Annotated in this window: 44 protein-coding genes and 1 tRNA gene (2 of these 45 running past the window's edge); 25 read left to right on the forward strand and 20 right to left on the reverse strand. The window is 56.9% G+C overall.

All coding sequences use genetic code 11. The features are described 5' to 3' along the window. Together J0X19_RS02870 and J0X19_RS02875 are read right to left on the reverse strand one after the other, a co-directional pair. Positions 1-521 carry the start of a type III polyketide synthase gene (locus tag J0X19_RS02870; protein WP_206980796.1) on the reverse strand. Its footprint begins 589 nt before the window's first position, so the window shows 521 of its 1,110 coding nt (coding positions 1-521); its start codon is at positions 519-521; its stop codon lies beyond the left edge, outside the window. A gap of 127 nt (positions 522-648) precedes the next feature. Beyond that, a complete protein-coding gene (locus tag J0X19_RS02875) occupies positions 649-1,761 on the reverse strand; it encodes an NAD(P)/FAD-dependent oxidoreductase (RefSeq protein ID WP_206980798.1) in 1,113 nt (370 codons plus the stop codon). 176 nt (positions 1,762-1,937) lie between these two features. Between J0X19_RS02875 and J0X19_RS02880 the strand changes: the two genes are divergently transcribed. After that, the gene (locus J0X19_RS02880; protein WP_206980800.1) at positions 1,938-2,315 is read left to right on the forward strand and encodes a T9SS type A sorting domain-containing protein; all 378 of its coding nucleotides are present in this window, start codon (positions 1,938-1,940) and stop codon (positions 2,313-2,315) included. A 329-nt stretch (positions 2,316-2,644) separates the two neighbouring features. Here the strand turns inward: J0X19_RS02880 and J0X19_RS02885 are convergent, their stop codons facing one another. The 3 genes from J0X19_RS02885 to J0X19_RS02895 all read right to left on the reverse strand — a co-directional run bounded on the left by J0X19_RS02885 (position 2,645) and on the right by J0X19_RS02895 (position 8,868). After that, positions 2,645-3,706 (reverse strand): flavin-containing monooxygenase, encoded by a 1,062-nt coding sequence (locus J0X19_RS02885; RefSeq protein ID WP_206980802.1) that lies wholly within the window; start codon positions 3,704-3,706, stop codon positions 2,645-2,647. Between the two features lie 19 nt (positions 3,707-3,725). Further along, on the reverse strand, positions 3,726-7,295 hold the full coding sequence (locus J0X19_RS02890; RefSeq protein ID WP_206980804.1) for a PAS domain S-box protein: 3,570 nt from the start codon (positions 7,293-7,295) through the stop codon (positions 3,726-3,728). Between the two features lie 196 nt (positions 7,296-7,491). Further along, positions 7,492-8,868: a sigma-54-dependent transcriptional regulator gene (locus J0X19_RS02895; RefSeq protein ID WP_206980806.1), complete on the reverse strand. Its 1,377-nt coding sequence runs from the start codon at positions 8,866-8,868 to the stop codon at positions 7,492-7,494. Positions 8,869-9,466: 598 nt separating this feature from the next. On the opposite strand from J0X19_RS02895, the gene J0X19_RS02900 reads away from it, so the two are divergent. Both J0X19_RS02900 and J0X19_RS02905 read left to right on the forward strand, forming a co-directional pair. After that, entirely contained in the window at positions 9,467-11,386 is a 1,920-nt protein-coding gene (locus J0X19_RS02900; protein ID WP_206980813.1) for a T9SS type A sorting domain-containing protein, read from the forward strand. Positions 11,387-11,520: 134 nt separating this feature from the next. Next, positions 11,521-11,757, forward strand: a complete 237-nt coding sequence (locus tag J0X19_RS02905; RefSeq protein ID WP_206980815.1) for a hypothetical protein — start codon at positions 11,521-11,523, stop codon at positions 11,755-11,757. 85 nt (positions 11,758-11,842) lie between these two features. Here the strand turns inward: J0X19_RS02905 and J0X19_RS02910 are convergent, their stop codons facing one another. Continuing rightward, positions 11,843-13,480 carry a hypothetical protein gene (locus J0X19_RS02910; RefSeq protein ID WP_206980817.1) on the reverse strand — a complete coding sequence of 546 codons (1,638 nt, stop codon included), beginning with the start codon at positions 13,478-13,480 and terminating at the stop codon, positions 11,843-11,845. A gap of 765 nt (positions 13,481-14,245) precedes the next feature. Between J0X19_RS02910 and J0X19_RS02915 the strand changes: the two genes are divergently transcribed. Next, positions 14,246-15,973 carry a lysophospholipid acyltransferase family protein gene (locus J0X19_RS02915; protein ID WP_206980819.1) on the forward strand — a complete coding sequence of 576 codons (1,728 nt, stop codon included), beginning with the start codon at positions 14,246-14,248 and terminating at the stop codon, positions 15,971-15,973. A gap of 63 nt (positions 15,974-16,036) precedes the next feature. Here J0X19_RS02915 and J0X19_RS02920 read toward each other — a convergent pair whose 3' ends face one another. Next, a complete protein-coding gene (locus J0X19_RS02920) occupies positions 16,037-16,588 on the reverse strand; it encodes a DUF4468 domain-containing protein (protein ID WP_206980820.1) in 552 nt (183 codons plus the stop codon). Positions 16,589-17,581: 993 nt separating this feature from the next. On the opposite strand from J0X19_RS02920, the gene J0X19_RS02925 reads away from it, so the two are divergent. The 14 genes from J0X19_RS02925 (at position 17,582) to J0X19_RS02990 (ending at position 33,904) form a co-directional block, all read left to right on the forward strand. Beyond that, on the forward strand, positions 17,582-18,403 hold the full coding sequence (locus tag J0X19_RS02925) for a dihydroorotate dehydrogenase (protein WP_206980822.1): 822 nt from the start codon (positions 17,582-17,584) through the stop codon (positions 18,401-18,403). 64 nt (positions 18,404-18,467) lie between these two features. Continuing rightward, on the forward strand, positions 18,468-19,229 hold the full coding sequence (gene pyrF, locus J0X19_RS02930; protein ID WP_206980824.1) for an orotidine-5'-phosphate decarboxylase: 762 nt from the start codon (positions 18,468-18,470) through the stop codon (positions 19,227-19,229). Positions 19,230-19,301: 72 nt separating this feature from the next. After that, a complete protein-coding gene (pyrE, locus tag J0X19_RS02935; RefSeq protein WP_206980826.1) occupies positions 19,302-19,907 on the forward strand; it encodes an orotate phosphoribosyltransferase in 606 nt (201 codons plus the stop codon). 123 nt (positions 19,908-20,030) lie between these two features. Next, positions 20,031-23,165, forward strand: coding sequence for a phosphoribosylformylglycinamidine synthase subunit PurL (locus J0X19_RS02940; protein WP_206980828.1), 3,135 nt, complete (start codon positions 20,031-20,033; stop codon positions 23,163-23,165). Then, positions 23,162-24,055: a phosphoribosylformylglycinamidine synthase subunit PurQ gene (locus J0X19_RS02945; RefSeq protein WP_206980836.1), complete on the forward strand. Its 894-nt coding sequence runs from the start codon at positions 23,162-23,164 to the stop codon at positions 24,053-24,055. The genes J0X19_RS02940 and J0X19_RS02945 overlap by 4 nt, the downstream gene beginning before the upstream one ends. Before the next feature lie 48 nt (positions 24,056-24,103). Continuing rightward, positions 24,104-25,036, forward strand: a complete 933-nt coding sequence (locus J0X19_RS02950) for a phosphoribosylaminoimidazolesuccinocarboxamide synthase (protein WP_206980837.1) — start codon at positions 24,104-24,106, stop codon at positions 25,034-25,036. 65 nt (positions 25,037-25,101) lie between these two features. After that, a complete protein-coding gene (locus J0X19_RS02955; protein ID WP_206980838.1) occupies positions 25,102-25,485 on the forward strand; it encodes a nuclear transport factor 2 family protein in 384 nt (127 codons plus the stop codon). A gap of 5 nt (positions 25,486-25,490) precedes the next feature. Next, positions 25,491-25,952: a DUF6985 domain-containing protein gene (locus J0X19_RS02960; RefSeq protein WP_206980841.1), complete on the forward strand. Its 462-nt coding sequence runs from the start codon at positions 25,491-25,493 to the stop codon at positions 25,950-25,952. Positions 25,953-25,989: 37 nt separating this feature from the next. After that, complete coding sequence (gene purD / locus J0X19_RS02965; protein WP_206980865.1) at positions 25,990-27,273, forward strand: phosphoribosylamine--glycine ligase; 1,284 nt, start codon at positions 25,990-25,992, stop codon at positions 27,271-27,273. Next, the gene (gene purN / locus J0X19_RS02970; RefSeq protein ID WP_242581922.1) at positions 27,257-27,874 is read left to right on the forward strand and encodes a phosphoribosylglycinamide formyltransferase; all 618 of its coding nucleotides are present in this window, start codon (positions 27,257-27,259) and stop codon (positions 27,872-27,874) included. The genes purD and purN overlap by 17 nt, the downstream gene beginning before the upstream one ends. Before the next feature lie 89 nt (positions 27,875-27,963). Beyond that, positions 27,964-29,466 (forward strand): amidophosphoribosyltransferase, encoded by a 1,503-nt coding sequence (purF, locus tag J0X19_RS02975; protein ID WP_206980882.1) that lies wholly within the window; start codon positions 27,964-27,966, stop codon positions 29,464-29,466. Positions 29,467-29,656: 190 nt separating this feature from the next. Next, positions 29,657-30,757: an AIR synthase-related protein gene (locus tag J0X19_RS02980; protein WP_206980884.1), complete on the forward strand. Its 1,101-nt coding sequence runs from the start codon at positions 29,657-29,659 to the stop codon at positions 30,755-30,757. A gap of 637 nt (positions 30,758-31,394) precedes the next feature. Further along, positions 31,395-32,447 carry an outer membrane beta-barrel protein gene (locus J0X19_RS02985; protein ID WP_206980886.1) on the forward strand — a complete coding sequence of 351 codons (1,053 nt, stop codon included), beginning with the start codon at positions 31,395-31,397 and terminating at the stop codon, positions 32,445-32,447. Positions 32,448-32,533: 86 nt separating this feature from the next. Further along, positions 32,534-33,904, forward strand: coding sequence for an ammonium transporter (locus J0X19_RS02990; protein ID WP_206980888.1), 1,371 nt, complete (start codon positions 32,534-32,536; stop codon positions 33,902-33,904). 108 nt (positions 33,905-34,012) lie between these two features. Here the strand turns inward: J0X19_RS02990 and J0X19_RS02995 are convergent, their stop codons facing one another. Further along, a complete protein-coding gene (locus J0X19_RS02995) occupies positions 34,013-34,561 on the reverse strand; it encodes a hypothetical protein (protein WP_206980892.1) in 549 nt (182 codons plus the stop codon). A gap of 191 nt (positions 34,562-34,752) precedes the next feature. Next, positions 34,753-34,965, reverse strand: coding sequence for a heavy-metal-associated domain-containing protein (locus tag J0X19_RS03000; protein WP_206980893.1), 213 nt, complete (start codon positions 34,963-34,965; stop codon positions 34,753-34,755). Between the two features lie 186 nt (positions 34,966-35,151). Between J0X19_RS03000 and J0X19_RS03005 the strand changes: the two genes are divergently transcribed. Beyond that, positions 35,152-35,688, forward strand: a complete 537-nt coding sequence (locus tag J0X19_RS03005) for a DUF4240 domain-containing protein (RefSeq protein ID WP_206980894.1) — start codon at positions 35,152-35,154, stop codon at positions 35,686-35,688. A 153-nt stretch (positions 35,689-35,841) separates the two neighbouring features. On the opposite strand, the gene J0X19_RS03010 is transcribed toward J0X19_RS03005, so the two are convergent. Next, positions 35,842-37,332 (reverse strand): nicotinate phosphoribosyltransferase, encoded by a 1,491-nt coding sequence (locus tag J0X19_RS03010; RefSeq protein ID WP_206980895.1) that lies wholly within the window; start codon positions 37,330-37,332, stop codon positions 35,842-35,844. Between the two features lie 148 nt (positions 37,333-37,480). Between J0X19_RS03010 and J0X19_RS03015 the strand changes: the two genes are divergently transcribed. After that, a complete protein-coding gene (locus J0X19_RS03015; protein ID WP_206980896.1) occupies positions 37,481-38,161 on the forward strand; it encodes a DUF1345 domain-containing protein in 681 nt (226 codons plus the stop codon). Between the two features lie 43 nt (positions 38,162-38,204). On the opposite strand, the gene J0X19_RS03020 is transcribed toward J0X19_RS03015, so the two are convergent. Beyond that, positions 38,205-38,564, reverse strand: coding sequence for an STAS domain-containing protein (locus J0X19_RS03020; RefSeq protein ID WP_206980898.1), 360 nt, complete (start codon positions 38,562-38,564; stop codon positions 38,205-38,207). A gap of 546 nt (positions 38,565-39,110) precedes the next feature. Between J0X19_RS03020 and J0X19_RS03025 the strand changes: the two genes are divergently transcribed. Beyond that, positions 39,111-39,764, forward strand: a complete 654-nt coding sequence (locus J0X19_RS03025; protein WP_206980900.1) for a response regulator — start codon at positions 39,111-39,113, stop codon at positions 39,762-39,764. Between the two features lie 14 nt (positions 39,765-39,778). Here J0X19_RS03025 and J0X19_RS03030 read toward each other — a convergent pair whose 3' ends face one another. The 4 genes from J0X19_RS03030 to J0X19_RS03045 all read right to left on the reverse strand — a co-directional run bounded on the left by J0X19_RS03030 (position 39,779) and on the right by J0X19_RS03045 (position 43,569). After that, complete coding sequence (locus J0X19_RS03030) at positions 39,779-40,141, reverse strand: hypothetical protein (RefSeq protein ID WP_206980902.1); 363 nt, start codon at positions 40,139-40,141, stop codon at positions 39,779-39,781. Positions 40,142-40,427: 286 nt separating this feature from the next. Next, a complete protein-coding gene (locus J0X19_RS03035; protein WP_206980904.1) occupies positions 40,428-41,549 on the reverse strand; it encodes an acyltransferase family protein in 1,122 nt (373 codons plus the stop codon). Between the two features lie 587 nt (positions 41,550-42,136). After that, positions 42,137-42,208 (reverse strand) — tRNA-Arg (locus tag J0X19_RS03040). 113 nt (positions 42,209-42,321) lie between these two features. After that, positions 42,322-43,569, reverse strand: coding sequence for a Pycsar system effector family protein (locus J0X19_RS03045; protein ID WP_206980914.1), 1,248 nt, complete (start codon positions 43,567-43,569; stop codon positions 42,322-42,324). 256 nt (positions 43,570-43,825) lie between these two features. Here J0X19_RS03045 and J0X19_RS03050 point away from each other — a divergent pair, with 256 nt between their 5' ends. Then, positions 43,826-47,716 (forward strand): metallophosphoesterase, encoded by a 3,891-nt coding sequence (locus J0X19_RS03050; RefSeq protein ID WP_206980923.1) that lies wholly within the window; start codon positions 43,826-43,828, stop codon positions 47,714-47,716. Between the two features lie 221 nt (positions 47,717-47,937). Further along, positions 47,938-49,098, forward strand: coding sequence for a DUF6268 family outer membrane beta-barrel protein (locus tag J0X19_RS03055; protein WP_206980925.1), 1,161 nt, complete (start codon positions 47,938-47,940; stop codon positions 49,096-49,098). A 90-nt stretch (positions 49,099-49,188) separates the two neighbouring features. Here the strand turns inward: J0X19_RS03055 and ppk1 are convergent, their stop codons facing one another. The 5 genes from ppk1 to J0X19_RS03080 form a co-directional block, all read right to left on the reverse strand. After that, a complete protein-coding gene (gene ppk1, locus J0X19_RS03060; RefSeq protein ID WP_206980944.1) occupies positions 49,189-51,315 on the reverse strand; it encodes a polyphosphate kinase 1 in 2,127 nt (708 codons plus the stop codon). Positions 51,316-51,447: 132 nt separating this feature from the next. Then, positions 51,448-51,945 carry a SixA phosphatase family protein gene (locus J0X19_RS03065; protein WP_206980946.1) on the reverse strand — a complete coding sequence of 166 codons (498 nt, stop codon included), beginning with the start codon at positions 51,943-51,945 and terminating at the stop codon, positions 51,448-51,450. Positions 51,946-52,228: 283 nt separating this feature from the next. Continuing rightward, positions 52,229-53,503 carry a M43 family zinc metalloprotease gene (locus J0X19_RS03070; RefSeq protein ID WP_206980957.1) on the reverse strand — a complete coding sequence of 425 codons (1,275 nt, stop codon included), beginning with the start codon at positions 53,501-53,503 and terminating at the stop codon, positions 52,229-52,231. A gap of 215 nt (positions 53,504-53,718) precedes the next feature. Further along, entirely contained in the window at positions 53,719-55,068 is a 1,350-nt protein-coding gene (hflX, locus tag J0X19_RS03075) for a GTPase HflX (RefSeq protein ID WP_206980966.1), read from the reverse strand. Between the two features lie 95 nt (positions 55,069-55,163). Then, positions 55,164-55,919 carry a c-type cytochrome gene (locus J0X19_RS03080; protein ID WP_206980967.1) on the reverse strand — a complete coding sequence of 252 codons (756 nt, stop codon included), beginning with the start codon at positions 55,917-55,919 and terminating at the stop codon, positions 55,164-55,166. A gap of 259 nt (positions 55,920-56,178) precedes the next feature. Here J0X19_RS03080 and J0X19_RS03085 point away from each other — a divergent pair, with 259 nt between their 5' ends. After that, complete coding sequence (locus J0X19_RS03085) at positions 56,179-57,297, forward strand: glycosyltransferase family 4 protein (protein ID WP_206980968.1); 1,119 nt, start codon at positions 56,179-56,181, stop codon at positions 57,295-57,297. 68 nt (positions 57,298-57,365) lie between these two features. Next, a protein-coding gene (rfbC, locus tag J0X19_RS03090; protein ID WP_206980969.1) for a dTDP-4-dehydrorhamnose 3,5-epimerase crosses the window boundary here: on the forward strand, positions 57,366-57,671 show its 5' portion. It continues 237 nt past the right edge of the window; only the first 306 of its 543 coding nucleotides appear in the window; the start codon lies at positions 57,366-57,368; its stop codon lies beyond the right edge, outside the window.

A 57,671-nucleotide genomic window follows, 5' to 3' on the forward strand; every position in this document is an offset into this window, starting at 1 on the left:
TCGGTATCGGCCCGGCAGATGGCATCGGCCAGTTTGAGGGCGTTGAAAGCCGCGTAGCAGCCCATGAAATTCACGCAGGTACGCTGCACGTTGGAGGGCAGCCCCAGCCGGTGTACCAGCTCAATGTCTAGCCCCGGCGCGTACATGCCCGTACAGCTCACCGAAATCAGGTGGGTAAGTGAGCTGGCCGGAATTTCGGGGGTTTGGCTCAAACAGCTTTCAGCCGCCTCGGCTGCCAGCGGCAGCGCCTCGCGCCGGTACGCCTGCATGCGCGCGCCTACCGACGGAAACGGCTCTAAATCAGGAGTATTCGGGAAGAATGTGAAGTCGCCGTTGGGACGGCCGTAATCCGGCAGTACGGTGTAGCGGTGCTCGATGCCCGACATGCGGTACAGAGCCCGCAGCTTGCGCGTAGCCGCTTCATCGAATTGCAGGGCCTGGGCCATGAACTCGCCAATTTGAGCTTGCGGAAGACGGTGGGAAGGGTTGGCCGTGCCAATGGCACTGAGGTAGCTAATCATTGAAGGCAGTATACGGGAATAGTGACGTGGTGAGATGGTGAAGTGGTGAAATAGTGAGTTTGAGGTTATAACAGGCGAATCTGCGCAGGTGGCGCATGTCGAACAGTCACCTCACCAGTTCACCACCTCACCAATTCGCCTTCCCGTGGGTGCGGCGCATCAGGGCTCGCACGCCGCCGGGCCAGTGGCGCAGGCCGCCCACCACGGCTTCGCTCATCAGGGGCCGGCCAAACAAGCCCTGAATCAAGCGCCCGACTTGCAGGCGCCGCCCAAACTGCGTGTGCCAGCTGTGGCGGTAGCGCGCCTCCAAAGTGGCGCGGCTGATGCGGTGTTGCAGGAAGTCGTGGAGGTGGGCGCTGGCCAGTTGGGCTCCGTGCAGCGCCATAGCCATGCCGTTGCCACACAGCGGCGTAATCAGGCCCGCCGCGTCGCCGCATAGCAGCACGTGGTCTTCCACGCAGCTTTTCGGGGCGAAGGATATTTCGTTGATGACTTCGGGCTGCGGGTACAGCACTTCGGCTTCGGTCAGGATGCGGCGTAGCAGGGGGTTGGTAGCCAGTACGTTCTGCTCCATGGCCGCAATAGTGCCGTGCTGTTTCAGGTTGTGGCGGGTGGTGAGGTAGCAGAAGCAGTAGCGCCCGTCTTCCACTGCCGAAATGCCCGCGTAGCCATCGGGGAAGTTGTGCAGCGCAATCAGGTTAGTTGGGAAATCGAGGCGCAAATGGTACTTCACCCCCAGGTAGGGCGAGCGGGCCCGGAAAAATGGGCGCTGCCGGTCGAGGGCACTGCGTTTGCCGTACGCGCCCAGCACCACCCGCGTAGTAAAGGTGCGGCCATCGGCGAGGGTAGTGGTGTGCAGGTCGGTGGCGGCATCATAGGCTACGGCGGCCACGGTGGCCTGCTGAAGCACCGTTACACCCCGCGCTTCGGCCAGCTGAAACAGGTGGTGGTCCAGGGTGAAGCGGCTCACCCCGAAACCGCCCATATCCAGCGGCACCGACAACGTGCGCCCTGCCGGCGACGACACCATGAACTGCGTAATCCGGGCCGGGTTGAGCACGGCCGGGTCGGCGTGCAGGCGGCGCAGGTACGGCAGCACCTCATTGGATATGTACTCGCCACATACCCGATGAAAAGGGTACTGCTTTTTCTCGACCACCAACACCCGGTAGCCGCGGGCCGTTAAGTCGAGAGCAGCCGTAAGACCGCCTAAGCCACCACCGATAACAAGAACATCCAACTTATTTTGTCCAGTAAAACAATGAAAATCAAGGAAGAAATGACCGTTTATTAGGAGAAGTGTTATATTTTAACTTCGTAATTAAGATTCAACCGGTATCTTTGCAAACCAAATTGGACAGCTAACGTTTTATAGAACTGTCCGAGCGCGCTGCTATTTCTGCTCTAATTCCCCCTATGATGAAACGCTTACCTTCTTCTTTTTCAACGCTGTTGCTAGCTCTTGGCCTACTTTGTGGTAGCCTGTCGGCTGATGCGGCCAAGCCGGGTGTGCATTCCCAGGCGGCTGCCAAGCCAGCCGAGGAGCGCAGCCTGTTGGTATATCCGAATCCAAGTACTGGTATTGTTCATATTTCCATTAATGGCTTTGAAGGCCGTAAAGTGGAACTGCGTGTGCTAAACGTTATTGGTTCTGTTATCTACCGCGAAGCTATTACGGAACTCAACGACCGGTTCACCAAAACACTCGACTTAAGCAAGTTTGCCAGCGGCCTGTATTACGTGAAGCTCGATGGTGACAATGCCAGCCAGATGCGCAAGCTTGTGATTCGCTAGTTTGCTTTCTGCACTCCAACAAAAAGCCCCGTCTGCATGCAGGCGGGGCTTTTTGTTGGCTACCAATTACAGGTGGCCAGTACTTAGGCTTATCGACGGTTGTTGGCGCGCACGGGTACAGGCTTCAGGGCGGCTTTCAACTGGTCGAAGGTGTTGAGCGCAAGTAGGGCGGTAGCCAGAGCAATACCCAAGAAAATGAGAAGTGACATGCGAAGTGAGTTAAGAGATACAAAAGAAACGCAACAACCAACCCAATAGTATATCGGACAGCACGCGTTGTTGGTACTTGTAAAGCTAACCCCAAAACGGGGTAACTAGTTGCAGTATAATTATGTGCTTTTCAGCAAGTGGTCCACCACGTAGCACGCATCAGCACCCACGCCGCCCATAAGCGCCGAGCTGCGAGTGCTCAGCCAAGGCAACCCCAGAAATGCTACCCCTGGTGCAGCAGTAAGTCCGCGCTGATGGCGGGGCGTACCATCGGGCTCGAAAATAGGTAGCTTTATCCACTGGAAATCCGGTTTGAAACCGGTAGCCCATACCACTGCTTCCAAGGGCGGTGTGTTCTGGCGGCGCCCCTGCAACGCTCCGGCGGTAGTAGCCCCGGTGGCCCGGCCTATAAGCTGCACATTCGAGAATTGCTTCAGCCGTTGTAAGTCGCCGCGTACAACGGGTTCGGACTGGTGCATAATGTGGCGGCCCAGGCGGGTGGCGCGCGGAATACGTAGAAACCCACTTTTCTTGAGGAGCACCCACGTCAGCTGGTTGTTCGGGAAAGCCCCGGTTTTGTCATCGAAGGCTACGAAAACCGGCCGGCCGGTAGTGGCCAGGTCGGCAGCAATTTGTAGCGCGGAGTTGCCGCTGCCTACCACTGCCACCGGGCCGGCACCGGAAATTTGGCTAGGCTGGTGGTAGTGGCTGCTGTGGAACTGCTGCACTTGCGGCGGTAGCGCAGAAGCAAAGGCCGGCTGCTTGGGAGTGGAATAAGCGCCAGTGCTAACAACAACGCGGCGGGCCTGATACACAGTGCCAGCGGCTGTTTCAACGCGGTAACTACCGGAGGCGTCATTAGTGGCCGTCACTTGTACGGCCCGCTCTCCTAGTTGCACCGGAAACCGGAAATGGTTGGCATAGGCTTGTAGATAAGCGGCAGCTTCGTCTTTGGTAGGATAATGCAGCGCCGGCCCCGGCCAGGGAAAGCCCGGCAGCCCACTCGCCCAAGCCGGCGAAAACAGCCGCAACGCTCCGAAGCGGCTGGCCCAAACGTCGCCTACGGCCGGCCGCTCATCCAGCAGCACAAACTTTACACGGTGCTGTTGCAGATAATACGCCGCCGCCAGCCCCGCTTGTCCCGCTCCGATAACGAGGGTGTCTACCTGCTTGGTCTGCATAGTTGAGCTGTGCACTGGTTTATAGCCCTGGGAAGTCTTGCCGCAGCCCAGCTATTACCTGGGCGGTTACCGCACGAACCAAGGCAACAAGCTCCTCGATTTCGGGGAGGGGCAGGGGCGTGTCGCGGCAAGCCTCGAGCCGGCGAATGGGGGTGTGTAGCTGGCGGATGTGCAAGCCATCGAGGGAGCTTTTTAGGCTGTGAGCCGAAGTAGCCAACTGTTGATAGTCGCCGGTGGCAGTGTATTGCTCCAGGTCCTGCACTGCCGGTGGAGCGGTTTGGATGAACAGCTGAGCCAGCCGCCGAACAAATTCCTCGTTGCCGTGCGCGAGCCGGCGAATACCGCTCAAGCTGTAAAGAGGCGAACTGACTACTGCGTCTTCCTCAGTTACTGCCGGCCCAGCACTGCCAGCCTGTACCGTTGTGCGCTGGCCCAGGATGTTGCCAATAGCCTGAAATAGTTCTTCTTCCCGGAAAGGCTTCGATAAGTAACCCGAAAAGCCGGCTTCTAGGTACTGTTCTTCTTCGCCGCGCAAGGCGTGAGCGGTGAGGGCCAAAATGGGCGTAGCGGCGCGCGCCGCGTCTGGATGCTGCCGCAGGAGCCGAGTAGCGGTTATGCCGTCCATGCCGGGCATCTGAATGTCCATCAGCACCACATCGTAGGTTTGTTGCCCAAACAAAGCCAGTGCTTTCGGGCCGGTACCGGCCGTGTCGACGGTCCAGCCCCAGTTGCGCACCAACGATTCAACCAGAAACTGGTTGATGGCGTTGTCTTCGGCCAGCAGCACCCGCCGCGGCCCCAAAGCGCGGTAATCAATGGGTTGAGCAGGCAGCTCAGGGCGGGTAGCCGGGGTGGTTAGCTTGAACGGCAGCGTGAAGCTGAAAGTGCTGCCTTCGTTGAGCTGGCTTTCGGCGCTCATGGTGCCGCCCATCAGCTCCACTAAGTTTCGGGAAATACTCAGGCCCAGCCCCGAGCCGCCATACTCGCGGGCCGTGCTGGCCGAGGCTTGCGTGAACGGCTCGAACATCTCCTGAATCTGGTGGGCCGGAATGCCCGGACCAGTATCCCGCACCGTAAACTGAAATAGTTGCTGCTCGTCGGGGGAGTTGCTCAAGGGCTGGCAGGCCAGCAGTACCTGGCCCCGCTCCGTAAACTTAACGGCGTTGGAAAGCAGGTTCAGCAGGATCTGGCGCAACCGGTATGGGTCGCCCAGCACGGTGGTGGATACGTTGGGTGAGGGAAGCGTGAGTGTGAGACTAATGCCTTTCTCTTGGGCCCGTGGTAGCAACGACTCCCGGCTGGCCTGTAATACGTCGCGCAGGTCGAAGGCAATGGTTTCGGTGCGAACTTTGCCGGCGCTCAGTTGGCTCATGGCCAGCACATCGTTGATAACCACCAGCAAGTGGTCGGCGGAGTGGCGAATATGGTCCAGGTACTGGCTTTGCTGGTCGTCGAGTGGCGTTTTGGCTAGCAGTCCGGCAATACCCAGAATCCCGTTGAGAGGGGTCCGAATTTCGTGGCTCATATTGGCCAGAAAGTTCTGCTTGGCCTGGGCATTTTCCTCGGCCGCTTCTTTGGCGGCCCGCAAGTCCAGTTGAGTACGTTTCAGCTCGGTGATGTTGCTGTCGATGCCAAGCACCTGCACGCTGCCATCAGCCAATACAAACGGCCGCTTGATGCTGTGAAACCACAATATCGTGCCATCGGGACGAGTGAACGTTTCTTCCTGGGCCATTTCCTGCCCGGTTCGGATAACCTGCTCGTCTTGAAGGCGGTAGCGCTGGCTGTCGGCTAGGCTTACCGGCCGCTGACCCAGCTGGGTGTTTACAATCTGGGCCGGGGTCATGCCGTACAATTCGGCAGTGGCCCGGTTGGCTAGCAGATAGTGGTCCTGGCTGTCTTTCAGGTAAATAAGATGTGGCGTAGTGTCAATTACTTGGCGGAACAGGCGGTTCTGCTCGGCCAGTCGGCGGTTGGCAGTGCGGCGTTGCTCATCGGCTACTTTCCAGCGGGTAATGTCTTCCGCGGTGCCCACTATCTGCCGTACTCGGCCTTCACTGTCCCGCTCGAAGGGCGTGGTAGTGATACGCAGCCACCGCACCGACCCGTTGACGTGGGTAAGGTGATACTCCATCGTCACGATTTCGCCATCAGCAGCTTCTTTCATCTGCAGTACGTGCTGCCGCAATTTCTCGGCCTCGCTCTCGGGCATCAGCGAAAGGAGTGCTTCCGCTCCCATTGCCAGAATTTCGTGGCGGCTGTAACCCGTAATGGTTTCGATGTAGCGGTTGCAGTATACGTTGCGCTGCTTCTCGTAATCGTAGATGTAGATGAGGTTGGGCACCGTATTCGCCACCCGGTCTTGCAACATCCGAATCTGGCGCAGCGAATCTTCGGTGGCTTTGCGCTCGGTGATGTCCTCGGCACTGCCCACCATCTGCCTGATGGTCCCGTCGGCGTCGCGCATAAATACCGAGCCCTGAATTTTCAGCCACCGCCAGCCACCATGTTGGTGGCGAATACGCAATTCGTACTCAATATTCTGCTCATCGGTGAGGAATACCAATCGTTCCGTCAGACCTTCCAACTGCTGTTGCCCTGCCTCATCAAGGAGCTGCGGAACGATATTGCTACCGAAGGCAAGAAGCTGCTGCTCGGTGTAGCCCATGATGCGCTCCACCTGCTGATTGGCATACACAATGCGCATTTCCTGCACATCAAACAGAAACACGATGGCCGGGATGGTGTCGTTGATGCGGGCCGCAAATAGCTGGCTATGGTGAAGCTCTTTCTCTGCCTGTCGCCGGGCCGTAATGTCTGTGAGATACACGTTGGCGGCATCCTCATCCGGTAACGGAACCACCGTCCAGAGGTAGTGGTGGCCGTTGAGGCCGCGCTCCACCGTTCTGGTAGTGGCTGCGGCAAGGGCATATGCTACCTCTCGCCGCAGAAATTCCTGCTCGGCTTGCCACTGAGGCTGGGCCAAGGTGTGCAGCACCGGCCCGGCGGCGGGGTTGGCGTAGCGGGCCTGACCGTCTTTGCTGAAGCAGATGATGGGTTCCGGGCTGGACTCTGCTAGTTGGGAAAGCTCCCGGACACGGGACAGAATGCGCTGCTGCTGCGTTACGTCCTCATAGCTCCACAAGTGCAGCACAGTACGTCCCTCCTGCACCATAGGCAGGTATTCGCATTGCAGGATCTTGTTGTTGGCTAACGCAACCAGATGAGTTTGGCGTGTTTGCGTGGCCCTAGCATCTTCAATCTGCTGCCGCGTTTCAGCAGGCTTAGCAAACGGTATTGCCTGCGAGAGAAGCTCCGCAGACTTGGTGCCGACGTACTTACCAGCTGGTTCCTGTAAGCCTAGCAACTCGCAAAAGCGCTGGTTTACGAGCATGGTCCGCAGGTGCTCGTCTTGGGCCAGTATGCCCGCACTCATCGTTTGAAGCAGCGCCTGAAGTTGGCCCGCCGCCGATTCCCGTTGCTGCCGGAGCTGTTCACGCAGTTCCTGAAGCTGTAGCTGAGCGGTTCGTTGGGTACTACGCGCCTGTCGCAGTTGGCGTTGCTGCTGGCGGTACGCAATAGAGGTCATAGGAGATACTAGAAGAAAAGCGTATTATATACAACTACGATATAGAAGCCGGTTTGGAGTTGGGAAGCCGGAAAATGCCTGAAATATAGAGTGAGCCACTAAAACGCACCAACAAGAAACCGCTTTTCAGCGTGCTAACCCAGCAGTAGCTGGTTCGCACGCTGAAAAGCGGTTTGCTGCAAGCGTATGGTATCAGTTACCGCAGGCGTACCTCATTGTTTTGGGCCATACGATAAATGGTTGATTTGCCGATCTGCAACTTTGCCGCCACCTGCAAAATGTTGCCTTGGTAGGCATCGAGGTAGCGCTGCACAATGTTGGCCACTTGCACCCGCAACGACTCATTGCCAATGGGGGTTATTGTGTTCAGGTTGTTGGTGGCATTGCCCTGCACCCGCAACGATAGGTCCTGCGGACGGATGGTTTCGTCTTCGGCCAGCACAGCGGCCAACTCAACTACCGCCTTCAACTCGCGCACGTTGCCCGGAAAAGGGTATTGCAGCATCATGTCCTGAGCTTCCGGCGAAAGTGAGCAAGGCGCCATTTTGTTCTGGTTGCAGAAGTCTCGCAAAAAGGCATCCGCCAGCAGCAAAATATCATCTCCTCGTTCACGTAGCGGCGGCAGCACAATAGGCAAACCCAACAGGCGGTAGTACAGGTCTTCGCGGAAACGGCCTTGCTTTACCTCTTCGGCAATGTCGCGGTGGGTGGCTACCATGAGGCGGGCGTCGAATGGTATCGGCTGGCCGCCGCCTACCCGCTGCACTTCGCGTTCCTGTAGCACTCGCAGCAGCTTGGCCTGCAAATCCAGCGACAGTTCCCCGATTTCGTCGAGAAACAGCGTGCCTTGGTGTGCCTCCTCAAACCGGCCAATGCGGCGGCTGATAGCTCCGGTAAAAGCTCCTTTCTCGTGCCCAAACAGCTCGCTCTCCAGCAATTCGTGCGGAATAGCGGCCACGTTTACGGCCACGAAAGCACGGTTGCGGCGCGCCGACTTGTAGTGGATGGCCTTGGCTACCAATTCCTTGCCGGTACCGGTTTCGCCGCTTACAGATACGGTAATATTGGTCCGAGCCGCTTTTTCAATCAGAGAAGCCAGGTGCTGCATCTGCGGGCTTTCGCCCAGTATGGCCCGCCCTGGGTCGTATTTCTGTCCAATCTGCTCTCGTAGTCGGTCGTTTTCACGGCGTAGCTGCAACTGCTTGCGCACGTTGCCTACCATATTCCAGAGTCGGTCGGCGGTTTCCTCGTCTTTCAGCAGATAATCATAGGCACCTTGCCGGAGCAGGCCAATGGCGGTACGCACGTCTTCCTGCCCCGAAATAACAATTACCGCTACTTCGGGCAGGCGCTCCTTTATCTGGCGGAGTACTTCGTCGCCTTTCCCATCGGGCAGGTTGTAGTCCAGCGTAATAAGATCGGGCTGTTCGTGTAAGTGAGCAAGGCAGGCTTGAGCAGTGGTGAAGCGCTGAATCTGGTTGTCGGGATTCTGGGCAAGTTTATATTCAAGCAACTCGCCATACCAGGCGTTGTCCTCGACTACGAAGATGTTAAGCGGGGATGAAACAGACATAAGCAAATAGGATACTGGACTGGCTATTGCGGAGAAATCGGGCAAGCATGAATGCTGGTGGAAGCAGAAATGCCGGTGCGATGGTGGGTGTTCTGCTAGCGCAACGGAGGTGGAGTGTGGGGGAAGGACGCGAGTATAATAGGGAAATATGGGCTTTACCATCTTTTCCCGAATTAGGAATGGGAATCCAAGATAAGGACAATATAGTTTTTTTATAATTTATTCAAATGCCTGTTTATCAGTGCTATTGCAGCTAAACATAAACTTGGCAATTTGATTGTATTAAAGGAAGACACGCCTAACAGTCTCCCACTTTTCAGAGCTCGTTCCCATGAAACGTACGTTCTATTCCCAGATTATCAGTGTTTTGAGTTTGTGCCTGTTTACGCTTGTCCCAACTTGGGCTCAAAACCAAACCGGGCCGGCTTACTATTCTACTAGCGGCCGTTCCAGCTTTAGCCGGGCGTGTTTGCTTGGCATCACTTGTGGAAATATTACAAATGAAGCCCGGGCAGTAGATGCCGACTTCAACAGCTACGCTACCCTCCGACCTGCCACCCTAACGCTAGGCCTTTCTCCGGTTGCGCTACGGATGCATATGGACGCAGCAGTGCCCAAAAACCACCGGGCTGGTGTGGTAATAGGGGCAGCTACTGGTTTGTCGGCCATTGGCACGGTTACGCTCCGTACCTATCTCACCGGCGACCCCGCCCCGAAGCAAACCCTGGACGTAACTGCGTTGGCCTTAGTGGCGCTGGGTAGTGCTACTCCTGGGCGGGTGGAATTTCTGGCCACTCAGTCTTTCGACCAGATAGAAATAGAAGTGAATTCGTTGCTCAACGTGAGCTACGATGTACGCGTGTATTATGCCTACGGGGTGGATGCCAACGTAGTAGAAACTGCGCGCGGGGTGGTATCCCGCTTTTTGGCGCCAGCAGCTGGCGTCAACTACAGCACGGCTGGCGTCGATAACAACAACGTGCAGGTGTGCGTCAATTCCAACGTGCTTAATCCCGAACAGGCCGTTGACCAAAACTTAAACAACTATGCCACGTTCGGGACCTTTATAGGCGTGAGCTGCCCGAACACGCTACGGGTGAAGCTGGAAGCCACAGCTCCTGCCGGCTACCAGGCTGGCTTTGTGGTTGGGCAACAGGGCGTGCTGGATCTGAATGCGTTGGCGGGGCTCCGGCTGACCACCTACAAAAACGGAGTAGTTCAGGAAACCGCCACGGGTATTCAATTGCTGAACGTAGCTGTATTGGCGAACGGAAGACAGCAACTAAGCTTTCCTAGTACGCTGAGCTTCGACGAGGTGCAGCTCACCAGAGCCAGCGCCGTTGGCGTACTCGACAATTTGGCTGTTTACTACGGCTTCGGGTTGGAGCCAAGCGTATTCCGTGACCAGACGCCGGTGCTATCCAATTTTTCCAGTGGTGCCAACCAGTTCGACGTAGCTTCCAACGGTGTGTTGTGCGTGTTGTGTGCCAACGTGAACGTGCTGAACCCCGAACGGGCTGCCGACAACAACTTGAATCCCAACGACTATGCAGTTATGCGGACTGGCTTGGCTGGCGCAGTTACTTCGTCGGCATTGCGCCTGAACCTCAATGGCACGGGCGTGGCTGGCAACGCCGCCGGGGTGGCACTCAACCAAGGGGCCGGCCTACTGAATACACAACTCCTAAACGGCATTACCCTGCGCACGTACGGTGGCACTAATGGCGACCAACTGCTAGAAACGGCTGGCGGCAGCAGCCTGCTTCAGCAGGGTTTGCTGCCCGATGGCCGGGTGGAAGTATTTTTCCGGACCACCCAGAGTTTTCAGCGGGTGGAAGTGGAAGTAAGCAACGCAGTGGCTCTGCTCGACCAAACCCGCATCTACTACGCTTTTGCGCAAGACCGTCCTATGGGTTTCCCTACTACCATTGTTCCGGCGGCGGCCCCCCTGCCAGTGGAGCTACGCGCTTTTCAGGCAACGGCAATTGGCAACGACGTGGCAGTAACCTGGCAAACGGCTTCGGAGCAGAGCAACAGCCATTTTGTAGTAGAGCGAGCTTCGGGAGCTGCTAGTGGCTTTGTGGCAATAGGCACAGTGAAAGGAGCCGGCACCAACGCCAGTAGCCGCGCTTACAGCTTCCGAGACGAAAGCGCCGCTGTACTAGGCAAATCCACGCTCTATTATCGGTTGCGGCAGGTAGATGCCAACGGCCAGGAAAACTTCTCACCGGTAGCCACGGTAGCCATAGCCAAGCAGTTGGAGCTGCTGGAACTGTACCCAAATCCGGCAGCATCAGCAGCGGATGTGCAGGTGCGCATTGCCGCTTCAGAAGCTACAGCAGCCAGCACCCTACTTATTTACGATACGCGCGGAACCTTGCTGCATAAACTTGATGGCGTAAGCAACTCTCTGAAAATTAGTGCTCTACATTTGACTTCCGGCATTTACAACGTTATATTAGTTGGTGCGAAAGGCCAACGCCTGAGTGCTCAGCGCTTAATTATATCGGGAAACTAGTAACCTGGTTGGATATGATTACGTTGGGGGCTTACTAGCACTCGAGTATCGAATGTCAGGTAGCCGCTCTGATTGCCTCATCTATTGCTACACCGTCATCAACTTAACGCCACTGGAAACAGCAAGTCAAGATTATGGAAGTAGAAGAAGAGTTTCTGCACAACGCTGCAAGTATGGCACGTTTTGCCGAAGAGGAAATCAAACAGTTCATAACCTGGACTGGAAAGCGCAGCCCTTACAATCGCTCGGCCGAAGAAATAAAGGCTAGGCTCCAAACGATAGTGGCTGATATCAAGCTCCTCAAAAAGGAATATATGGACATCAGTAAGAAAGATTCTTCTTCGTTCTGGCATCCGAGCGCCACACAATAAGCTTAGCGCTACGCCCCGCTTCCTATAAACGATAACGGCCCCACCAATTTTTCTTGGTGGGGCCGTTATCGTTTATAGGAAGTATTTACTCTGCATCGGTACGGAGTAGGCGTGCTACCTGACGGCCGTCGCTGGAGCGGGCCAGATACAGGCCTGCGGCTACCTCGGTGCCAGGCTGCCAAACTACTTCTCCGGTGGGGCGGCTTTTGAGCTCAGCTACTTGCCGGCCCAGGCGGTCAAAGATTTGCACCGTCTGTACGCCAGGCTGGGCAAGCGTAAAGCTTACGTGTCCCCGGAACGGCGTGGGTACAGCCGCCAGCGGCGTAGCATTGCGGGCATTTTTAGTAGCCAGCGTAGTGTTGGTCACGCGGAACGTGAGCGTCTGCTGCGTGGTGCCTTTGATGGGGCAAGCATTGTCGGTGGTCGTGACGGTGCAGTAGTACAACCCTGGGCGCAGGTTAGCTGGCGGTAGCCAGTTGAGGACGGCCGTAGGCTGCGCACTAGGGCCGGAGGCCACAAAGTCGGCATTGGGCAACACCTGCTCAGCATTGCTGGTCATGGTTACTATCTGGGTATTATTGGCATCGGTACCTGCCAGTTGCAAGTTCACCAGTTGCCCCGCCGTTACGGGTATAACCGTATTGATAGGCGTTGTAGCGGAACTGTTATTAATGCGCAGTGGAGCAAGTGTAGGGTTTTGGTTGGTACCGCAATCCACCACAATGAACATCATGTCGCGCCGGGTGCTGCCCACCAGGGTGTAAGTACCATTCAAGCGGCGGTACTCATCAACCTTTACCACTACCACATACTTGTTGGTAGCTTGGTCGGCAGTTGTGTTGCCAGGATTATACAATATCGGCTTGAAGGACATAGACCCCATAGCCGAATCGAAAAGGAAGTAAGGCACAGCTGTTTTTACAGGACAGCTTCCCGTGAAGTTGTAAGAAGCCAGCGGGAACGTGGGAGTGTACACGTTGCCACCAGTCAGGCTGGCTAAGCAAGGAGGCCCACCGGCCGATATATCAATGTATCCTTGGGTTCCGATTCCAATATTCTTGTAAGCCAAGGGGTCATTACAGTTACCCAATGGCTGAACCAGCGAATAGACCAGCGAGTCGCCATCAGCATCTACAGCCAAATGGCTGAAAGTGGTATTCAGGTTATAGCCTACAAACTGCGTTTGAATAGTAGCAAAAGAGGCCGAGTTATTTGTAATGACTTGTCCAGCAAGGCTATTGCGAAGAACGGCCTCGTAATAGATATTGTCTTGCCCTACTATGTTAGCTGTTTCGGGGCGGGCATTGTCCGTGGCACTAATGCGCCATTCGGCACGGGGAGGCAAGGTTATTTCTACTTCGTAGCGGCCGGTTTCATAATTAGTTGGTAAGCCAACGCCGCAGGGACTAGCGCCCCCAACGGCCGTTGCGCAGTAGTCGCTGCCAATGGTAGAGCCGCCAACTAGGGGTGCTACAATATCGGCCGGGTCACCGGAGGCAGCAACGCACCCACCACTACGGAACTTGAATGTAGCCGTAGTATACAAAGCTGCTCCACTACAGTCGCGGTACACGCGCAACGTGAATTTATAGCGGTTAGGCACACCCGCCACGGCAGTATAGGTGAGCTGACCACCTAAGAAGTGCGACGCCTGGCTGGCATGCATACCTAGCAATAGCAGCAGGAGCAGCAACAGATGAGAAATACGTAATGATTTAAGCATATGTGGTAAATGATTGGAAGTGAATGATGAAAGGCAAACTAGCAACAATTATGCTACATATATATTCTTGATTATATAAAATCTTGGTTGTGCTTACCATGGACTCCAGATTTCTTCAATCCAGGAAGTGGCGTTACAGGACAGGAAGAGCAATAGATAGCTGCCCTAGTAATAGCCAGGTATGCCACGCAATCCGATAATAATGGTGCCAGCATATATATGAACATCACAGCTGCTGCATGGCTGTTTTAAAGCTAGGTAGCGTGTGTTATTAGGCTGCGCTCTGCCAGCTAATTAAAGTGGCAAACATGGCACAGGGGAGGGGTGCTGGTATTAGGTATAAAGAATATATTATAAATGCAGTGCTTTAACTCAACTTTGTAAGTAATTGAAATAGTGTTGGGTAAGACTTAATGAAACACGCTCTGGATTTCTAACAGCGAATTAATTGCTTGGAAAACAGAAAGGAAATACCTGAGAAAATGAAAACAAGGAAGAATATTAACGTTTTGTTATTCAATTTTTTATCCTAACTTATCGTCCCGACGCCTCGTACTTTTGTGGTGAGTGAAGTACATTGGGTTAATGAAGAAAGTAAAGAGCCGCGCTGCAACGCGGCTCTTTGCACGTTATAGCCCAGCATAATAGCCAATAGCGAAGCTTAATGGTTAGATAACCAGTTCATAACAAGGCGCTAATCTGAATTTCCGAAGTTTGGGTAATTACCCTAGCTACTGTTTAATCGGACTATTTTAGTTGTCTTTTATGGAGTTACTGCCTTCTCGTGGTTTGTCGGTACAGGATACCTTGCGTTGGTCGCGCGATTTTTTGCGTCCGATGTGGGAGCAATTCGCGCATCTGCGTGATTTACAGCAGCTCTACGAGAAATGCCAGCATCAGCAGGGGCTTGCCTTCATTGAGCAATTGCTGCTGCATCTGCGCATCACCGTTCGCTACAATGCCGCCGAACTGCAACGGCTGCCCGCAGGTGCTTTTGTGGTGGTAGCCAACCATCCGTGCGGTCTGCTCGATGGCATCGTACTGCTGCATGTACTGGGCAAAGCCCGGCCTGACTTGCGGGCCGTAGCCAACGATTTGCTGGCGCCTTTACTGCCGCAACTGGCCTCCCAGCTCATTCTGGTTAGCCCGGAACGAGCGGCGGCTGGCCGCAATGTGCCGGGGGTGCGGCGCTTGCTGCGCCACCTGCACAATGATGTACCGCTGTTGCTTTTTCCGGCCGGGGAAGTGGCACATAGTACCAACCCTTTCCGGACTGCCACCGATTCGGAATGGAACCCAACGGCTGGGCGGCTGCTACAAGCGGCGCGGGTACCCGTAGTGCCTGTGTGGTTGAGTGGTCAGAATAGTCCGGGCTTCAGCTTGCTGGGCTTTATGCACCCATTGCTGCGCACGGCGCGTTTGCCGGCTGAGCTGTTCAACAAACGCGGCCAAACAATACAGGTGCGCATTGGGCAGCCAGTCGGGCCGACTGTGCTCGACCGACTGCCTGCCCCCGACCGGTTGGCCTACCTCCGCGCCCGGGTGTATGCATTGGGTACCGCTGCCGAGCGCGACGAAGCTGCATTGCTGCCCCCACTGCCCACGCCACCCGTTACCACCGAAACGGCTCCAGCTCTTATTGAAGCCGACATTGCGGCATTGCGGGCCAGCCGCTGCTTGCTGGTAAATGGCCGCTGGGAAGTATATGTAGCCAAGCGCGCCGAAATACCGAACGTACTACGCGAAATAGGGCGGCTGCGGGAGCTAACCTTCCGGCGGGTAGGCGAAGGCACCCAGCAGCCTACCGACCTCGACAAATACGACGACTATTACCGGCATTTGTTTCTATACGACCGGGAAAACCAGCGCTTAGTAGGAGCCTACCGGCTAGGGCTGGGTCGCGCGATTTTGCGCCAGTATGGGCGGCGCGGGTTTTACCTCCACTCCCTATTCAAACTCAGCCGAGAGCTGACTCCGGTGCTGCGCCAGTCGTTAGAGCTGGGGCGTTCCTTCATCCGCCCGGAGTACCAGCGGCAGCCACTACCACTGGCGCTACTCTGGGAAGGAATTGCCGAATACATGCTGGCACATCCAGAATACCGCTACCTCATGGGCCCCGTAAGCATCAGCAATCAGTTTTCGTCGGTTTCCAAGGCGGTGATGGTCGAATACCTTACGCGTCATTTTTTTGATGCGCAGCTAGCTGCCCACGTGCGCCCGCGCAAGCAGTTTCAATATAAGCCGCTCGATGGCAACAACGCTGCGGTGCTACTCCAAACTGGCCTCACCAGCTTGCAAGAGTTGCAACAACTAATTTGTGGCTTAGAGCCCGGAGGTGCTGGCGTGCCGGTGCTACTACGCCAGTACCTAAAGCAAAACGCCCGGCTACTCGGCTTCAACCTCGACCCCAACTTCAGCAATTGCCTGGATGGCTTTCTGCTGCTTGACGCTCGTACGCTACCTGCGCGGATGCATCGTATGGGTAGAAAATAAATAAGCTGGCTACAGCGGATGCATATAATCCGGTGCAGCCAGCTTAGGCCTCACTTGCACAAGCTATTCTATAGCGCCGGCAGCCGGGCGGCTATTCATGTACGAGCGAAACGACATAGCTATTTCGCTGGCCAAGGAAGTTGCCTGCGCCGTTACGCGCCGGTCGTTGTGGGTGCGCTCATTATTGCGCTCCTTCGCCAACTGCGACACAAATTCTTCAAACGGCACCGTAGTGGTTGGGTTTTTAGCGTCAGGAATAACGCGGAAATACCCTACGCTATATTCATAACCCGTTGGCAAAGTGCGGAATACAAATTCGAAAACAACAGGCCGTTCCTGCATCTGCCCCGAATTGGAAGCCGTCTTCACCTTCACCGTTCCGGATACCCGGATTTCTCCCTTGGTGGCATCAGTCCGGATAACTTCTTTGGGCTTGTAGGTGAAACGGTTCTCGGTCCAATCGAGAGTGCGCTGGTAAAGCACGCTAGCTTCCGCATTTTCGTCGGGTACCCGCTCACTATATTCGATGGGGGCGGCAACAAAATCCTGGGCGTAGGCTGCTGGCGTAAAAGCCAAAAAGCCAGCTACTAACAACCCGCGCAATAGATGTTTCATAGGAAAAGATAGAGGCTAGTTCAGGTGGGGTAAAGATACCATGCACCAATCTTATTGTACTTATAAAGGTTTAATATAATTTTATTAATACAATTAAAGTAAGTGAAAATGCTACTTTGTTTGGTAGAGTTGCACCATAGCTGCCTGTTGTGACCACTCTATACTATATAAGTAGAAGAATAAATCATTATTTGTATTATTTTAAGTTGATGAATTCTGCTGAAGCGGATTTTACAAACAGAGTTTATTGGATAGGTTATCTGAAACAACAAGGTGCGTGGGCTGTAAAATATTGTCGATGTATAATGTAAAATATTGAATTTCAGATCAATAAAATGTATGATATTTTGTCTGGTAATGCTCGATTTCTAAAATTGGCTCAGGAATAAACTTTCTTCAGGCGCGCGGTTTTTTCTGTGGTTGCTTGGTAACAGTGAAATCATTTGGTACTTTTGCTTCGTGCTTCACTCCAATCAAAACTCCTTGATGAAGCGTGGGACTTGCTTGGAAGCTGTCCTGCGAGACAACCGGAAGGTCGTTTTCGCCATTGGCTCTTTTGTTTTTCTGGTTTTTAGCCCGTTCACCGCTCTGGTTTCCGAAGCGGTTTTTTTGTGTTCCGCCAATTCGGGTGATTCACCGACCAACGCTGCTTTTTCCACCCATTACTTCCACCTGTCAGTCAATTCCTGATGGACACCAATACCCTCGCATCGGTGTATGCCAGCAACCGCCACTCAAGTATCTGTCTTAAGCCGATGGTAGTGATTTAGGGGCTGTTGCCGACCTGCTTAATATCCTCACTACACCGGTAGTAAGGCAGAGTGGTTTGCTGAAAGTGACTCAACGCAAGTTGTGCCGTCGGAACGTTCTAGGCTGGAGCCTAGTGGATTTTCATTCCGACAATATTTGAAATAAAGTCCTTCGTAGCCCGACGGGCTTTTTAGTTTCTACGCTATGCAACTCGGTTCCCTCATTTTGCAAAATCCCGTTTGTTTGGCCGCTGCTAATTGGCAGTTGCCCGACGGACTTGGTTACGAGCGGTTAGGCGGCATCTTCACCCGAACCGTCACCATGGAGCCCAAGCCTGGGCTGTATGAGGAAGGTGTCTGGCAGGTAGCCGAGCAAACCCTGCTCAATGCCACCAATATGCGCACCGAAAGCGCCGAAATTCTGGCCCATGAGCATCTGCCTCATTTGCGCCGGTTTGGCGTGCCCGTGTTCGTAAGCATCACGGCACCAGGCATACCGGGCTTCCGCAAGATTGCCCGGTATCTGGCCCGCGAAGTAGGCGACCAGATAGCCGGGGTGGAAGTATATATATCTTCTCCCGATACGGCCAACGGCCAAGACCTGACCGCCAAGTTTGTGCGCGAAGCCACCCAGGCCGTGCGCAACGAGCTAGGCCCCGACGCCGCCGTAGTAGTGAAGCTGCCCCCGTGGCCCGAGCACATTCGGAGCCTCGCGGTGGGAGCCCAGGAGGGCGGCGCTACCGCACTGGCTGCTACCAACATCTTGAAAGCGCTTCACTTACCCGATGATGCCACGGCCGAGCCCCTGGTTGGTGGGTTGTCGGGCGAGGCCTTGCGGGCCGTAGCCTTGCGGTGCGTGTGGGAACTGGCCCACGATGAGCGGATTACGCTGCCCATCTTCGGCACCGGCGGGGTGTTTACGGCCGCGCACGTCACGGACTATCTGCGGTGCGGTGCTTCGGCCGTGCAGATAGCCAGCGGCGAATGGCTGGAGCCCGGCCTCTCGGCCCGCTTGGCGCATGAGTGTGCCCACGTAGCACCCAATTCGAATACAGTAAACCGCTAAGGTGTAGCGCGGAACGGATTTCCTGTGGCTTCCGCGCTACAATTAGATCTTCATTCACACCCCCATGAACAAACTCACTGCCCGCGTTCAGCAAGTTAACTCCCTGCTTTGCGTGGGGCTCGACCCCATCGGCGACGATGCGCAAGTGGAAAGCCGCTTGGTTGAAATCATCGAGCAGACGGCCGAATACGCGGCGGCTTTCAAGCCTAACCTGGCCTTTTTCCTGAGCCGGCCGGGTGGGGTGGAGCTGTTGCAGCGCACCGTACGCCGGATTCCGTCGGAGGTGCTGGTGATTCTGGACGGGAAGTTCGGCGACATTGCCAACACTGCCGACCACTATGCCCGCTTCGCCTACGACGTAATCGGGGCCGATTCGGTGACGGTGAACCCCTACATGGGCGACGATTCCATTGTGCCCTTCGCCCGCGAAGGCAAGATGGTGTTCGTGCTGGCCAAAACGTCCAACAAGCCCGCTCATTCCCTGCAAGATGTAGCCCTCACCCAGGGCGGCACCCTCGCCGACTACACCACCGGCGTGGCGCAGGAGCTCAACGAGCAGCACCACAACATCGGGTTGGTAGTAGGTGCCACCAATGCCGAAGCCGTAGCCCGTATCCGGAGCATCAGCGCCCAACAGTGGTTCCTGGTACCCGGCATCGGCGCGCAAGGCGGCGACCTGGAAGCTACCCTGAATGCCGGCCTGCGTGCCGACGGACAGGGACTTCTAATCAACGCTTCACGCGCAATCTGGCAGGCCTCGGATGCCGCGGCAGCAGCCAAAGAACTGACCGCTCAAATCAACCAGCTGCGGCCGGTAGGCGTGTAGCCTCATCTGGAACGCTGGGCCTTGCCAGTCTAACTTCTGAATTCTCACATCTAAGTTCTACTTAACCACCTCTTGACTACCACCTTCACTCCCGAAGCCCTAGAGCAACAATTGGTGCAGGAAGATGCCCTGTTGCGCGGCCACTTCCGGCTTTCCTCCGGCTTGCATTCCGATACCTATGTGCAGTGCGCCCGCTTTCTGCGGCGTCCCGATTTGGCCGGTCCAGCGGCGGCTGAGCTAGCCGAACAGTTGCGGGCTGCTGGCTTGCAACCCGACTTGGTGGTAGGCCCGGCTATGGGTGGCGTAGTAATTGGCTACGAGCTGGCCCGCCAGCTGGGCGTGCCGGGCATCTTCACGGAGCGTGACGATTCCGGGCAGATGACCTTGCGCCGGGGCTTCACGGTGGAGCCCGGCCAGACAATTGTTATTGCCGAAGACGTGGTAACTACCGGCAAGAGCACCAACGAAGTAGCGCGCGTGTTGGAAAGGTTGGGCGCGAAAGTTTTGGCCGTAGTAAGTTTAATTGACCGCACGGGTGGGAAAGCTGAGCTAACTTTTCCGAACTTTGCACTGCTGCCGGTAACGGCGGCCACCTACGCACCCGATGATTGCCCGCTGTGTCGGGCAGGTATTCCGGTGGTGAAGCCCGGCAGTCGGCCGGAAAAAGCGTTTTCTTAAACCTACTTCGGCGCAACCGGCGCAGGAGCAAGGCATTTTCGGCGTACTCTGCGCGGGTATGCTTCCTCACGGCTGCCAGTTGCGGCGCGTGGGAAACCGAAAAATAGATAACCCACTTCCCTTTTGGAATCTACCCAAAGAACCATTCAGCTTCTGCTCAAGCCCGGCCAACATGATGGCGAGGGCCAACGTGTGGCAGAAGCTGCCCAACGCCACCTTGGCCTCACGACTGGCCGGGTGCAAAGCACCGCCCTCTACACGGTGCGCTATCCCGTAACCGACGAGCAGCTGCGCGACTTCGCGACCCACTGCCTGCAAGACCCGGTGCTGCACGACGTGGCCCTCGACGAGTTTCGCCACGAGCCTACGTACAAGAGTTACATCCTGGTGGCCAAGCTGCCCGGCGTGACCGACGACGAAGGCATATCGGCGCAGAACGCCCTCGGCGACTTCCTGAACCAGCCCCTCGACACGCACACGCAGCACATCTTCAGCAAGCGGCTGTACTTTCTGGAGCACGAGCTGCCTGCCGCCGACCTGCGCCGCCTGGCCGAAGAGCTGCTCGGTAACAAGCTCATCAACCGCTTCGAATCCGGCCCCATAACCGACATCCGCGACTACACGCCGCGGCCCGGTGGTGGGGCCGAATCTATTACCAACCTCGTGCCGCTCACCAACCTGACGGACAGCGAGTTGGTGCAGCTCTCCAAAGACAACCTCTACGCCCTCAACCTAGAGGAAATGCGGGCCGTTCGCGACCATTATGTGGCCATTGCCCCCGAGCGCCAAGCCGCCGGCCTGCCCGCTGACCCCACCGACTGCGAGCTGGAAATCATTGCCCAAACGTGGTCGGAGCACTGCAAGCACAAGGAGTTCAGCGCCGTTATCAAGTATAAGGATGCGGACACCGGCGAGGAGCACGAAATAGACGGCCTGTTCAAAACCTATATCAAGAATGCCACCGCCGAAGTGGACCGCCAGCTGCGGGCCAACGGCAACGACTGGCTGATTAAGGTTTTCAGTGACAACGCCGGCGCGGTGCGCATCAACCCCGAGTCGTTGTTTGTATGGAAGGTGGAAACGCACAATTCGCCTTCGGCCATCGACCCGTACGGCGGGGCCATTACGGGCATCTTGGGCAACAACCGCGACCCGCTGGCTACTGGCATCGGGGGCGCACGGCTGCTGTTCAATACCAACGTGCTGTGCTTCGGTAACCCCGAGTTCAACGGTACGCTGCTCAGCAACCAGCTGCACCCGCGCCGCATTTTTGAAGGCGTGCGCAAGGGCATCGAGGACGGCGGCAACAAGTCGGGCGTACCGACGGTGAATGGCGCCATCGTGTTCGACGACCGGTATGCCGGCAAGCCGCTGGTGTACTGCGGCACCGGTGCTGTCATGCCGATGCAGTTGGCCGGGCTGGATTCGTGGGAGAAGAAGATTGACGCGCAGGACCGCATCATCATGGCCGGTGGCCGGGTGGGCAAAGACGGTATCCACGGCGCGACCTTCTCTTCTATCGAGCTAGACGAAACTTCGCCGGCTACGGCCGTGCAAATCGGCTCGCCGATTACGCAGAAGCTGGCCATGGATTTCCTGGTGCTGGCGACGCGCCGCGGCCTTATTAAGTGCAGCACCGACAATGGCGCGGGCGGCTTGTCGTCCAGCATTGGCGAGCTGGCCACCATCAGCGGCGGGGCCGTGGTGGAGCTGGAGAAAGTACCGCTGAAATATCCGGGGCTGCGGCCGTGGGAGATTTTCGTGAGTGAGTCGCAGGAGCGTTTCTCGCTGGCCGTGGAGCCCGCTAAAATGGACGAGCTGCTGGCCTTGGGCCGCGAAATGGAAGTGGAGCTGACCGACATCGGTTACTTCACCGCCGACGGCTACCTGGATGTGCGTTTCGATGGCGACTCAGTAGCCCGCCTGAACATGGAGTTTCTGCACAACGGCGTGCCGCGCAAAGTGCTGGAAGCTGAGTGGAGCAAACCCCAAGCCGCGGAGCCAACGATTGAAATTCGTCAGGACGGTGTAGAGACGCATATTTGCGTCTCCCCATTGAGCGACCAAAACCGCGCCGTTGGGGCTAACAACCTCAGCAACGACCAGACGCAAGTATGCGTCTCTACAACTGATGTGCTGACCCGCCTGCTCGGCAGCCTCAACATCTGCTCCCGCGAGTCGGTGATTCGGCAGTACGACCACGAGGTGAAGGGCCGTACCATCATCAAGCCGTTGATGGGTGCCACGGGCCAAGCCCCGCAGGATGCTGCCGTAGTGCGCTTCAACTTCGAGAGTTGGGAAGGCGTGGCCGTGAGCAATGGCATCTTGCCCCGCTTCGGTGACCTAGACGCCTACCATATGTCGGCTGGTGCTTTTGATGAAGCGGTGCGTCAGATTGTGGCCGTGGGCGGCAAGCTGCCTAACCTGAGCTACGGCGACGGCAACTTCTGGTCCGTCAACGACAACTTCTGCGTACCCGATTCGGTGTACGACGCCACCACCAACCCCGATGGTAAGCTTAAGCTAGCCAAGCTGGTACGGATGTGCGAAGCTCTGCGCGACGCCACGGCCGCCTACTGCATCCCGCTCACCAGCGGCAAGGACTCGATGAAGAACGACTTCAAGGCCGACGGCGTGAAAATCTCCGTACCGCCCACCGTTCTGTATTCGATGACGGCCAAGATTGAAGACGTCCGCTACACCATCACCTCCGACTTCAAGCAGGCTGACGACATTGTCTATCTACTAGGGGAAACCTACGACGAGCTCGGTGGCTCGGAGTTCTACCAGCTGTTCGGCGAACTAGGCGCCAACGTGCCGCAAGTGCGTTTCGACAAGGCCAAGGAACTCTACACCCTCATGGGCCAGGCCAACGACCAGCACCTCATCCAGTCCTGCCACGACCTGTCGGATGGCGGCTTGGCGGTGGCGCTGGCGGAAGCCACCTTTGGCCACGGCTACGGCGCCACGGTCGATTTGCCCGAAGGCTTGCCGGTGCAGGTGCAACTGTTTTCGGAGTCGCACTCCCGGTTTGTGGCCACGGTAGCGCCCGAAGATGTAGTGGCTTTCGAGCAGCATTTCGGTAGCCGCGCCACGCGCCTCGGGGTAGTTACACCGGACAGCCAGCTCACGGTGCGCCACAACGGGCAGCCGGTCATTGCGGCTAGCACGGCTGTGCTGCGCCACGAGTGGACCAACGGCCCGGTGAACCGCATCATTGGCTTCGGCCAGCCAGCAGGAGAGGAGGCCGCCCGATGAACGACCAACACATGAACGATACCAGCCAGAAAGTCCAGGCCCTGATTCTCACGGGTTTCGGCATCAACTGCGAAGAAGAATACGCCGCGGCCTACCGCTTGGCGGGCGCCGAAGCCACCATCGTGCACCTCAACCAAGTGCTGCACGGCCACGTCAGCATCCACAACTACGACATCCTGAACTTCCCCGGCGGCTTTTCCTTCGGTGATGATTTGGGCTCCGGCGTGGTGCTGGCCAACAAGCTGCGCTACCGCAAAAACGCCGAAGGCCGCACGCTGCTCGACGACATCAAGGAGTTCGTGGCCAACGGCAAGTTCGTGATGGGCATCTGCAACGGCTTCCAGGTACTCGTGAAGCTCGGGCTGCTCCCCAACCTAAGCGGCAACGTAACGCCCGAAGTAACGCTCACGCACAATGCCTCGGGCCGCTACGAAGACCGGTGGGTGCGCCTGAAAGTCAACCCAAAGTCGAATTCGCCTTTCCTCAAGGGCCTCGACACCATGGAAGTGCCTGTGCGCCACGGCGAAGGCCGCCTCATCATCTCGGGTACCGACACGCTGGCCCATATCGAAGAGCAGGCACTCAACTGTCTGTCCTACACCGATTTCGACGGCTCACCGACCGACGTGTACCCGCACAACCCCAACGGCGCCGACCTCAACTGCGCCGGCCTGACCGACACTACCGGTCAGGTGTTCGGGCTGATGCCGCACCCGGAGGCGTTCCTCTCCTTGTATAACCATCCCGATTGGGCCCGGCGCAAGCGCCTCAACCCCGGTTTGAGTGAGGAAGGCGACGGGCTACGCTTGTTCCTCAACATTGTGGAGCACGTGCAGAGCCAGCGCCAAACCGCCGTTTCGCCGCAGGAAGCCAGCCAGTTTTCATCTTAAGACACCCTCGCAGTTCATCGGCCTTCCGGACCGGCTGACACTTTACCTATGGACACCCTCAACCATTTCGATACCCCTCAGCTCGAACTCCTGCACCGTGGCAAAGTCCGTGATTCGTACCGGGCCCCCTCGGGCGAGCGGCTCATCGTCGTTACCGACCGGTTGTCGGCCTTCGATTCGGTGCTGGAAACGCCGATTGCGCACAAAGGCGCGGTGCTAAACGGGCTGGCCGCTTTCTGGTTCGAAAAGACGCAGCACATCATTCCCAACCACGTTATCAGCCTGCTCGACCCCAACGTGACGTTGGCCAAGGAAGCCGAGCCGATTCGGGTGGAAATGGTGGTGCGCAACTACCTCACGGGTTCCATGCTGCGCGGCTACCTGCAAGGCCAGCGCACATTTTCGGGCGTAACCGTACCGGATGGCTTGACCAAGCACCAGCAGTTCCCCGAGCCGATTGTAACGCCGACCACCAAAGAGGAATCGGACCGCGAAATCACGCCCGAGAATTTGGTATCAGAGGGGTGGGTGTCGGCTGAGCTGTACGAGAAGATGCGCGTGAAAGCGCTGGAGCTGTTCAACTTCGCTTCGCAGTGGATGGCGGAGCGCGGCATCATCCTGGTAGACACCAAGTACGAGTTCGGGTTGCTGAACGGGGAGCTGATTCTGATCGACGAAATCCACACGCCGGATTCGTCGCGGTTCTGGAGCGCCGAAGACTACGCCAAGAACCCGGAAACGGCCGAGCAGATGGACAAGGAGTACGTGCGCCAGTGGCTGATTGCCAACAAGCAGGACGGCCAGTACCCCCGCGCCCTCACGCCCGAAGTATCGGCCGAAGCCACCCGCCGCTACCTCGATATCTACGAGCGTATCACGGGGGCTCCACTACAAACCAACAACGAAACCACCACCGAGGGCGACGTACAGGCCCGCCTAGTAGGCAACCTGGTGCGTGCTGGTATCATGAAAGATGCCTGAACTCGTCAATGAGTATGCCCTCAAACGCTGAACTGCGGGTGCAATAGTCCACTTCTTTAGCCGTCATGGAAACCGCCACTCCAAAGCAACTCGTGCTAGCCTACATCGAAGCGTACAACCGCTTTGACGTAGACGGCATGGTGGCCAACCTGCACGACGAGGTAGTGTTCAAAGACATTGCTAACGGCGAAGTGAACCTGACCACGACCGGCAAGGAAAGCTTCCGGCAGCAGGCCGAGCAGGCCAAGCAATATTTCTCTCAGCGGGAGCAGCGCGTCACCGATTGGCAAGTAGCCGACAACCAAGTGGAAGTTTTGATTGACTACACCGGCGTAGCAGCCATAGCATTCCCGAACGGCTTGAAACCCGGCGACACCTTGCAGATGCAGGGCAAGTCGGTCTTCCAGTTGGAAGGCGGCAAGATTCTTTCCATCGAGGACATTAGCTAACCGAAATGAGCGACTGGAAAGACACGTTGCATATTGAGCATGAAGATTTAATGGCAGAAGTGTCAGTAGATCTTTTTGAGAAGCATGCCTCAGTGCCTGTGCTTTTTGAAGGTGTAACAGAACTAACGCCTCTAACTGAAGCCGCCTTGGATGCGTTGTTGCAACGGCTGCCAAGTTTGGAAAGGCTTATTGTAGATACAGCTTTCGAACATTACCAACGTGTTGCTGAAGGATTCAAAACCATCTACGGACGTCCACTTGATATGCCCGTGGTTACAGACGCCATTGCATTGCTTCCTTACTACCATCCCTACACAATTTACTTACCAGAAGAGCCTGAATTAGGACGATTTGGAATAGGGTTCGGATGTGAGTGGGAAGAAGAGCATGGCTTTGGTATACAATTTCGCAACTGGCAGATAGTGGAAATAGGTGGAGATGCAGAAGCCTTTTCCTTCTACGATTAACACCGCTTGCTACCCCTGACTTATCAACCACACAACCTTGAGCACCAGCAATAAGAATATAGTACTCCTCGGCGGCGGGGCCCGTGAACACGCCATGGCGTGGAAGCTGACCCAAGACGGGGCTACCGTGCACGTACTGCCCGGTAACGGCGGCATCCCGAACAGCCACCCCGAAATCAGCGCCACCGATTTTCCGGCGGTGCAAAGCTTCTGCGAAGCGCATGGCGTCAAGCTGATTGTAGTGGGCCCCGAGGCGCCGCTGGCGGCGGGCGTGGTCGATTACTTTGCCGGTTCCGATATTCGGGTGTTCGGGCCGAGTCGGGCCGGGGCGGTGCTGGAAAGCTCCAAGGTGTGGAGCAAAGACTTCATGCGGCGGCACGGGGTAGCTACGGCACAGTCGTGGCAATACCGGAGCGACCAGCTGGACGAAGCCCGCGCCAAAGCCACCGAACTGGATGGGCAGGTGGTAGTGAAGTACGACGGTCTGGCGGCAGGCAAAGGCGTATACGTGTGCTCATCCCTGGCGGAAGCCGAGCAGGCCCTCACCGATTTACAGGCCGAGCACACCGGGTGGTTCAGCTTCCTGCTGGAAGAAAAACTGACGGGTCCCGAAATCAGCATCATCGGTATCACCGATGGCAACCGGATCCGGCTGCTGGCGCCTTCCCAAGACCACAAGCAGCTGCTAGCCGGCGACAAAGGCCCGAACACCGGCGGCATGGGCGCTTACTGCCCCGTGCCTTTCGCCGACGACAACGTGCTGGCCGCCATCCGGACCGACATTGTGGACCCCACGCTGCTGGGTTTGCAAAACGAGCAGTTCGATTTCAACGGCTTCCTGTATTTCGGGGTGATGCTTTCGCCGCAGGGGCCGAAGCTGCTGGAATACAACGTCCGCCTCGGCGACCCGGAAGCAGAAGTGCTGCTGCCCGCTTTGGAAAGCAGCCTGCTGGAACTCATTGAAGCCACCCTCGATGGCAACCTGGCCCAAACCACCGTGTGGCAGCGGCCCGGCTACTACGTGGGCGTGGTGCTGGCTTCGGGTGGCTATCCGGCGGCCAAGTTCCCGACGGGTTTCCCTATCACCGGCCTTGATAAACTGCCCGACAACATCCACGCGTTTCACGGGGCTACCCGCCAACAAGACGGTGAGCTGGTAACCAGTGGCGGCCGGGTGATGGTGCTGGTTGGCCACGGGCAGGAGCTGGAAGAGGCGGTAGCGCAGGTGTACACGGAAGTAGAAAAGGTTAAATTTAAGGATGCATACATCCGCACTGATATCGGCCAGCGGCCAACTCCCGTTCTTGAAGGCCGCTGGTAACCATAGCGCCCGCAAGCAGCGCCTGGCCATTTTGCTGTCGGGCCGGGGCTCCAATATGGTAGCCCTGGTAAACGCCGTGCAAGGCGGCGTGCTCAATGGCTTGGCCGAAGTGGCCGTGGTGTTCAGCAACAAGCCCGATGCACCCGGCCTGGAAACGGCTGCCGCGCTGGGTTGCCCTACGGCCAGCCTAAGCAGCCAAGGCCGCAAGCGGGATGAGTTTGACGCCGAAGTAGTGGACCTGCTCAACCAGTACGCGCCCGACTACTTGGTGCTGGCCGGCTACATGCGCATTCTGTCGCCCACGTTCATTCGGGCGTTTGCGGGGCGCATCCTCAACATTCACCCCGCCGACACCCACCAGCACCAAGGGCTACACGCCTACGAATGGGCCTTCGAAAACCAGTTGCCGGAAACCAAAATAACGGTGCACGTGGTTGACGAGGGCCTCGATACCGGTCCGATTCTGGCCCAAGCGCCCGTAGATTTGCGTGGGGCCAACACCTTACACGAAGTAGAGCGCCGCGGCTTGGCCGTAGAGCACTTTATCTACGCCGATACCCTGGCCCGCTTGCTTCGCAGTGAATTAAAAGTTGAGAATTAAAAATTAAAAGCGGCTGATCAGCAATGGTTTGGCCTTTTTTAGTTGCTCAATTTTTAATTTTTAATTCTTACTTTTTAATTGAAAACGCCATGTGCGGAATTGTAGGTTTTTACGGCCCCGATGATGTTGTGCAGGACATCGTAATTGGCCTCACGGCCTTGCAACACCGGGGCCAGGACGCCGCGGGCATTGCCACCTTCGACGACAATTTTCACCTGCACAAAGGCAACGGCCTGATCAATGACGTGTTCAAACCCAAGCAGCTCAAGAAGCTGAAAGGCAACATCGGCATTGGGCACGCGCGCTACACCACCCAGGGCTCCAATGATACCGAGCTGGCGCAGCCGTTTACCACCAGCTACCCGTTCGGGCTGAGTATGGTGCACAACGGCAACGTTATCAACTTCCGGCAGGTGGCTAAGCTGATGCACCAGAAGTACCACGTGCTGCCCAAAACCAGCAACGACCTGGAGCTCATCATGTACACCTTCGCGTCGGAGCTGCGGTTGAAAAACCTCGATGCCCTGTCGGTGGTGGATATTTTTGATGCCGTGGAAACCACCCAGGAACTGGTGAAGGGCGCTTACGCTACCATCACCATCATTGCCGGGCACGGCCTGCTGGCCTTCAACGACCCGCTGGGCATTCGGCCGCTGGTAATGGGCCGCCGCGACACTCCCCGCGGCCCAGTGTATGCCTTTGCCTCCGAGAGCACCTGCTTCGATTACCTGGGCTTCGACTTCATTAAGAACGTAGGGCCGGGGCAGGCCATATTCATTGATAGCGACTTCAAAGTTCACTACAAGAACCCATACCAGCAGCCCAAGAACTTCTGCGTTTTCGAGCACATCTACTTCGCCCGCGAAGACTCCACGATTCATGGCCGCCTGGTGGCCCGGGAGCGGGTGCGCTTGGGCAAGATACTGGCCCGTAAGGTAATCGAGTCGGGCATTCAGCCGGATATGGTGATTGACGTGCCGTCGTCGGGCTACTTTGCAGCCTCGGGGTTGGCGGAGGCTATTGGGGTGCCGTACCGGCGGGCGTTGGTGAAGAACAACCACATGGGGCGTTCCTTCATTGTGAGTAGCCAGGCCGGCCGCGAGGATGTGGTGAAGAAAAAGCTGAACCCCATCCGCGAGTTTGTGGAAGGCAAGAAGGTGGCCGTAGTCGATGACAGCATTGTGCGCGGTACTACTTCCCGCCGCATTGTGCGGATTCTGCGCGAGGCGGGAGCCAAGGAGGTGTACTTCATTTCCAGCGCGCCGCCCATTGTGTCGCCGTGCATCTACGGGATTGACATGGCCATGAGCACCGAGCTGATTGCCGCCAACTACACCGAGGAAGAAATCTGCCGCTACATTGAAGCCGATAAGGTGATTTACCAGTCGCTGGACGATTTGAAGGAGCTGTTTTCGGAAGAGAAAGGCCACGGCGGCAGCTGCTTCGCGTGCTTCACCGGCAACTACCCCACTGGCGACGTCACCAAGTACCTGCGCCACATCCAGGAAGAGCGCCAGAGCCACCGCAAGAAAGAGCCTGCCGAAGCGCTAACCTCAGTAAGCGCCAAAGCCCCGGAGCCAACTGAGCATTAATATGTTCAACGACGCTAGAGTTGTAAGCTAGAAAACTAGTTCCCCTCCTCAGATGAGGAGGGGCTAGGGGTGGTTGATTGATCGTTGAACAATTGCTAGCTCTAGTTTCTGACTCTAGTTCTTCAACCACCCCTAACCCCTCCTCATCTGAGGAGGGGAACTAGTTTTCTAGCTTTAAATAGCTCTCCATATGTCCTCCACCATCAAAGAAACCGCCGGCTACTCCATTGAAGAAGGCAATGCCGCTTCCAAGAATGCCTACAACTGGGCGCAGAAAACCTTCAGCACCCGTGCTGGCAAGCCCGGCGAGCCGGCTCAGGACTTGGCCGGCGGCTTCTCCAACGAAATCCGGTTTGGTGCTGAGCGGCTGGGTATCGGCTCCGATGGTATCGGGACCAAGATTGAAGTGGCGGAGCGCACCAACCGCTACGACACGCTGGGCTACGACCTGATTGCCATGGTGGCCGACGACTTGGTGGTGGCCGGTTTCATCCCCACCAACCTGTCGAACATCATCGACGTGAATACGCTCAATTACGAGGTGGTAGACGAGCTGATGCGCGGCCTGCACGACGCGGCGCAGTTCAGTGAGATTGCCGTAACGGGCGGCGAAATTGCCGAGTTGGGCAACCGCATTGGTGGCTACCCCGGTGCCCGCATGAACTTCAACTGGTGCTCGACGGCGGTGGGCGTGTTACACCCCAGCCTGGAGCGCCCCCTAAGCGGTGCCAACGTGCGCGCCGGTCAGGCGGTGGTGGCGCTTCGCTCGCCTTCGTTCCGCTCCAATGGCTATTCCCTGGCCCGCCGTGCCCTCACCAAAGCTTTCGGTGAGGCCTGGCACACGGCTCCTTACACCGGCTCCGACGCCGCCGAAATGGGTAGCACCTGGGGAGACGTTATGCTGGCGCCTTCACTGATTTTTTCGCCCGGTGTAGGGGCGGTGTTGGATGCCGGCCTGCCGTTGCACGCCGCCGCGCACATCACCGGCGGCGGCATTGCTGACAACTTCAAGCGCGTACTCAAAAACGGCGTGGGTGCTGAGCTGACCAACCTGTTCGAGCCACTACCCGCCATGCAGCAACTGGCCGAGCTGGCTGGTATCACGCCTACTGAAGCCTACCTGTATTGGAACATGGGCAACGGCATGTTGCTCGTGACAGAGGAAGCGCAGGCCGAAGCGGTGGTGGCTGAGTTGCAAGCAAAGGGCTACCAAGCGCAAGTGGCCGGCCGCATCACCGCCGAGCCAGGGGTCCGGCTGAAGGTGGGCGCAGGTGAGTTAAGCTATGAATAGTGGCTTAGTGAAACCATTCAGACAAAACCATTCAGACACCAAAACAAAAAGCCCAGTCTCTGCGGAGACTGGGCTTTTTGTTTCGTCAAGAATCAAGGCGGACTCCATAAATGCATGTAGGTGGTGTATTCGATGAGGGAAACACGCAGCCATAACGCGTAGTGAAATAGGGTGTTCAATATTTAGGGTCATTTTCAGATTTTATTTCAATAAATAACCCAAAAGGCATAAAATTTAATAGGTGTATTCTGCTTTTTATAAAGCGTTTGTATATATTGGCCTTACAATAAGTAGGGGTTTTCAGAAATACCTGCTTTAGACCATCGTTTTGTCTGCTACGTGCCATAGCTCGCCAATAGCTATAGCACTGTAGTCCCGGACAACCTGGCTGGCCACTCAGACCGGCAGCCTTCGACCGACTTGCCACCCCCCGGCAGGTCAGCTAAAAAAGCATTTTCAAGGATAGTAGTAGGTGTGCTTCTTGATGGGGGCAAGAGGGGGTAGCGCATTCAGTAGCTACGCTTCGGGCTGTTTTTCGGGGAGTAAGAAGGAAAGTAACTCGCACGCATGAGTGGCCTATGCCGGTATGCCCATTCGCGCTATGCTTTACCAATAATCACTCATAACCCTAACCAGTATGCTGCTTTTTACCGCTGCCCTTGCCTTGTGCGCGCCGCTAACCACGGAGCCGGGTGACTCCGTTAAAACCTCACCCTTCAAGATTTCCGGCTACGCCGACGGCTATTACCGCTATAACCTCCACAACCCCGGCGACGCTCCTTATAACAACCTGACAAGCTTCACCAACAGCCACCAGTCGTTTGAGTTAGGGATGGTGTCGGTGAAGGCCGAGCACACCATTGGCAAGGTGGGTCTGGTGGCCGATTTGGGCTTTGGGCGGCGGGCCGAAGAGTTTTCCTACAACGACGCCAACACCCGGTTTGCCATCAAGCAGCTGTACGTAACGTATTCACCCTCAGAGAAAATCAAGCTGACAGCCGGTAGCTGGGCCACCCACATCGGGTACGAGTCGGTGGACCCGTATTTGAATCGGAATTACAGTATGAGCTATATGTTCTCGTATGGCCCGTTTTTCCATACCGGCGTGAAAGCTGAGTACGTGCTGAGCGAGAAAACCACCCTGATGGCCGGCGTTGCCAACCCCACCGACCTGAAAAGTGCCAGCGGCATGCCCAAAACGTTTGTTGCGCAAGTGGCCACCGGCTCGGCCGACGGCAAAGTGAAAGCCTATTTCAACTACCAGGGCGGGGCCCAGCACGACTCGTTGCGGGTGCAGCAGGGGGACGTAGTGCTGACTTTTGCGCCGTCCAGCCTGCTGAGCTTCTCTTACAACGGCACCGCGCAGTACCGGCAATACCGCGGCGAAACCGGCTGGGGCGACTACCACGCGTGGTGGGGCAGCGCCCTGTATGCCAACCTCGACCCGGCCCCCTGGTTCGGCCTGACGCTACGCGGGGAGTACCTGGGCGACACCAAATCGGTGCTCGGTTTCAGCGGCTCGGTTATCGAAACCACGCTGTCGGGCAACTTCCGCATCGACAACCTGACCATCATCCCGGAAATGCGCCTGGACAGCGGCGACACCGATTTCTCGCTGTTCGCCAACAAGTCGGGGGCCGCGAAAAACAGCACCGTAAGTGCCTTACTGGCTGCTGTATATAAGTTCTAGCGCGGGCTTGAACACAGAGGAAAGACTACGCCGCGGCCCTACTCCGGAAGCTGAAAACCACAACGTACATACCAATTAACTGCCTCATGGACCAGACAGTACATTCGAAATCTAAACTTAACTACGGCACAATGGCGCTGCTGGTGCTCTTTGTGCTGAGCGCGGTAGCCGGATTCGTGAAAGTGAACCACCCTGCCGCAACGCCCAACACCATCAATGGCGCCGATGTGGCCTGGATGCTGACGGCCTCAGCCTTCGTACTGCTCATGACGCCGGGCTTGTCGTTTTTCTACGGCGGCATGGTGCGGCCCAAGAACCTGATTTCCACCATGCTGCAAAGTTTTGTGGCGTTGGGCGTGATTTCGTTGGTGTGGTACTTCGTGGGCTTCTCGCTGTCTTACGGCAACTCCATCGGGGGCCTTATTGGCGACCCGCGCACGTTTTTCCTGCTGAAAGACGTGGGTACGGCCACTCACCCCACCTTGTCGCCTACTATTCCACTGGTGCTGTTTTTTGCGTTCCAGCTGAAGTTTGCCATCATCACGCCGGCCCTGATTACCGGTTCGTTTGCTGAGCGGGTGCGCTTCAAAGGCTACTTAGCATTCATCATCCTGTTCTGTTTGTTCATCTACTGCCCGCTGGCCCACTGGACCTGGCACCCCGAAGGCTTCCTGCGCAAGTGGGGCGTGCTTGACTTTGCAGGTGGTACGGTAGTGCACATTTCGGCGGGTGTGGCGGCTTTGGTAGGCGCCCTGGTATTGGGTCCGCGCAAAACGCACCGCGGCCAGTCGTTTTCCACGCCAAACGTGCCGTTCGTGCTGCTGGGTACGGGTTTGTTGTGGTTTGGCTGGTTCGGCTTCAACGCCGGTTCGGCGCTGGGGGCCAACGAAATGGCTTCACTGTCCTTTGTGAACACCAACCTGGCCTCGGCGGCGGCGCTGGTCGCCTGGATGCTGATTGAAGTAGCCCGCGGCGGCAAACCAACGGCTATGGGCGCTTGCATTGGGGCGGTAGTGGGGCTGGTGGCCATTACACCCGCCGCCGGCTACGTGGATTACGGGCAGAGCGTGCTGATTGGCGTGGTAGCCTCCAGCATCAGCTTCATGGGTGTGCACTGGAAAAATAGCCGTACGGGCATCGACGACACGCTGGATGTGTTTCCGTGCCACGGTTTGGGGGGTATTGTGGGTATGCTGCTTACCGGCGTGTTTGCGGCCAACGTGGGCTTGGTAAATGGCACGGCCACCGTGTTTGGCTACCACGTGCTTGGGCTGGCTATCGTAATCGGCTACACCGCTATTGTATCGTGGGTGCTGCTGAAAGTGACGGATGCCCTGTTTGGCCTGCGGGTGAAAGAAGCCGATGAGGAACTGGGCCTCGATTTGAGCCAGCACGAAGAATCCATCTACCACGTAGACGAGGAATTCGAGAAGACCTACCGCAAAGAACTGGTTTAGTCCTTACCAAGCGAAGTAAGCAAGCCCCATGCATTCAACTGACACTCCGAGCGGTACGAAACTACTCACGCCGCTCGGAGTGACACGAGGTATAATTCACCACGAACCTTATTGCTGCGTAGCTACTTCAGCTGATTCACGCAGCATAGTATCATTCAGGACGCCAATAAAACGGCGCATATGGGTATCGACCTGGGCTAGTTTCTTTGCGCGGTACTTGCTGGGGCGCGTGTACACGATGGTTTCGATGCCGGTGGTGAAAGGACCGGTGCTGTATTTGCCGGCACGGGCATTGTCGGAGCGGGTGTAGGTCAGGTTGTGGAGCTGGTAGGTGTAGGAGCCATCGGCCACGTTCAGGGAGAGCAGAAAATTGTAGGATTCCTGCCCATCCTTCACCGTAACCTGCGCGCTGGCAGCACCAGTCTCCGGGTTAGTGCGGTAGCCGGTGGCGCGATACCCCCGCGGCAGCCGAGCCGACAGGTCCTGCACCCGCGCAAGCAGCTGCTCTTCTGAAAGGCCTGCCGCCGGTATTTCCTCCCGGTACACCACTCGGTTGGTAGTGGCATCGAGGGGAAGCAGGGAAAAAGCGTACGGCGTATGCTGGGCGCTACTAGGCGTTTCAAACAATAAAAACAGAGAAAACAGGAGCGTTTTCATGGGCGGAGGGAACGAGGGTGACGTGCTGGGTGACACGGATGGGGATTAGGGGTATACGTCTGAGGGGGTGACAAAGGTGTTAAACCCACGGATTTCTATCAAACCCACGGCATGCGTATAGCGCACAAAAAGCGGGCCGGCAGCTACCAAAGTAGCCGCCGGCCCGCTTTCCGTTTGGTGCCAGTAACCCGTTAGGCCATCGGCTCGATGTCGAAACCAGCTTGTGACACGGCTTTCATGATAAGCTCGGGAATGGGATTTTCGCCTTCCACCGTTAGCGTTTTGGCCGGGTCGTTGGTGTCCACTTGCCACTTGTCGATGCTGGCTTCGGCGTCGAGAAAAGGCGTGACGGCGCGCAGGCAATTAGCGCAGTTGATGCTGGTTTTGAATTTCAGAGTTGACATAGGATGCAAAGAATTAGGCCGCTGCCGCCAGAAAAGCGGCTGCTGGCTGGTAGGTTGCTGTAACAAGCAATACGCAGCAAAAGTAGCGGCGTTGAAAAGGGCAGTGGGTATATCCTGCGGTTGCTGAAGTACAGAGTTTTGGTGTACTTCGTTGCCAATACGTACCTCGCAATACCCGCCGCAGCAATGGATAAAAAGGAATTCTGGCAGCTACTCGAAGCCGCTAAAGACAAAGCAAAAGGCAGCCAGACCCTGCAAGAGCAGGCGCTAATCAACAGCCTGGCGCAGCACAGCCCCGAGCAGATAATTGAATTCGAGTGTATCCTGCGCGAATACCTGCTGGAGGCCGACCACTTCAATATTATGGCTGCTCAGAAAATCCTGAATGGCTACGTAACCGACGACTCCTACCTGTACTTCCGCTGCTGGCTGATTGGCCAAGGCGAAAAGGTGTTTCTTGAAGCCTTGCGCGACGCTGATACCCTGGCCAAGGTTGCGGAAGAACCGTACTCGGAATTCGAGGCGTTGCTCTACGTCGCCACGAAAGCTTACGAAAAGCACACAGGCAAAAAGGAAGAAAATGAGGAGGATTCCTTCCCGCGCGGTATAGCCCACAGCCGCGGCCTTGATTACGACTTTGGCTCGGAAACCAAAGGCGACGACTGGACCGAAAACCAACTGCCAAAGATGCTGCCCAAACTCTGGAAGAAGTTTGGGGCGTGATGAGCGAGGTGCTGTAGAACATCCATAAGAACGTCATGCTGAGCGCAGTCGAAGCATCTCGCGGGGCCGTTGGTTTAGTAATCCGACATCAGCACGCGAGATGCTTCGACTGCGCTCAGCATGACGAACAACGAAAAGCTGTAGGGCAGCCCCTTACGCTGGCCGTTGCGGGCGTTTCTCCAGAATCAGGTTGGTGCGGAAGGTGTTGAGGCTTTCCTCCAAGCCCACCGGGTACACGTGCGGGTTCAGGAAGCGGCGAATACTAGGGTCGAGGCTTTGCACCTCGCGCTGGGCGTGGGCGCGGCTTTCGGCCAGGGTGGGCAACTCCAGTACCCGCTTACCGGCCCGGAATACTGGCTCCAGCAGCTCTTTAAAGCTGGCCTCGGAGCGCACCGGGCGCCGCCGCGTGGGGTCGAAGGGGTCAACCAAAGTGAGCTGTTCAGGTAACGGCTCGGCGGTGTTATAGAGCATATCGGCGCGGGGCTGGCCTTTCTCATTGGTGTAGCGCCGCACCTGCAAAATGCCGGGGATGCTGGTTTTGATGAGCTGCTCGGAAAGCTTGAGCGTGAAGTCCCAGCCCGAATCGTCGGCTTTGCGCAGGGCAGCCAACTTGTACACGCCTCCTAGCGCCGCTTGGTTGTAGGCCGTTACGAGCTGCGTGCCAATGCCCCAGGTATCAATGCGGGCACCTTGCAATTTCAGGCTGGTAATCAGGTTTTCTTCGAGGTCGTTGCTGGCCACGATGCGCGTTTTGGGAAAACCGGCCTCGTCAAGCAAAGCACGAGCCTCTCGGCTGAGGTAGGCCAGGTCACCCGAGTCGAGGCGGATGCCGCCCAGCTCGTGGCCGTTGGCGCGCATCTCGCGGGCTATTTTGATGGCGTGGCGTACCCCTTCCAGCGTGTCGTAGGTGTCCACCAGAAACACCGAATCGTCGGGGAAGGCCTTAGCGTAAGCGGCAAAGGCGGTGGGTTCATCCTCGAAGGCCATTACCCAGCTGTGCGCGTGCGTGCCCCGTACCGGAATACCGTAGCGCTGGCCTGCCAGTACGTTGCTGGTAGCATCAACCCCGCCCAGGTATGCGGCGCGGCTGGCGCCCAGGCCCCCATCGAAGCCTTGCGCCCGCCGTAAGCCAAACTCCAGAATCTGGTCCTGGGGGCCGGCGGCTTCCCGGATGCGGGCCGCTTTGGTGGCAATCAGCGTCTGGAAGTTCACGATGGTGAGCAGAGCCGTTTCCAGCAGCTGCGCCTGCAACAGCGGCCCCTGCACCCGCAGCAGCGGCTCGTTGCCGAACACCACCGTGCCTTCGGGTATGGCTTCCACGTTGCAAGTGAACTTCAGCTCGCGCAGGTAGTGCAGAAACTCCGCCGGAAACAGCGCTGCGCCTTTGCTGCCGCGCAAGCTGCCGAGGTATTTCAGGTCCTCTTCCGAGAAGCTGAAGTTCTCCATCCAATCCACGGCTAGTGCCAGCCCGGCCGCCACGGCATAGCCGCCCTGAAACGGGGCTTTGCGGAAGTACAGGTGAAATACTGCTTCTCGGTCCTGCATGCCCTGCTGCCAGTAGCCGTAGGCCATAGTGAGCTGATACAGGTCGGTGACGAGACTAAGCGAGGGCGCGTAAAGGCCGGACAGAGGGGCTGGGTTCATAGACGAGCATAACGAAGGAACGCCCCAAGGTACGGTTCCGCTGCAAATTGCGCCGCCGAACTGCCGCCCAACCAGCTGGCGTATACCACTGGTGCCTGCGAAATCCTGTAGCTTACACCGCCTTTTTCGCCCAACTGTTTTCCCTCTGATGCCCCAACCGCCTGCTCCCAGCCTGATGCACCAAATTAGCTTGCTGCCTAGCTGGTTGCGGCTGTCGTTGGGCTTAGTGCCTGCGGGAGTGGTGTACCTGGCGGCGCCGGCAGCTTGGCAGCTTCTTACGCGCCTCATGGCCGCCTGGGACGTTTTTGCGCTGGCCACGCTGGCGTTAACTTGGGGCATCATCATTACGGCCGAAGTCAACCACATTCGGCGCGTAGCCACCCGCAACGACCCTGGCCGGCACTTATCGTTTGTGTTTGCGCTGCTGGCGGCCAGTGCCAGCCTGCTAGCGGTGGTGTTTCTGCTTTCGTCGTTGCATACTGCGGGTGGGCAGTTGCGCAATCTGCATGTGGGGCTGGCCATAACCGGCGTGGCAACTAGCTGGCTGCTGGTACATACGCTGTTCACGCTGCGTTATGCCCACTTGTTCTATAACCCTGAAGCCGGGCAGGCGGAAGGCGGGCTAGACTTCCCCGGCGGTGAGAAAAGTCCCGATTATCTGGATTTTGCCTACTTCTCGTTCGTTATCGGCATGACGGCCCAAACCGCCGACATCAGCATTGCTGGGCCGCAGCTCCGGCGCTATGCCTTGCTGCACGGTTTGCTTTCATTCGGTTTCAACACCGTGGTACTGGCACTCACTATTGGTGGTTTGGCCGCAATATTATGAGCCTACAAGCCTGCAACGAGGTGTGTGCCAGAGCTATGGTTCACTAAGCCACTGAGTGCAAAGGCCTGGGGTGCAGGTTGCGGCAGTACAACGCAGCATCGAGCAGAGTACCGAGCATAAGCGGCTGCGAAGCAGTAGGTAGCTGCTGCACCGCTTGTTGAAAATCTTCTTCGAGGTGGCACAATATCAGTTGGATACCGCGCCGCTGCATCTGCACGCAGAACTGACCGAGCAGCTCAATAACGGCCGTCGGAGGATGATGCAATTCACTGCAATCCAGCCAAATATTGGGTTTGCCGCTGCCGCCGGCCCGGCGTAGCGCGCGTTGTAGCGTTTGCGCTTCCGTGAAGTAGCTGCCCGTTAGGATCAGCAGGTAGCTTTCCGGTAGAATTTCGCGATACACGTGCATTTTGGCAAAACTGAAAAGCCGAAGTGTTACTGTAGCGTCAGGTATAAAGCCACGAAATCGTGCAACAGGTTTAGTGAAGTAAACTGCTGGGAATAAATACGTTAATCGTATTTATGAAGTTGTAGTTAATCCCTGCAAACACGGCCTGCCCTTATCAATAGCAATACTATAAAGATGCTATATAAAATATAATGTGCAGCTAGCGGTAAATACCTATTGTAGGCAAGGAAAAATACTGATTTTCAAGACAATGAGCTAGAATGTGTTGGCTTGTTGTCACTAAAAAGCAACTCGTTACGTTGCGCTTTTACAAGCTGATACTGGTTTTCCTATAGCATCAGCCCGAGTATTTGCCTGCATTTTTATTCGCACTAGCTTCGTTGCAACAAAGCAACGCTGGATAAGCAGCTGCTAAAGGCCAATCTACCTTGCGTTGTCGTACGTATTGTTTTTATCTGGCGCCTCTCGCAAAGCGGCTATGATGTAGCCGTATCCCTTGCTACACCGTAGTGGCTACTAACCCATTTCTTCTCTCTGGCTATGATTCGAGTACTGCTAACCGACGACCATACCATTCTGCGCGACGGTATTCGGGCCCTACTCAGCCAACAGCCAGACCTAGAGGTAGTAGGAGAAGCAGGCAATGGCCAAGAATTGCTGGAACTACTAGTGGATACGCCTACCGACGTGGTGCTCATGGATATCAACATGCCCGTAATGGATGGTTTTGCCACCATTGAGCACCTGCGGGAGCAATACCCCGATGTGCGCGTGCTGGTCCTGTCGATGCTCAACCACGAGAATTATGTGCACCGCATGCTCGAAGCCGGTGCCACTGGCTACGTGCTCAAGAATGCCGACATCACCGAAATTACCCACGCCATCCGAACGGTAGCGGCAGGCCGGCCTTTCCTGTGCACGGAAATTGGGTTGGATATGCTCTACAAAATAGTGCGCACCACCGCGCTGCCCACCGATGCAACCCGCCCGAAAACAGGCGAGTTGTCGAAGCGGGAACTGGAAGTGCTACGGCTGATTTCCGAAGGCATGACCAATGCCGAAATAGCCGACAAGCTGTTTACCAGCAAGCGGACTATTGAAACGCACCGGCAGAACATAATTGAGAAGACCCAGGCCAAAAATACGGCTGCGCTTATCAAATATGCCGTTTCCAACGGCTTGCTCAACGAGTAAAGCGTCGGGGTTACTTAGCCCGGAACCTCTCCTACCAATACTTCGGTCGGATACGTGCCATCAGCGTATTCCAACTGCTGTGCCAGCTGCTCCACTGCCGACTGAAACGATTCTTTGGCAGTGGTGAAGCCTTTAGTGGTTTCGGTAGGTGGGAGGTGGTAGTTGCGGTACGTGGTGGCCGGGCCAGAATCCAGGCGGGCTATCAGCTGAGCTGCTTCCTGTTCTTGAATAGAACTGGGGTTACCACGCCAGAGCGTACGGTAGCCGGGCTGCGGCGTTAGCTCACTGTGTTTGAAGTAAAGCGGCACCCCGTCGGGCACGGCATACAGGTACACCCGACGGCCTTGCGGCGCCGGGGAAAGGAACAGGGACTCCATTAAAGTAAACTAAAGTTGCAAGAGGTATGGTAGTGCGGGTACTCAGGGCGTGCGGCCATCTACGGAATTCGTAAACAACCGGATTTACTTATGCCAAAATCTATATAATATCCGGATTATTCAAAAAATTAGAGATTTATTTAAATAAATGGCAAAAAAAGTCCCTGTATTTGTTGTTTGCTTATAGTACCTGACAGTCAGCAAAACCGCTTAAACAAAGCCGCCTGCCCTATTTAGGGCAGGCGGCGCGCTGAATATCTTACTGAAAACTTATTTGCAAAAACGATTATGCAGGCGTGGCAGCATAGGTGCCTGCGGGCGTAGTTTGCTTAGAGTACGCTTGTATACGCTTTTCAACTTGCGCATAAAACACGGCCGATATACCAATACTGAGGGCGGCCCCTGACACAAGCGGCCCATAGCCATTGAAAATAAGAGGAGAGCTAAAATAGCTCAGCACGCTATAGTAAAGCATCAATACCCAAACGTGATTCAAATAGACTGAGTAGCTGATTTCACTGAGCCACTTCATTGGCCTAGGCAGTGTTCCTTCGCGGTGAAGAAAGAAGTACAACCCAATAAAGGAGATGGTAAGCGTAAGGATACTTGCAAGGCGCTCATGGCTGTGAGCCGGGTCGGAGAAGTAGTGTATGCCTATGTAAAGGACTCCGAAGGCGACATAGTAGCACGCTGAGGGTAGCTTAAACGGTAGGGTGAAGCCTTTTGCAAGAATGTTGTAGTAAAGCATCCCAGCCAGGAAAAATATTTGAGCGTGCACATAGCGGTTGTGGGTGATGCAAAATGCCACTACCAGCAGGGCTAGTAAGGCTATCCGGTTTCGCCTTTTGAGTTGGTAGTAAAGCGGAAACAGCAGGCAGAAAATAATTTCGTGCGGCATCGACCATAGTTGATAGCCACCCCCGAAAAGGTTGTCTGTGGCCAAGAAAAGGCCGGTCAAAACGAAATTATGGTTTGTCAGGTGGGGGTACTGATTCAGGAGGGAGCCCGCAAATTTTGTTGGCGTACTTGCTAGGTGAGCTTCGCCCAATAAGTTGAAGCTGATAAACAGCACTACGCCCGACAATACAAGTGAGAGCAAGTAGGCCGGATAAAGGCGCAAAAAACGCTTGCGGGCGTACTCGCTCAGATTGAACGAGTTGCGCACCGAATGCTGCAAGAAGAACCCAGACAGGGTGAAGAAAAAGAAGACCCGTTGCTCATGCACCGTCAGGATTTTAGTCAGGTTATATCCTATATAATCTGGCAGAGTCCATTGGGCTATTGGGTGGTAGGATACAAACACATCATGCCCAGCCCATAGAGTTTCTTTGGCATGATTCAGTACAACTCCTAAGCAAGCTACTGCTCGAAGAATGTGTACTTGATTGAACTTCAAGTTGGTATGCACTAGGCGGATTGGTAGTATCCTCAACCTGTAGTTGCTTCTTCGATAAAAGAAAGATAGACGCACGCTACTACCCCAGTTCCACCAACGGACAGGGCATAACAGGTTAGGAAGGGCGGAAAGGAAGGCGTCTCACCCGGAACGGATGAGTAATAGTTTGTTAATCAATGATATAACCAGGCTCTTTTGGGGGCTAGCTACAGTAGATGATTTAGAATTATTTAGATTAAACTGTATTTTGCAAAGTTGTAACTATAAATAATGTGCAACAACAACGTAATAGTTTATTTCCGGATTAGTATATCAACCCCTGTATATAGGAGTGCCAACCCTTTCGTATAGTCGATGAAGTATGTTCAGTTACCGGAAGGATGCAGCAATGCAGCAAATCTGCCCTTGTCGCTTACGTGAGGCGTTAGCGAAGCTTCGCGTAACGGGTGTGGTGATAGCGGCTACCAGCGGATAGCCGCAGGAGATGGTGTGGCTTTGTTGTCCGCAGGGCTTTTGTAGAACTGAGAAAACAAGCCCCTGCTATTTGCTATAGCCCTTAAAAGAAAAACCCTCTCTGCCAATGGCAGAGAGGGTTGCAGTAGCCCCGGCGAGAATCGAACTCACATCTAAAGTTTAGGAAACCCTTATTCTATCCGTTGAACTACGGGGCCAGTAACGGAGAGCACAAAGGTAGGGGATTGTAGATGAGGGATAAAAGCAGAAAGGAGGTCAAAACCGTACATAACGGGCTTTACCTCCTTTCTGCTTTTACTCTGCGTCTACTTTACATCTTGTACAACAGCGCAATGCCGAACGACAGCGACGTCAGAATCAGGCCCACCATGAAAATGGTGTAGCTGATGCGCAGCAGCCGGTATTTGCGGGTCAGCACGTCGCCGAGGTAGTAGATGTCGGTAACCATATTGGTGTAAAGCGCCTCTTTCTCGCCCATTATCTGGTTCATGCCAGCGTGAAAATCGTCGAGTGTGAGCTTGCTGAAGTTACCGAAGAACAGCAGGTTCACGCGGCGGTTGGTGGCAATCTGTGGGCTTTTCTTCAGCCACTTAAAACTGGTTACGTCGGGCTGGGCGCACAGGATGGCTGTTACCACCGAGCCCAGCGCCGTAGCCAGCAGCAAGCCAATGGGGATGGTCAGCACGGGGTTGTTGACGATGGTAGGGCTAAGCACCCCCGATTTGGTACCGGCCTTGGCGCCCAGATAGGTGATGATAACCGATAGTAGCACCGCGTTGAGGCTAATCATCATGTTGGCCTTTTTGTCGGCCATGTCCGAGAGCTTCATGTGGTTGCTGTACATGGTTCGAAACATCGTTTCGATACCACGTTTGGGCTCGGCGAAGGTGCCGGTAGCTTTTTCTTCCTTCTTCTTTTTCTTTTTCTCGGTTTTCTTCAGCAGGTCGCGCTGCTCTTTCAGGTTGGCTTTGAACTGCTCGCCGTAGCGGGCTTTAGCTTCGCGGGTGTGGAACTTGGCCGACAGCAGAAAATCCAGCTGCGACTCGGCCCACTCCACGTTGGAGTAAGTTTTGCCCAGGGTGGTTTCCCACTCGGCGCGCAGCAGCTCGGCATTGGCGAAAAAATCCTCCCGGCCCATCCCGCTCATGTCGGCATCCTGGAGCAGCTGTTGCAGTTCGTTTTCGGAAGGCTCGTCGCGGTGGGTGCACCGGATGGTGTCGGTTACCACCTTGATGCGGGGCTCGGGGTAGCCTTGCTGCCGCAGCCACTGCTCGGCAATGGCCATGCTGCGGTACTCGTGCCCGTCGTTTACTTCAATATAGCCGGTGTCGTGAAACCAGGCGGCCAGCAGCAGCGCCTCCTGGTCGGCGGCTTCCAGGCCCGCATCCTCACCAAGGTTGCGAGCTTCCTTCACCACCGTAACAGTGTGCTTGAGAGAGTGATACACCAGTTGCGGCGGAAGTTTTTCTTCCAGCAGCTGCGTTACGTAGGCTTTCGCCTGCTTCAGGATTTCTGATTTGCCAGCTTTGGCTGGTTCAAGCGTTTCCGTGGGTTCCATTCGAATTACTGGGGATGAGCGACGGGAGCGGGGCGGCGTCCCCAACCGACTTTGAACGCGAATCAAACGCTGAGGTTTTTTACCTTTTGGCTGAACCGTTAGCCGTAGGTTTGCGTACGGCAGGCACTATGGCCTACCAGAGCCCGGTGGGAAGCACCCGTTTCAGTAAGTTACTCGTATTTTCCGATAACTACGGCCACAGGTCGGCGGTTCAGCAACCATCAACTTGCTTGCATTTTCTCTCTATTGCCTCTCTATGAAGCGTCTTTCCTTGTATTGTGGTTTGCTTTGGACGCTGGGGGTAGCCCCGGCGTGGGCGCAGAAAGCCACCCAGACCCCACACCCCATCCGCCCGAATTACAACCACGGCGGTGAAAACTGGGAGTCTAAAACCCCGCCCGACAGCTCCCGCATCCGGTACACCGTGTTCCTGATTGGCGACGTAGGCAAGCCCATTGCGGCCGATAAAGGGGGGGAGCCGTCCTTGAATTTCCTGCGCAAGCAGATTATGGCGGCCGGCTCGAAGAGTACCACCATCTACCTCGGCGACAATATATACGAGTATGGTATGCCCGAAGAAGGCGCCCCCGACCGCAAGGAATCGGAGCGCCGCATTGTGGATCAGCTAGATGTGCTGCGCAGCTACGCCGGCGAGAAATACATGATTCCGGGCAACCACGACTGGAAACAGGGCCACACCGGCGGCGTAGACCAGGTGAACCGCCAGCAACGGTTCGTGGAAAATTACATGACCAACGACTCGGCGGCGTTTTCCTACACCGGCGACTTTTTCATTCCGCGCGATGCTTGCCCCGGCCCGTTTGAGGTGCGCTTGCAGGATAATCTGGTGCTGATTGCCATCAACTCGCAGTGGTTTTTGCAGGGTGAGGCCGAGCGGCCCTACGGCGCCAACAGCGGCTGCGGGGTAGCCAACGAAACCGACTTCTTCACGCAGCTCGAAGACATTATCGAGCGCAACAAGGACAAGAACATCATGGTGGTGGCGCACCACCCCATTCAGTCCGACGGCATTCACGGGGGCTACTTCACGCTGGGCGACCATATTTTCCCGCTGTCCATCGTGTACAAGTATGCCTTCCTGCCGCTGCCGGTGATTGGCTCGGTGTACCCGTTTGCCCGCAAGTACGGCGGCATCTCGCAGGACATTCCGCACCCGCTGTACCAGGCGTATAAGAAAGGGCTGGAGGACATCTTCGCCAAGCACCCGAACATTGTGTACGCCTCGGGCCACGAGCACAACCTGCAATACTTTAAAACGCCCACCTACCACCAGATTGTGAGCGGCTCGGGCTGCAAAACCCAGCACACCCGCTCGGGCAGTGGGGCCAACGCCATGTTCTCCGACAAAGAGAAAGGCATTGCCCGCGTGAATTACTACGACGACGGCCAGGCCTGGGTGGAGTACTACATTCCGAACGACCGGGGCGAAACCGCCCGGCTGGTGTTCCGCACCCCGCTGTATGCCCAGCCGGTAGTGGCCACCGAAGACCGCCCGGCTGTGGCAGCGGGGCCGCGCCCCAACTTCAAAGACAGCACCGTAACGCTGGCCGTAAACCCGCGCTACGCCGACCGGAGCGGTATTCACCGGGCGTTTTTCGGTAAGCACTACCGGCAGGAGTGGGCCACGCCCGTGAAGTTTCCGGTGCTGGACCTCGCCACCGAAAAAGGTGGCTTGACGCCGTATAAGATTGGGGGCGGCAAGCAAACGGCTTCCTTGAAAGTACGCAACGAGGAAGGGCGCCTCTTCACCATCCGCAGCCTCAACAAAGACCCCTCGGCCGTATTGCCGGAAGCATTGCGCTCCGGCGCCGCCGCCGATATTTTGCAAGACCAGATTTCGGCCCAGCACCCGTACGCTTCGCTGGCCATTCCGCCGCTGGCGACGGCTGCGGGCATCCTGCATACCAACCCCGAGCTGCGCTTTGTGCCGCAGGACCCCTTGCTGGGCCAGTACCTGAACCGGTTCTCGAACACGCCCGCCGCTATTGAGGAAGACGCCAACGAAGACCAAAGCAACGTGGCCTCGTTGGGCAATGCCAAGAACCTGGTGGGCACCGACAAGGTGTTTGAGCGGCTGGTAGACGACAACGACAACCGCGTAGACGAAAAAGCCTTTGCCCGCTCGCGCCTCTTCGATATGTGGATTGGCGACTGGGACCGGCACGAAGACCAGTGGCGCTGGGCGGAGAAGAAAGACAAGGACGGTGACCGGAAATTTACGGCCGTGCCCGAAGACCGGGACGTGGCGTTCTTTAAAGGCGACGGTATCTTCCCGTACTTAGCCTCGCGCAAGTGGGCCATCCGCAACTTCCAGAACTTCGGGAAGGACTACGCCGACTGGAAGGGCCTCAACCTGACGGCGCTCAGCAACGACCGGGTGTACCTGGCCTCCGTGACCAAAGAGCAATGGGTGAAGCAGGCCGAGGACATGAAGGCGTCGCTCACCGACGACGTAATTGAGCAGGCGTTCAAGCAGCGCTGGCCCAAGCAGATTTACGACCTGCACGGTCCCGAAATCATTGCCAAGCTGAAAAGCCGCCGCGACCTGCTGCCCCAGCTGGCCGCCGATTATTATGAGGTGGTGAGCAAAGTGACCGAGGTGAAAGGCTCCAGCAAGCGCGAAAAGTTTGTGGTGGAGCGCCTACCCGACGATAAAACCCGCGTGACGGTGCGCAAAATCACCAAGGAAGGCGCCTTGGGCAAAACCCTCTTCGACCGCACCTTCGACAACAAGGTAACCAAGGAGCTGCGCCTCTACGGGTTCGAGGGCAACGACGTGTACGACGTGAAAGGCGACGTGAAGCGCGGCGCCAAAGTCCGCATCATTGCCGGCACCGACAAAGACTCCATCACCGACCGGTCCAACGTAGCGGGCTTCCGCCACTACACGCACATTTATGATGCCGACACCGGCAACGTCATCACGCCGGGCCGCGACACTCGCCTGCGTACCGAGCCGGGCATCGATGTGAGCCGCTACGACGTACACAACCGCTCCGACCGCAAAGACTACACCCTCAACTACTTCGGCCCCACGGCCTACTTTGGCTACAACATTGACGACCGGGTGTTTGTGGGCGGCGGCGCGGTGTACCGCACCTATGGCTTCCGCAAAGAGCCGTACGCTACCGAGCAAAGCCTGGCTGCCAACTATTCGCCTTCGCAGAGCGCCTACAACGTGCGCTACCTGGGGCACTTTGTGGATGTGTTTGGCAAGACTGATTTGCGCGTAACGGCCCAGCTGTACGGTCCGCAGCTGCTCTACAACTACTTCGGCTCCGGCAACGATACCCGCAACATTCTGGCCGACGACGAAGACGCGCGCCCCCGCGACATCAACGACACCTACCGGGTGCGGTTCTCGCGCCTGTACATCTCGCCGGTATTGGAGCGCGACGTGTTCAGCTTCCTGAAAGTGGGCATCGGCCCGCAGTACGACCAGTTCCGGGTGGATGCCAGCCAAATCGGGAGCGAAATCCGCAACGGGCTGGATGCCAATGGCAACGGCGTAAGCGGGGCGGGCCTGGGTATTCGCTCATCTGACTTCCAGCTGAACCGCTACCTGGGTGGCCGGGCCTACCTGAACATTGATGCGGCTTCGTCGCCGAAGAATCCCCGGATTGGCCTGCGCTGGTACAACTCGGTGGAGTACAACCACCAGCTCAACGCCGAGAAGCTGCAATACGGCCGGCTGGCGTCGGAATTCCGCTTCTACATCAGCCCCAACTTCCCGTTCCAGCTCACCTGGGCCGGCCGCATTGGGGCGGCCCGCAACCTCGGCGACTACCGATTCTACCAGGCTAATACCTTGGGCGGTACCACCAACCTGCGCGGCTACCGCCGCACACGCTACGCGGGCCGTTCCAGCGCCTTTGCCAACGCCGAGGTACGCATTCAGCTCTTCGAGTTCAACGCGTATCTGCTGCCCGGCAAGTTCGGTATCATGGGCCTGGCCGATGCCGCCCGCGTGTTTTCGCAGTACGATGTGAAAACCGGCCTCAAGGCCTACCACACCGCTTATGGCGGAGGCGTATGGGTGGATATTCTCAAGCAGGCCGTTATCAACGTCACGTATTCGCAGGGTGAAGAAAACCTGGTATTCCTGGGCTTCGACTTCCTGTTTTAAGCAGCCGGCTGGCATCTGATGCAGGCCGTTAGCTGTAAGCAAGCAACCGCCTGAGTACCCCAAGCAGGGAGCTGGCCATTCCGGGCCGGCTCTTTGTTTGAGGAGGCATTCTGAAGACAAGCTGAAGTGCAAAAAAAGCGAGCAGTCAGCTCAGCCTTTTTACCGACGGGCCCGTTAAGACCAAATAATTCAACGATTACCAAATTCTGACTTTGAAGCGTATGCTGGTTTCTAGTTGCATGTGGGCGCGCGCGGTGCGCAAAACGGTGCTGGGCGTGGGAGGCCTGCTGCTGGCTGCATCAGCCATGGCGCAGGTAACTCCGGCCTCGCCAACGCCGGTATTTCCGGCTCCGGCCCCTCCCCGCGGCGATACGCTAGCCACCGACCAGGTGGGCCAGGACCAGGAGTTTGCTACTCCTTCTGTCGTCAACCAGGGGCCAACCAAGGGCATTATTTTCCACTATGAGCGGATGCCCACGTTTGGGGTGCGGTCTACGGCGCAGGTGGCCAATTTGCCCAACTACTCAGCCGACGCCGAGAAAAACGCCCGGCTCGTTATCAAGGGCTACATTCCGATGCTCAACCACCCGCACCTGAAGCTGATTTTGGGTGTGAACTATGAGCGGGAAGAATTCGAGTTTAAGCGCGCCCCCACCAACTACGAGCTCTACGACAACATCGAAAATAAGGGGTTGAAAACGCTGGGTGCGCAGCTCGCGGTTATCCGGCCGGTGAATACCGTGAACTGGTACATCTTCCGCATTAAAGGCGAGCTGAGCGGCGACTACACTTCCAACGAGCTGAACGTGAGCGACTATCTGCGGGTATCGTCGGAGTTTATTTACGGCTGGAAGCGCAGCCCTACGTTCTCGTGGGGGATTGGGGCGCAGCTGGGTTACACCTTCGGGCGGCAGAGTATCTATCCGGCGGTGCTTTACAACCGCACGTTCAACTCGCGCTGGGGCTTGGAGGCCCTGTTCCCGGCCCGCGTATCGGCCCGCTACAACGTGTCGCCGAAGTCCATCTTCACGGCTGGCTATTCGGTTGACGGTTTCAACTACATCGTGAAGCTAAACTCGCCGCTCACGCGCCGGCTACCTAACGGCGACCCTGAGCCCAACATCAACCCCCTGCGCACGCTGGAGCTACGCGAAACCGAAGTGAAATTCCGGGGGCGTTGGGAGCGGGAGCTATACGATTTCATCTGGCTGGGTGCCGAAGCCGGCTACCGCTACAACTACGCTTTCGACGCCTTCGACCGCACCAACGACGACCGCCAGAAAATCATCGACAGCCAGTTCGATTGGGCCCCCTACGCCAGCCTGGAAATCTTCATCGTGCCCACGAAGGGCTTGCTAGGTCTCTTCGGCATGGGCCGGTAGAACGACTTATTGAGGCTAGCCTCTATACAACCACAACGCCCGCTCTGGTACAGAAACCAAAGCGGGCGTTGTGGTTACGTAAAAACTGCGTTACTCTTTTTCAACCGCCTTTTTCGGGCGCTGGCGGCCAAGCTTTTTCAGGTACGCATACGTGTCGGACTGGGCCCGGACGCGGGGCGAATCCGGCGAGTCAGGCCCCAGGAAGTTGTTCTGCCAGTCGCGGGACTTCACGTTGTCGTGGCGTTGCAGGTCGAGCAGGTGGCGGACTTCTTTGCGCAGGTCGTCTTGCAGAATCGGGAAGGCCACTTCTACCCGGCGGTCCAGGTTGCGGGCCATCCAGTCGGAGGAAGCCACGTAAATCTTTTCCTCGCCGCCGTTACCGAACACGTAGATGCGGGCGTGTTCCAGGTACCGGTCCACGATACCGCGCTGGCTGATGTTGCTGCTCTGGCCTTTCACGCCCGGTATCAGGCAGGAAATCCCCCGAATCAGCAGCTCCACCCGCACGCCGGCCTCACTGGCCTCATAGAGCTTCAGAATCATCCGGTCGTCCTGCAAGGCGTTTAGCTTCAGGATGATGTACGCGTCTTTGCCTTGCTTGGCCAGCTTGATTTCCTGGTCGATGAGGGCGTTGAGCTTTTCCCGTAGCTCGAACGGTGCCACCAGCAAGTGCTGGAAGCTGCCGGTTTTGTCTTGCCGGTCGGAGAAGTAGCGGAACACCTCGGCCACTTCGCTGGTCAGGCGCGGGTCGGTGGTGAACAGGCCGTGGTCGGCGTAAATCTTGCTGGTATTTTCGTTGAAGTTGCCGGTGCTCAGGTAAGCGTACAGGCGGTTGTGGCCTTCTTCGGCGCGCGTAACCAAGGCCAGCTTGCTGTGCACTTTCAGTTCCGGAATGCCATAAATAACGTTGGCGCCAGCCTTTTGCAGCTTCTCGGCCCAGTACATATTGCTTTCCTCATCGAAGCGGGCTTTCAGCTCCACTACCACCGTTACCTGCTTGCCGTGCTTCACGGCTTTGAGCAGCGCCTTGGCCACTTCGCTCTTACTGGAAACCCGGTACAGCGTGATGCTGATGGCGCTTACCAGCGGGTCGTTGGCGGCTTCCAGCAGAAAGCGCGTCACGTAGTCGAACGACTGATACGGCAGGTTCAGCAGATGGTCGCGCTCGGCAATGGCGGGCAGCATGGCGCCGGTGCGGGGCAGCGTGGGGTGGGGCAGGGGTGGGTGGGCCTCGTACACCAAATCGGTCAGCCCGAAGGTGGGGAAGCCGAAAAAGTCGCGGAAGTTGTGGTAGCGGCTGCCTTCTACCAGCTCCTCTTTGCCAATGCCGGTTTTCTGCATCAGCGCCTTCATGGCCTCTTTGGGCATGGCGGGGTCGTAGAGCAGGCGGGCGGGGTAGCCGGTTTCGCGCTTTTGCAGGCTGCTCTTAATCTTGGCCATCAGGTTGCCCGACACCTCTTCCTGAATGTCCAATTCGGCGTCGCGGGAGAGCTTGATAGCCTGCACCTGAATCTTGCCAAACTTCGGAAACAGCGTGTGCGCGCAGCACCGGATTACGTCGTCGAGGAACATCACATACTGTTCCTCGCCTTGCGCCGGCAGCTGCACAAAGCGGCCCCCGTGGCGCTTTACGGGTAGCTCCATCACCAGCATCCGCTCGGTATCGTGCGCGTGCTTTTTCTTCTTGGGCGTTTCGGTGGGCTCGGTCAGGTAGAAGGTCAGGTACACCGTCTGGTCTTTCAGAAACAGGTGGTGCAGGTTCTCGTCCAGAATCACCGGCGACAGTAAATCCTGCACGTGCTGCTCGAAATACTGCTGCACCCACTGCCGCTGCTCGTCGGTGAGGTCGTGCTCTGATACCAGATGAATATGGTTTTCGCGCAGAGCGGGCAGCAGGCTATTCCGAAACGTTTCGCCGAATTCCTGCTGCTGGCGGTGTACCTCTTCCAGCAAGTGGCTGAGCTGCTGGGTGGGGTCTTCGCCGAGCTTGGCGCGGGTTTTCTTTTTCAGCTTCACCAACCGCCGCAGCGTGGCCACTCGCACCTTGAAGTATTCGTCGAGGTTGCTGGAAAAAATGGCCATGAACTTCAGGCGCTCCAGCAGTGGCACCTCGGGGTTCTGGGCTTCCTGCAACACGCGGCGGTTGAAGGCCAGCCAACTCAGCTCCCGGTTCAGGAGTACCGGCTTGGTAGCCACTTTTTTTTCGGTTTTTTCCATGAGACGGTGGGCGGGTCAGGCGGGAATTAAAAATTAAAAATTATGAATGAAAAAATCCCGTCCTCCTGGTTTGCTGCCGAGTGGACAGGCAAAAGGAGAATTCTTAATTTTTAATTCATAATTCTTAATTGACTAGTGGTTGTCTTTGGGGCGGTCGAAGAAGTAGAATTCGGAATTGGCTTGGTCTACGCCAGCCCAGGTTTCGGTGTGAAAGTGCAAGCACACAATACCGGCAGTGGGCAACTCCTCGTTGATGGCATCCGGCGAGAGCAGCTGCACAAACTCCGAGATGGTGCTGTTGTGGCCCACCATCAGCACCGATTGTGCGGTGTCGGGGCAGGAGCGTACCACTTCCAGCAGCGTGGGCACCTCGGCGTGGTAGATTTCGGGGCGCACCTCAATTCGCTCGTGCGGGTAGTCCAGTTCCTTGGCTACCAGCGCGGCCGTGGTCATGGCCCGCACCGCCCCCGACGAGATTATCAAGTCCAGTTTGATGTTGCGCTTAGCTAAGGCCTGGCCCATGCGAGGCGCATCGTCGCGGCCCCGGTCGTTGAGGGGGCGCTGCTCGTCGGTGAGGTCGTCGAAGCTCCAGCTGGATTTAGCGTGGCGCATCAGGTATAAAGTTTTCATGCGGGCAGGATGGGTTACAACAACTCGGAAGCACGCCTCTTTACTACGCGGCCCGCAAAATGGTTATTGCCAGACAGAAGCACAACAGGAAAATAATGCCTCGGGTAACTCCGCAAAGTAGTAGGCGTGCAGCGTATTCTGCTGATTATGAACAGATAAACAAAAGGCCGGAAGCTAGAAAAGCCTGCCGGAGCGGCAGGCTTTTCAACTGGTGAGTGGTACAATAGATTGGTTACGTAGAGCCGACGGTGCTGCAACACGCGCCGATTTTTTCGTAAGTAAACTATTCTTTCTGGAAACGCTGCCGAATTGTCTGCTGGCCGTCGGAAATAACCACCTGATACAGGCCCTGCGGCAAACCCGAAACGGCCACCTGCGACTGGCCATTGTAGCGGGCCTGCTTCATTTCATACCCGAGCAAATCGTATACTTTCACGGTCCAGGCGGTGGCTTTTTCGGCGGGCAGCGTTACGTTCAGGGTTTGGGTAGCAGGGTTCGGGAACAGCTGAACGGCGCTGGTGCTCAGGGTGCTGGTAGTAGCAAGCTGGCGCGGAGCCGTGCCCCCCAGCGAATTTGCCAACGACGCGCGGGCGCCACCAGCAGCAAATAAGGCGTTCATGCGGGTGCTTTGGCCGGTCGAGAACATGTACATGCAGGCGTCGTCGGTGTAGTCCATGTAGTTCATGCTCATGTCGCCTTGGTTGCTGCACGTCACGTGGGGGTAGCTGGGGCAGCCGTAGTTGGCCGTTTGCTGGGTGGGCGTGTCGCTCACTAGGTCGTTGCCGCAGCTGGCATCACCCCAAATGTGGCGCAGATTCAGCCAGTGGCCTACTTCGTGGGTGGCGGTGCGCCCTTTGTTGTAAGGAGCCGCCGAGCCGCCCGGCAACGACGAGTACAGCACCACTACGCCGTCGGTGCTGGCGGCGCCACCCGGAAACTGCGCGTAGCCGAGCAAGCCCTGGCCCAGGTTGCACACCCACAAATTCAGGTATGAACTGGCCGGCCAGGCGTTGGAACCACCGCGCTTGGCATTCTTCACGGCGTCGTTGCTGCTCCACGACGTGGTTTTGGTGAGCGTGCGCACAATGCCGCTGGTAGGGTTGCCGCTAGGGTCGCGCTGGGCTAGTACAAACTGGATGTTGGTATTGGCGGCCAAGCCGGCAAAAGCTGCCGGTACCAAGTTGGCATCGGCGTTCAGCTTGGCAAAATCCTTATTGAGCACGTCAAGCTGCGCCTGCACCTGCGCAGTTGATACGTTTTCGGCAGCGGTTTTGTACACCACGTGCACTACCACCGGAATGGTAACCACGCCGGCCGTGGCCCGGCTGGCCATGCTGGCAGCGTTGCCCTGAAACGTACGGGTTTGAGCTTCCACCGAGGCCATGCGTTGCGCCAATGAGGGGTCGGCGGCTAACTGGGCTTGCAGCACTTCCATGGTAGCACACTGGCGGCCAGGCGGCGTGAGGGCTTTGTCGGGAGCTAGGCGGAACTCCTGGGCCGAGGTGGCAGAGGCCAAGCCTAATAAAGAGAGGACCAGAGCGTAGAATTTTCCTTTCATGAGTACGGTTGATTTGGTTTTGGATGGTGGAAGTGGAGCGGAAAGCTGAATATATTGATAATATGTTAATAAACTGCGTGCATAATTAAGATACTTATATAATATGATTTTGTATATATACAGGATGCGCACCATCAGCCGCGTTTTTGGTCGGGTAAGGCCATGAAAAAAGCCCTGGCACATTGCCAGGGCTTCCAAGTTGTAAGCGTCCGTGCTTATTCCTCCACGCTTTCCACGCTAAAGTCGCCCAGCGAGTTGGGGTAGCGCTGATAGTGGAGCTTGGCCACGTGCCGCGTCAGCAGGGCCCGTAGCTCATCAATGTTTTCACGCTCCTGCGCCGAAATGAACAGTACCGGGTCGTGCAGCTTGGCCATATAGGTGGCTTGCAGCTGCGCCAGGGTGGGCCGCTGCGGCGCGTCTTCGTCCTCGTTCATGCCCTCGAAGCCGGCTTGCTTTTCCATTTCCGTGTCGTGGCGGTACTGGTCTATCTTGTTGAAGACGAGCAGCATGGGTTTGTCGGCGGCCTCAATGTCCTTGAGCGTTTCGTTTACCACTGCAATCTGCTCCTCGAAGCCGGGGTGCGAAATGTCCACCACGTGCACCAGCAAATCGGCCTCCCTGATTTCGTCGAGCGTGCTTTTGAAGCTCTCGATGAGGCGGGTGGGCAGCTTGCGGATAAACCCTACGGTATCGGACAGCAGAAACGGTACGTTGTCGAACGAAATCTTGCGCACCGTGGAGTCAACGGTGGCGAAGAGCTTGTTTTCGGCAAACACGTCGGAGCGGCTCAGCAGGTTCATGATGGTGCTTTTGCCCACGTTGGTGTAGCCCACCAGCGCCACCCGCACAATACCGCCGCGCGACTTGCGCTGGGTGTGGCTCTGCTTGTCGAAATCCTTGAGCTTGTCTTTCAGCAAGGCTATCCGGTCGCGCACTACGCGCCGGTCGGTCTCGATTTCCGTTTCCCCCGGTCCGCGCTGGCTCACGCCCCCACCGCGCTGCTTGTCTAAGTGGCTCCAGAGGCCGGTGAGGCGCGGCAGCAGGTACTGGTACTGCGCCAGCTCCACCTGCGCCCGCGCCGTAGCCGACTTGGCCCGCGTGGCAAAGATGTCGATGATGAGCAGGGAGCGGTCCACTATTTTCACCGTCAGCTCGGCTTCCAGGTTGCGCAGCTGCGAGGGGGAAAGGTCATCGTCGAAAATAACCATGCTGATGCCCTTGTGCATCACGTAGGCCTTGATTTCGGCTAGCTTGCCTTCCCCCACAAACGTGCGGATGTCGGGCTTGTCGAGGCGCTGCACGAAGCGGTGCTGCACATCTACCCCGGCGGTTTCGGCCAGAAACGCCAGCTCGTCAAGGTATTCCTGGGTGCGGGCGTCGGCCTGGCGTTTGTCGGGTACGGCTACCAGCACGGCGGTTTCGCGCTGCACGGCGGTATCATACGTGGCGTCTTTGTTGCCTTTGGCCAGCAGGCGGCCCACCCGGCCGGGGATGTTGTCGGTGGCGCCGGGGTGGCGGGTACTATTGGTATGCTGGCGGCCGCCAGCGTTGGATTTCTTGGCCATGTAAAGGAAAAGAGTGGGTTGGGAAGGGAGAGAATAACGAATAAAAACAGTTTTCTATATAATAAGGTTCGGATAGCCTGACTATTGCCAACAGGCTACTTGAGCGTCAGGGAATACGCCACTACCGCCTGAATCTGCTCGGGCGTGAGTTGGTCTTTGAAGCCCGGCATCTTGCCCAGGCCCTGCGTCACCATGTACACGCGGCCAGTGGTATTGAGGTTGCTTTTACTGAGGTCGTGGGCACCATTTAACCCCAGCTTGCCGTCGGAGCCATGGCATACGGCGCAGTTTTTAGTGAACAGCACTTTGCCTTCGGTCAGGGCCACATCTACCTCGGGCTCGGCCGGGGGCGAAGCCTGCGCGGCACTGGCCGAAGCCGCGGATATGGCGGCAGCCTCCGCCTCGGAAATTCCGGCCGGGTCGGTGGTGAGGGTATCAACGGGTGGGGCGGCATCGGGCGTGGCAACGGCTTCGGGCAGGCCGGGGGCAGCCAGGCTGGCAAGGGGCCGGGTTGGGCGCCGGAGTGTCAGGCTACCGGTTTCGGCTACACCATACACGTACAGAAATCCTAGCAGCGTGAGGGCCACGCCCGGCTTGTACTGGCGGCGCATGGCGGCAATAGCCAGCGGCAGCAGTACCAGCACCAAACCCAGCTTCGTCCAGAGCCAGCCGGGTATGTTGCCAGGATACGTAGCCAGCAGCCAACCACCCGTGGCCAGAATCAGGAACCCCAATAAAGAATCGACTACGCGGGTCCGGGCCCGCAGATGGCGCAGGGCTTCCTGACGGCCCAGGAACAACAATGCAGCTTTAACGGCGAAAAACAGCAGAAAGGCCAGTATAACCAGCACATGCAAGCGGAGAAGCAAAGGGGCAGAAGTGAAGAGGTGAAAAGTAGATTCGCGTTTCAGTGAACAAAGGTAAGGCCGGAAAAAACGGGCGGCGCACGGAAATATTCTGTCTTGACAGGCCCTCACCCAGCAACTTTTCAACTAGGGCCACCCGCTACCCGCTGCCGCACATAACCGGGCGGGGCCTGTTTGCCTGCCTATCTTTGCCCCCGAAACAGCAACTCACCAGTTCACCACTTCACCATTTCACCTTCTGCCCGTGCGCGTTGCCATTGTCATCAACACCTCCTGGAATATCTGGAATTTTCGGCGCAGCCTGGTAACTGCCTTGCAGGCCGCCGGCCACGAGGTACTGGCTATTGCGCCCCCCGATGCGTATTCCGAGCGGCTGCAAACCGAGCTGGGCTGCCGCTACGTGCCCATCCTGATGGAAAACAAGGGCACCAACCCCATCAAAGACGCCCAGCTGACCCGCCGTTTCTATACCATCTACCGGCGCGAGCAACCTGATGTGGTGCTGCACTACACCATCAAGCCCAACATTTATGGGGCGCTGGCGGCCCGGCTGGCAGGTATCCCCAGCGTCAACAACGTGTCGGGCCTAGGCACGGTGTTCATTGTGAAGAACTTCGTGAGCCGGGTGGCGTTGCAGCTCTACCGCTACGCCTTCCGTTTCCCGCGTAAAGTGTTTTTCCAGAACGCCGACGACCGGGCGCTGTTTCTGGAGCACGGCCTGGTGCGCGCCCAAATTACCGACGTGCTGCCCGGCTCCGGGGTAGATGTGCGCCGGTTCCAACCCGCCGCCGCGTTTCGGCGCCAGGAGCCGTTTGTGTTCCTCATGATTGCGCGGGTGCTCTACGAGAAGGGCGTGGAAGAATATTTCGAGGCGGCCCGCCTGGTGCGCGAAGCCGTGCCCGGTACACGGGTGCAGCTGCTGGGCGGCATTGATGAAAGCGGCGGCGTGGGTGTGAAGCGGGCCGTGTTCGAGCAATGGCTCACCGCCGGCCACATCGAATACTTGGGTACCACCGACGACGTGGCCGCCTACATCCGCGAAGCCGACTGCGTGGTGCTGCCTTCCTACCGCGAAGGCACGCCCAAGACCCTGCTCGAAGCCGCCGCCATGGGCAAGCCCATTGTAACAACCGATGTACCCGGCTGCCGCGAAACCGTGGTGGATGGCCAGAACGGCTACCTCTGCGAAGTGCGCAATGCCCCTGACTTAGCCAACAAAATGCTGCGCATCCTGGGGCTTTCCAGCCCCGAGCTGCAAGCCATGGGCCAGGCCGGCCGCCAGCTAGCCGAAACCAAATTCGACGAGCAAATCGTGCTCGATAAGTATCTGCGCGAAGTGGCTGCCGTGCAGAAAGGTAATTAGGCGGATGGCCTAAAGGCCTTAACTTGCCACCCGAAAAGCCAACCTCAACCTAGCAATACACTTTCCGCATGGAAATCAAGCAACATGCCTTAGCTGGCGTCGTGGAGTTTATTCCCCGCGTTTTTGGCGATGCCCGCGGGGCGTTTTTCGAGTCGTTTAGTGCCCGGGTGATGGAGGAAGCAGGCGTGCGGGAAAACTGGGTGCAGGACAACCAGTCGCGTTCCGATAAGGGGGTATTGCGCGGTCTGCACTTTCAGCGGCCACCCCACGCGCAAGCCAAGCTGGTGCGCGTAGCCCAGGGCCGCGCCCTCGACGTCATCGTGGATTTGCGCCGCGGCTCGGCCACCTATGGCCAGCACCTACAGGTGGAACTG

It is taken from the genome of Hymenobacter telluris (assembly GCF_017313265.1).
In the GTDB taxonomy this organism is placed as follows: domain Bacteria; phylum Bacteroidota; class Bacteroidia; order Cytophagales; family Hymenobacteraceae; genus Hymenobacter; species Hymenobacter telluris.

Coding starts and splice junctions, on each gene's coding strand:
- J0X19_RS02880 (WP_206980800.1), top strand. CDS start 1,938: ATGATGAAACGCTTACCTTCTTCTTTTTCAACGCTGTTGCTAGCTCTT.
- J0X19_RS02885 (WP_206980802.1), bottom strand. CDS start 3,706: ATGCAGACCAAGCAGGTAGACACCCTCGTTATCGGAGCGGGACAAGCG.
- J0X19_RS02890 (WP_206980804.1), bottom strand. CDS start 7,295: ATGACCTCTATTGCGTACCGCCAGCAGCAACGCCAACTGCGACAGGCG.
- J0X19_RS02895 (WP_206980806.1), bottom strand. CDS start 8,868: ATGTCTGTTTCATCCCCGCTTAACATCTTCGTAGTCGAGGACAACGCC.
- J0X19_RS02900 (WP_206980813.1), top strand. CDS start 9,467: ATGGACGCAGCAGTGCCCAAAAACCACCGGGCTGGTGTGGTAATAGGG.
- J0X19_RS02905 (WP_206980815.1), top strand. CDS start 11,521: ATGGAAGTAGAAGAAGAGTTTCTGCACAACGCTGCAAGTATGGCACGT.
- J0X19_RS02910 (WP_206980817.1), bottom strand. CDS start 13,480: ATGCTTAAATCATTACGTATTTCTCATCTGTTGCTGCTCCTGCTGCTA.
- J0X19_RS02915 (WP_206980819.1), top strand. CDS start 14,246: ATGGAGTTACTGCCTTCTCGTGGTTTGTCGGTACAGGATACCTTGCGT.
- J0X19_RS02920 (WP_206980820.1), bottom strand. CDS start 16,588: ATGAAACATCTATTGCGCGGGTTGTTAGTAGCTGGCTTTTTGGCTTTT.
- pyrF (WP_206980824.1), top strand. CDS start 18,468: ATGAACAAACTCACTGCCCGCGTTCAGCAAGTTAACTCCCTGCTTTGC.
- J0X19_RS02945 (WP_206980836.1), top strand. CDS start 23,162: ATGAACGACCAACACATGAACGATACCAGCCAGAAAGTCCAGGCCCTG.
- J0X19_RS02950 (WP_206980837.1), top strand. CDS start 24,104: ATGGACACCCTCAACCATTTCGATACCCCTCAGCTCGAACTCCTGCAC.
- J0X19_RS02955 (WP_206980838.1), top strand. CDS start 25,102: ATGGAAACCGCCACTCCAAAGCAACTCGTGCTAGCCTACATCGAAGCG.
- J0X19_RS02960 (WP_206980841.1), top strand. CDS start 25,491: ATGAGCGACTGGAAAGACACGTTGCATATTGAGCATGAAGATTTAATG.
- purF (WP_206980882.1), top strand. CDS start 27,964: ATGTGCGGAATTGTAGGTTTTTACGGCCCCGATGATGTTGTGCAGGAC.
- J0X19_RS02980 (WP_206980884.1), top strand. CDS start 29,657: ATGTCCTCCACCATCAAAGAAACCGCCGGCTACTCCATTGAAGAAGGC.
- J0X19_RS02985 (WP_206980886.1), top strand. CDS start 31,395: ATGCTGCTTTTTACCGCTGCCCTTGCCTTGTGCGCGCCGCTAACCACG.
- J0X19_RS02990 (WP_206980888.1), top strand. CDS start 32,534: ATGGACCAGACAGTACATTCGAAATCTAAACTTAACTACGGCACAATG.
- J0X19_RS02995 (WP_206980892.1), bottom strand. CDS start 34,561: ATGAAAACGCTCCTGTTTTCTCTGTTTTTATTGTTTGAAACGCCTAGT.
- J0X19_RS03000 (WP_206980893.1), bottom strand. CDS start 34,965: ATGTCAACTCTGAAATTCAAAACCAGCATCAACTGCGCTAATTGCCTG.
- J0X19_RS03005 (WP_206980894.1), top strand. CDS start 35,152: ATGGATAAAAAGGAATTCTGGCAGCTACTCGAAGCCGCTAAAGACAAA.
- J0X19_RS03010 (WP_206980895.1), bottom strand. CDS start 37,332: ATGAACCCAGCCCCTCTGTCCGGCCTTTACGCGCCCTCGCTTAGTCTC.
- J0X19_RS03015 (WP_206980896.1), top strand. CDS start 37,481: ATGCCCCAACCGCCTGCTCCCAGCCTGATGCACCAAATTAGCTTGCTG.
- J0X19_RS03025 (WP_206980900.1), top strand. CDS start 39,111: ATGATTCGAGTACTGCTAACCGACGACCATACCATTCTGCGCGACGGT.
- J0X19_RS03030 (WP_206980902.1), bottom strand. CDS start 40,141: ATGGAGTCCCTGTTCCTTTCCCCGGCGCCGCAAGGCCGTCGGGTGTAC.
- J0X19_RS03045 (WP_206980914.1), bottom strand. CDS start 43,569: ATGGAACCCACGGAAACGCTTGAACCAGCCAAAGCTGGCAAATCAGAA.
- J0X19_RS03050 (WP_206980923.1), top strand. CDS start 43,826: ATGAAGCGTCTTTCCTTGTATTGTGGTTTGCTTTGGACGCTGGGGGTA.
- J0X19_RS03055 (WP_206980925.1), top strand. CDS start 47,938: ATGCTGGTTTCTAGTTGCATGTGGGCGCGCGCGGTGCGCAAAACGGTG.
- ppk1 (WP_206980944.1), bottom strand. CDS start 51,315: ATGGAAAAAACCGAAAAAAAAGTGGCTACCAAGCCGGTACTCCTGAAC.
- J0X19_RS03065 (WP_206980946.1), bottom strand. CDS start 51,945: ATGAAAACTTTATACCTGATGCGCCACGCTAAATCCAGCTGGAGCTTC.
- J0X19_RS03070 (WP_206980957.1), bottom strand. CDS start 53,503: ATGAAAGGAAAATTCTACGCTCTGGTCCTCTCTTTATTAGGCTTGGCC.
- hflX (WP_206980966.1), bottom strand. CDS start 55,068: ATGGCCAAGAAATCCAACGCTGGCGGCCGCCAGCATACCAATAGTACC.